Origin of the sequence: Nitratireductor sp. StC3 (assembly GCF_003015025.1) — a bacterium.
GTDB lineage: Bacteria > Pseudomonadota > Alphaproteobacteria > Rhizobiales > Rhizobiaceae > Mangrovimarina > Mangrovimarina alexandrii.
This window is the reverse complement of record NZ_PYBP01000009.1, coordinates 55,964-110,736: the sequence shown is the minus strand read 5'-3', so window position 1 is coordinate 110,736 and position 54,773 is coordinate 55,964. Positions and strand designations below refer to the sequence as shown.

The 54,773-nt window shown below is 66.7% G+C and carries 56 protein-coding genes and 1 riboswitch (2 of these 57 running past the window's edge); of the genes, 38 read left to right on the top strand and 18 right to left on the bottom strand.

Going from position 1 to position 54,773, the window contains the following annotated elements; translation table 11 throughout:
* From dut to C7T96_RS17745, 3 genes are all read left to right on the top strand, one after another.
* Positions 1-16: the 3' end of a dUTP diphosphatase gene (dut, locus tag C7T96_RS17755; RefSeq protein WP_106572589.1), read on the top strand. The gene continues 440 nt to the left of window position 1, outside the view; only the last 16 of its 456 coding nucleotides appear in the window; its start codon lies beyond the left edge, outside the window; its stop codon occupies positions 14-16.
* A gap of 2 nt (positions 17-18) precedes the next feature.
* Complete coding sequence (locus C7T96_RS17750; RefSeq protein ID WP_106572588.1) at positions 19-669, top strand: HAD family phosphatase; 651 nt, start codon at positions 19-21, stop codon at positions 667-669.
* Between the two features lie 136 nt (positions 670-805).
* A complete protein-coding gene (locus tag C7T96_RS17745; protein ID WP_106572587.1) occupies positions 806-1,609 on the top strand; it encodes an isocitrate lyase/phosphoenolpyruvate mutase family protein in 804 nt (267 codons plus the stop codon).
* Between the two features lie 95 nt (positions 1,610-1,704).
* Here the strand turns inward: C7T96_RS17745 and C7T96_RS17740 are convergent, their stop codons facing one another.
* Entirely contained in the window at positions 1,705-2,565 is an 861-nt protein-coding gene (locus tag C7T96_RS17740) for an META domain-containing protein (RefSeq protein ID WP_106572586.1), read from the bottom strand.
* 137 nt (positions 2,566-2,702) lie between these two features.
* Between C7T96_RS17740 and C7T96_RS17735 the strand changes: the two genes are divergently transcribed.
* The 5 genes from C7T96_RS17735 to C7T96_RS17715 all read left to right on the top strand — a co-directional run bounded on the left by C7T96_RS17735 (position 2,703) and on the right by C7T96_RS17715 (position 7,166).
* Positions 2,703-3,704 carry a proline racemase family protein gene (locus C7T96_RS17735; protein ID WP_106572585.1) on the top strand — a complete coding sequence of 334 codons (1,002 nt, stop codon included), beginning with the start codon at positions 2,703-2,705 and terminating at the stop codon, positions 3,702-3,704.
* A gap of 105 nt (positions 3,705-3,809) precedes the next feature.
* Positions 3,810-4,427: a LysE family translocator gene (locus C7T96_RS17730; protein ID WP_106572584.1), complete on the top strand. Its 618-nt coding sequence runs from the start codon at positions 3,810-3,812 to the stop codon at positions 4,425-4,427.
* A gap of 150 nt (positions 4,428-4,577) precedes the next feature.
* On the top strand, positions 4,578-4,916 hold the full coding sequence (locus C7T96_RS17725; RefSeq protein ID WP_106572583.1) for a hypothetical protein: 339 nt from the start codon (positions 4,578-4,580) through the stop codon (positions 4,914-4,916).
* A gap of 170 nt (positions 4,917-5,086) precedes the next feature.
* Complete coding sequence (locus C7T96_RS17720; protein ID WP_106572582.1) at positions 5,087-5,341, top strand: helix-turn-helix transcriptional regulator; 255 nt, start codon at positions 5,087-5,089, stop codon at positions 5,339-5,341.
* A gap of 109 nt (positions 5,342-5,450) precedes the next feature.
* A complete protein-coding gene (locus C7T96_RS17715; RefSeq protein ID WP_245414166.1) occupies positions 5,451-7,166 on the top strand; it encodes a SulP family inorganic anion transporter in 1,716 nt (571 codons plus the stop codon).
* Here C7T96_RS17715 and C7T96_RS17710 read toward each other — a convergent pair.
* Positions 7,155-8,090, bottom strand: coding sequence for a LysR family transcriptional regulator (locus tag C7T96_RS17710; protein ID WP_106572581.1), 936 nt, complete (start codon positions 8,088-8,090; stop codon positions 7,155-7,157). The genes C7T96_RS17715 and C7T96_RS17710 overlap by 12 nt on opposite strands.
* 122 nt (positions 8,091-8,212) lie before the next feature.
* On the opposite strand from C7T96_RS17710, the gene C7T96_RS17705 reads away from it, so the two are divergent.
* Positions 8,213-8,839, top strand: coding sequence for an FMN-dependent NADH-azoreductase (locus C7T96_RS17705; protein ID WP_106572580.1), 627 nt, complete (start codon positions 8,213-8,215; stop codon positions 8,837-8,839).
* A gap of 169 nt (positions 8,840-9,008) precedes the next feature.
* Here the strand turns inward: C7T96_RS17705 and C7T96_RS17700 are convergent, their stop codons facing one another.
* Positions 9,009-9,869, bottom strand: coding sequence for a YiiX/YebB-like N1pC/P60 family cysteine hydrolase (locus C7T96_RS17700; RefSeq protein ID WP_106572579.1), 861 nt, complete (start codon positions 9,867-9,869; stop codon positions 9,009-9,011).
* Between the two features lie 169 nt (positions 9,870-10,038).
* Here C7T96_RS17700 and C7T96_RS17695 point away from each other — a divergent pair, with 169 nt between their 5' ends.
* The 4 genes from C7T96_RS17695 (at position 10,039) to C7T96_RS17680 (ending at position 13,804) form a co-directional block, all read left to right on the top strand.
* On the top strand, positions 10,039-10,734 hold the full coding sequence (locus tag C7T96_RS17695) for a CerR family C-terminal domain-containing protein (protein WP_106572578.1): 696 nt from the start codon (positions 10,039-10,041) through the stop codon (positions 10,732-10,734).
* Positions 10,734-11,693, top strand: a complete 960-nt coding sequence (locus tag C7T96_RS17690) for an HlyD family efflux transporter periplasmic adaptor subunit (RefSeq protein ID WP_106572577.1) — start codon at positions 10,734-10,736, stop codon at positions 11,691-11,693. The genes C7T96_RS17695 and C7T96_RS17690 overlap by 1 nt, the downstream gene beginning before the upstream one ends.
* A gap of 1 nt (position 11,694) precedes the next feature.
* Positions 11,695-12,612 (top strand): ABC transporter ATP-binding protein, encoded by a 918-nt coding sequence (locus C7T96_RS17685; protein ID WP_106572576.1) that lies wholly within the window; start codon positions 11,695-11,697, stop codon positions 12,610-12,612.
* Positions 12,613-12,673: 61 nt separating this feature from the next.
* Complete coding sequence (locus C7T96_RS17680) at positions 12,674-13,804, top strand: ABC transporter permease (protein ID WP_106572575.1); 1,131 nt, start codon at positions 12,674-12,676, stop codon at positions 13,802-13,804.
* 101 nt (positions 13,805-13,905) lie between these two features.
* On the opposite strand, the gene C7T96_RS17675 is transcribed toward C7T96_RS17680, so the two are convergent.
* Entirely contained in the window at positions 13,906-14,904 is a 999-nt protein-coding gene (locus tag C7T96_RS17675; RefSeq protein ID WP_106572574.1) for a threonine/serine dehydratase, read from the bottom strand.
* Between the two features lie 144 nt (positions 14,905-15,048).
* Here C7T96_RS17675 and mbfA point away from each other — a divergent pair, with 144 nt between their 5' ends.
* The 5 genes from mbfA (at position 15,049) to C7T96_RS17645 (ending at position 20,286) form a co-directional block, all read left to right on the top strand.
* A complete protein-coding gene (mbfA, locus tag C7T96_RS17670; RefSeq protein ID WP_106572573.1) occupies positions 15,049-16,032 on the top strand; it encodes an iron exporter MbfA in 984 nt (327 codons plus the stop codon).
* 106 nt (positions 16,033-16,138) lie between these two features.
* A complete protein-coding gene (locus C7T96_RS17665) occupies positions 16,139-16,768 on the top strand; it encodes a CDGSH iron-sulfur domain-containing protein (protein ID WP_106572572.1) in 630 nt (209 codons plus the stop codon).
* Positions 16,769-17,272: 504 nt separating this feature from the next.
* Positions 17,273-18,295 carry a C4-dicarboxylate TRAP transporter substrate-binding protein gene (locus C7T96_RS17655; protein ID WP_245414165.1) on the top strand — a complete coding sequence of 341 codons (1,023 nt, stop codon included), beginning with the start codon at positions 17,273-17,275 and terminating at the stop codon, positions 18,293-18,295.
* A gap of 59 nt (positions 18,296-18,354) precedes the next feature.
* On the top strand, positions 18,355-18,861 hold the full coding sequence (locus C7T96_RS17650) for a TRAP transporter small permease (RefSeq protein ID WP_199190507.1): 507 nt from the start codon (positions 18,355-18,357) through the stop codon (positions 18,859-18,861).
* A gap of 33 nt (positions 18,862-18,894) precedes the next feature.
* Entirely contained in the window at positions 18,895-20,286 is a 1,392-nt protein-coding gene (locus C7T96_RS17645; RefSeq protein WP_106572570.1) for a TRAP transporter large permease, read from the top strand.
* Between the two features lie 10 nt (positions 20,287-20,296).
* Here the strand turns inward: C7T96_RS17645 and cysK are convergent, their stop codons facing one another.
* A complete protein-coding gene (cysK, locus tag C7T96_RS17640) occupies positions 20,297-21,280 on the bottom strand; it encodes a cysteine synthase A (RefSeq protein ID WP_106572569.1) in 984 nt (327 codons plus the stop codon).
* Positions 21,277-22,077, bottom strand: a complete 801-nt coding sequence (locus C7T96_RS17635; protein ID WP_106572568.1) for a potassium channel family protein — start codon at positions 22,075-22,077, stop codon at positions 21,277-21,279. The genes cysK and C7T96_RS17635 overlap by 4 nt, the downstream gene beginning before the upstream one ends.
* Before the next feature lie 122 nt (positions 22,078-22,199).
* A riboswitch (TPP riboswitch) is annotated at positions 22,200-22,312 on the top strand.
* Between C7T96_RS17635 and C7T96_RS17630 the strand changes: the two genes are divergently transcribed.
* The 10 genes from C7T96_RS17630 (at position 22,303) to C7T96_RS17585 (ending at position 33,033) form a co-directional block, all read left to right on the top strand.
* Positions 22,303-22,914, top strand: coding sequence for a YkoF family thiamine/hydroxymethylpyrimidine-binding protein (locus C7T96_RS17630; protein ID WP_106572567.1), 612 nt, complete (start codon positions 22,303-22,305; stop codon positions 22,912-22,914). It overlaps the preceding riboswitch by 10 nt.
* A 49-nt stretch (positions 22,915-22,963) precedes the next feature.
* Complete coding sequence (locus tag C7T96_RS17625; protein WP_106572566.1) at positions 22,964-23,545, top strand: ECF transporter S component; 582 nt, start codon at positions 22,964-22,966, stop codon at positions 23,543-23,545.
* Complete coding sequence (locus C7T96_RS17620; protein WP_106572565.1) at positions 23,520-25,226, top strand: ABC transporter ATP-binding protein; 1,707 nt, start codon at positions 23,520-23,522, stop codon at positions 25,224-25,226. Before C7T96_RS17625 ends, C7T96_RS17620 begins: the two co-directional genes overlap by 26 nt.
* Positions 25,226-25,993: an energy-coupling factor transporter transmembrane component T gene (locus C7T96_RS17615; RefSeq protein ID WP_106572564.1), complete on the top strand. Its 768-nt coding sequence runs from the start codon at positions 25,226-25,228 to the stop codon at positions 25,991-25,993. Before C7T96_RS17620 ends, C7T96_RS17615 begins: the two co-directional genes overlap by 1 nt.
* A 100-nt stretch (positions 25,994-26,093) precedes the next feature.
* Positions 26,094-27,458: a cytochrome ubiquinol oxidase subunit I gene (locus C7T96_RS17610; protein WP_106572689.1), complete on the top strand. Its 1,365-nt coding sequence runs from the start codon at positions 26,094-26,096 to the stop codon at positions 27,456-27,458.
* A 69-nt stretch (positions 27,459-27,527) separates the two neighbouring features.
* The gene (locus C7T96_RS17605) at positions 27,528-28,532 is read left to right on the top strand and encodes a cytochrome d ubiquinol oxidase subunit II (RefSeq protein WP_106572563.1); all 1,005 of its coding nucleotides are present in this window, start codon (positions 27,528-27,530) and stop codon (positions 28,530-28,532) included.
* A 144-nt stretch (positions 28,533-28,676) separates the two neighbouring features.
* Entirely contained in the window at positions 28,677-30,962 is a 2,286-nt protein-coding gene (locus C7T96_RS17600) for an MMPL family transporter (RefSeq protein WP_106572562.1), read from the top strand.
* Positions 30,959-31,477, top strand: a complete 519-nt coding sequence (locus tag C7T96_RS17595) for a hypothetical protein (RefSeq protein WP_146149203.1) — start codon at positions 30,959-30,961, stop codon at positions 31,475-31,477. The genes C7T96_RS17600 and C7T96_RS17595 overlap by 4 nt, the downstream gene beginning before the upstream one ends.
* Positions 31,474-32,424 carry a carotenoid biosynthesis protein gene (locus C7T96_RS17590; RefSeq protein WP_106572560.1) on the top strand — a complete coding sequence of 317 codons (951 nt, stop codon included), beginning with the start codon at positions 31,474-31,476 and terminating at the stop codon, positions 32,422-32,424. The genes C7T96_RS17595 and C7T96_RS17590 overlap by 4 nt, the downstream gene beginning before the upstream one ends.
* A 3-nt stretch (positions 32,425-32,427) precedes the next feature.
* Positions 32,428-33,033 (top strand): SRPBCC family protein, encoded by a 606-nt coding sequence (locus C7T96_RS17585; protein ID WP_106572559.1) that lies wholly within the window; start codon positions 32,428-32,430, stop codon positions 33,031-33,033.
* 39 nt (positions 33,034-33,072) lie between these two features.
* Here C7T96_RS17585 and C7T96_RS17580 read toward each other — a convergent pair whose 3' ends face one another.
* The 4 genes from C7T96_RS17580 to C7T96_RS17565 form a co-directional block, all read right to left on the bottom strand.
* A complete protein-coding gene (locus C7T96_RS17580) occupies positions 33,073-33,393 on the bottom strand; it encodes a hypothetical protein (RefSeq protein ID WP_106572558.1) in 321 nt (106 codons plus the stop codon).
* Positions 33,394-33,543: 150 nt separating this feature from the next.
* Positions 33,544-34,581: a glycine betaine/L-proline ABC transporter substrate-binding protein ProX gene (proX, locus tag C7T96_RS17575; RefSeq protein ID WP_106572557.1), complete on the bottom strand. Its 1,038-nt coding sequence runs from the start codon at positions 34,579-34,581 to the stop codon at positions 33,544-33,546.
* Between the two features lie 73 nt (positions 34,582-34,654).
* Positions 34,655-35,575, bottom strand: a complete 921-nt coding sequence (locus tag C7T96_RS17570; protein WP_106572556.1) for a proline/glycine betaine ABC transporter permease — start codon at positions 35,573-35,575, stop codon at positions 34,655-34,657.
* Between the two features lie 39 nt (positions 35,576-35,614).
* Positions 35,615-36,826, bottom strand: coding sequence for a glycine betaine/L-proline ABC transporter ATP-binding protein (locus C7T96_RS17565; RefSeq protein ID WP_106572688.1), 1,212 nt, complete (start codon positions 36,824-36,826; stop codon positions 35,615-35,617).
* Between the two features lie 304 nt (positions 36,827-37,130).
* Between C7T96_RS17565 and lepA the strand changes: the two genes are divergently transcribed.
* The 3 genes from lepA (at position 37,131) to C7T96_RS17550 (ending at position 40,385) form a co-directional block, all read left to right on the top strand.
* Positions 37,131-38,936, top strand: a complete 1,806-nt coding sequence (lepA, locus tag C7T96_RS17560; protein ID WP_106572687.1) for a translation elongation factor 4 — start codon at positions 37,131-37,133, stop codon at positions 38,934-38,936.
* 473 nt (positions 38,937-39,409) lie between these two features.
* On the top strand, positions 39,410-40,021 hold the full coding sequence (locus C7T96_RS17555) for a hypothetical protein (RefSeq protein ID WP_106572555.1): 612 nt from the start codon (positions 39,410-39,412) through the stop codon (positions 40,019-40,021).
* A gap of 154 nt (positions 40,022-40,175) precedes the next feature.
* Positions 40,176-40,385, top strand: coding sequence for a DUF1858 domain-containing protein (locus C7T96_RS17550; protein ID WP_106572686.1), 210 nt, complete (start codon positions 40,176-40,178; stop codon positions 40,383-40,385).
* A 36-nt stretch (positions 40,386-40,421) separates the two neighbouring features.
* Here the strand turns inward: C7T96_RS17550 and C7T96_RS17545 are convergent, their stop codons facing one another.
* On the bottom strand, positions 40,422-41,123 hold the full coding sequence (locus C7T96_RS17545) for a Crp/Fnr family transcriptional regulator (RefSeq protein WP_106572554.1): 702 nt from the start codon (positions 41,121-41,123) through the stop codon (positions 40,422-40,424).
* 132 nt (positions 41,124-41,255) lie between these two features.
* On the opposite strand from C7T96_RS17545, the gene C7T96_RS17540 reads away from it, so the two are divergent.
* A complete protein-coding gene (locus C7T96_RS17540) occupies positions 41,256-41,711 on the top strand; it encodes a pseudoazurin (RefSeq protein WP_106572553.1) in 456 nt (151 codons plus the stop codon).
* Positions 41,712-42,036: 325 nt separating this feature from the next.
* Here the strand turns inward: C7T96_RS17540 and C7T96_RS17535 are convergent, their stop codons facing one another.
* The 4 genes from C7T96_RS17535 to nirK all read right to left on the bottom strand — a co-directional run bounded on the left by C7T96_RS17535 (position 42,037) and on the right by nirK (position 45,813).
* Complete coding sequence (locus C7T96_RS17535; RefSeq protein WP_106572552.1) at positions 42,037-43,281, bottom strand: NnrS family protein; 1,245 nt, start codon at positions 43,279-43,281, stop codon at positions 42,037-42,039.
* On the bottom strand, positions 43,278-43,685 hold the full coding sequence (locus C7T96_RS17530; RefSeq protein WP_106572551.1) for a hypothetical protein: 408 nt from the start codon (positions 43,683-43,685) through the stop codon (positions 43,278-43,280). The genes C7T96_RS17535 and C7T96_RS17530 overlap by 4 nt, the downstream gene beginning before the upstream one ends.
* Before the next feature lie 69 nt (positions 43,686-43,754).
* Positions 43,755-44,630 carry an SUMF1/EgtB/PvdO family nonheme iron enzyme gene (locus tag C7T96_RS17525; RefSeq protein ID WP_106572550.1) on the bottom strand — a complete coding sequence of 292 codons (876 nt, stop codon included), beginning with the start codon at positions 44,628-44,630 and terminating at the stop codon, positions 43,755-43,757.
* A 73-nt stretch (positions 44,631-44,703) separates the two neighbouring features.
* Positions 44,704-45,813 carry a copper-containing nitrite reductase gene (nirK, locus tag C7T96_RS17520; protein WP_106572549.1) on the bottom strand — a complete coding sequence of 370 codons (1,110 nt, stop codon included), beginning with the start codon at positions 45,811-45,813 and terminating at the stop codon, positions 44,704-44,706.
* Between the two features lie 252 nt (positions 45,814-46,065).
* Here nirK and C7T96_RS17515 point away from each other — a divergent pair, with 252 nt between their 5' ends.
* From C7T96_RS17515 to C7T96_RS17500, 4 genes are all read left to right on the top strand, one after another.
* Positions 46,066-48,225, top strand: a complete 2,160-nt coding sequence (locus C7T96_RS17515) for a malate synthase G (RefSeq protein ID WP_106572548.1) — start codon at positions 46,066-46,068, stop codon at positions 48,223-48,225.
* A gap of 87 nt (positions 48,226-48,312) precedes the next feature.
* Positions 48,313-48,996 carry a tRNA (adenosine(37)-N6)-threonylcarbamoyltransferase complex dimerization subunit type 1 TsaB gene (gene tsaB, locus C7T96_RS17510; RefSeq protein ID WP_106572547.1) on the top strand — a complete coding sequence of 228 codons (684 nt, stop codon included), beginning with the start codon at positions 48,313-48,315 and terminating at the stop codon, positions 48,994-48,996.
* Entirely contained in the window at positions 48,996-49,493 is a 498-nt protein-coding gene (locus C7T96_RS17505; RefSeq protein ID WP_106572546.1) for an N-acetyltransferase, read from the top strand. Before tsaB ends, C7T96_RS17505 begins: the two co-directional genes overlap by 1 nt.
* 36 nt (positions 49,494-49,529) lie before the next feature.
* A complete protein-coding gene (locus C7T96_RS17500) occupies positions 49,530-50,351 on the top strand; it encodes a lysophospholipid acyltransferase family protein (RefSeq protein ID WP_106572545.1) in 822 nt (273 codons plus the stop codon).
* Here C7T96_RS17500 and C7T96_RS17495 read toward each other — a convergent pair.
* From C7T96_RS17495 to C7T96_RS17485, 3 genes are all read right to left on the bottom strand, one after another.
* A complete protein-coding gene (locus C7T96_RS17495; protein ID WP_158264405.1) occupies positions 50,315-52,183 on the bottom strand; it encodes a bifunctional diguanylate cyclase/phosphodiesterase in 1,869 nt (622 codons plus the stop codon). The two genes, C7T96_RS17500 and C7T96_RS17495, sit on opposite strands and share 37 nt — an antisense overlap.
* Before the next feature lie 267 nt (positions 52,184-52,450).
* Entirely contained in the window at positions 52,451-52,816 is a 366-nt protein-coding gene (locus tag C7T96_RS17490; RefSeq protein WP_106572543.1) for a VOC family protein, read from the bottom strand.
* A gap of 34 nt (positions 52,817-52,850) precedes the next feature.
* Positions 52,851-53,684: an alpha/beta hydrolase gene (locus tag C7T96_RS17485; RefSeq protein WP_106572685.1), complete on the bottom strand. Its 834-nt coding sequence runs from the start codon at positions 53,682-53,684 to the stop codon at positions 52,851-52,853.
* Positions 53,685-53,925: 241 nt separating this feature from the next.
* Between C7T96_RS17485 and C7T96_RS17480 the strand changes: the two genes are divergently transcribed.
* Both C7T96_RS17480 and miaB read left to right on the top strand, forming a co-directional pair.
* The gene (locus C7T96_RS17480) at positions 53,926-54,594 is read left to right on the top strand and encodes a TetR/AcrR family transcriptional regulator (protein WP_106572542.1); all 669 of its coding nucleotides are present in this window, start codon (positions 53,926-53,928) and stop codon (positions 54,592-54,594) included.
* Between the two features lie 91 nt (positions 54,595-54,685).
* Positions 54,686-54,773 carry the 5' portion of a tRNA (N6-isopentenyl adenosine(37)-C2)-methylthiotransferase MiaB gene (gene miaB / locus C7T96_RS17475; protein WP_106572541.1) on the top strand. 1,310 nt of this gene lie beyond the right edge of the window, so the window shows 88 of its 1,398 coding nt (coding positions 1-88); its start codon is at positions 54,686-54,688; its stop codon lies beyond the right edge, outside the window.

The following is a 54,773-nucleotide window of genomic DNA, read 5'->3' as shown; positions in this document are numbered from 1 at the left end:
CACGGGCACGGCGTGACGATGCCGCCCCGGCTCGTGCTGTTCGATTGCGACGGGGTGCTGGTCGACACCGAGACCATCGCCAATCGCCGTCTGGTCGAATTGTTCAATGAGGCGGGTTTCGCCACCGATTACGCCTATTGCCGGCGCCATTTTTCCGGCCGCTCGCTGACATCGGTTCAAGAAGAGATCGAGGCTTCCGGAGTCAGGCTCGGTGCCGATTTCGTCGATCGCTGGAACGAGGGCCTGCCGGCGCTGTTTGCGGACCGGGTCGAGCCGATCCCGCATGTCAGGCAGGCCGTCGAGGCGGTTCGCGACGCCGGCATTGCCTATTGCGTGGCGACCTCGGCGCGCATTTCCAAGATGCACATCACGCTCGGCGCGACCGGGCTTCTGCCGCTGTTCGAACACGCCTTGTTTTCCGCCACCATGGTCGCGCGCGGCAAGCCCGCCCCCGATCTGTTCCTGCATGCGGCCGCGGCGATGGGGCATCCGCCCGAGGCCGCGATCGTCGTGGAAGATTCCGTGCCCGGCACCCGGGCCGGCAAGGCGGCGGGCATGACGGTGCTGTCATATGCCGGCGATCCGATGGCCGATCGCGACGGGCTGGTGGAAGCCGGCGGCATCCTGTTCGACGACATGCGCGACCTGCCCGCCCTGATCGGCCTTTGAACGACGGCGCCGGGCGCCGCCTTCGTGCCGTCCGGGTTTGTCAGCAGGTTCGGCCTGGACCAAGCGTCTCGACTTTGCAGGCGGCGGGTCGTCGACATAGCATTTCGCCGCGCCATATCCCACGGGAGGAAGAATGATGGACAAGGGCAGAATTTTTCGCGCGCTGCACGAGGCGCCCGCGCCATTTATCATCCCCAACCCGTGGGATGTTGGGACGGCACGGTTTTTAGCCTCGCTCGGCTTTACCGCGCTCGCCACCACCAGCGCGGGCTATGCGTTTTCGCGCGGCCGGCCGGATGGGGCGATCCCCTTCGACGACATGATCGGCCATTGTCGCGAGATCGTCGCCTCGAGCGACCTGCCCGTCTCCGCCGATCTCGAGCACGGCAAGGGCGACAGTCCCGACAGCGCGGCCGAAACGATCTTCGCCGCCGATGCCGCGGGACTTGCCGGCTGCTCGATCGAGGATTCGACCGGCGATCCCGACCGGCCGATCTACGAGTTCTCGCTGGCCGTTGAGCGTGTCGCAGCCGCCGTCGAGGCGGCGCGCTCGCTCGGCCACGATTTCGTCTTCACCGCCCGGGCTGAGAATTTCTTGTGGGGCATCCGCGATCTCGACGACACGATCAGGCGGTTGCAAGCCTTCGAAAAGGCCGGTGCGGACGTGCTCTATGCGCCGGCTCTGGCCGATATCGAAACGGTTCGCACCGTGTGCGCGGCGGTGTCGCGGCCGGTCAATGTTCTCGCCGTGCCGGGCCTGTCGGTCGCCGAACTGGCCGCGGCGGGCGTGAAGCGCATTTCGCTCGGCTCCAAACTCACCATCGCCGCCTTCGGGGCGGTCGAGGCCGCCGCGCGCGAAATGCTGGACGAGGGCAGTTTCGAATTCTCCCGCGGCGGACCGTCATTCGCGACACTGCAGAACCTGTTTTCCGCCGCCTGATCGCGCGCCGTCGCCTGGCGGGCGAACGCGGTGCGTCTCCGGCAGCGGGAACCGGCACCGACGTTGCCGCCTCCCGCCGGTCCCGTTGCGGCCGGTCAGAGCCTGCGCAGCACCAGCACGGTGTCGCCGCCCCGGTTCTTCAGCGTCAGCCGCGATCCGCGCTTCGTCACCCGGCTTGCCGCGGTCAGCGCCTGCGTGAAGGAGCGCTCGACATTCATCGCCGCCCGGTCCGGGCACATCATCTTGGTCTGCATCGGCGCGCTCGAGCGCCAGGCATCGCCATGCTGGGCGATCATTGCGGTGATGGTGTTGCAGCCGGCCTTGGCGCGCATGCCGCCATCGGCACCGATGTCGATGCGGGTGGCCTGCGACAGGGTCGGATCGAGCCTCACCAGATGGCCGGTCTGCGCCGCGGCTACCTGCTCGATGCGCCAGGCGCCGCGCACCGCCTCCGAGACACCCGTACGGGCTTGTTGGCCCTGCGGCTGAATCGCGCGCGCCGGCACGATATCAAAGATCTCCCAGCCGCGCGGCTTGCCCGTCGATACCGCGGCAAGCCGCGAGCCCGGGCCGACGCCCGCGCGTACCAGCTTGCCGTTCTGCACCGATTTAAGCGCGTGCGCGCTTCCGCCGAGCGCCAGCAGATGAAAACGTTCCCATCCGCGTGCATGCGGGCTGCCGGTTGCCAGAAACGTGCCGCCGCCCACGCCGGCGCGTATATAGGAATTGTCGGCCACGACGCGAAACGCCACCGTCCGGCCGTCGAGGCGCTGCATGTCGAGCCTCAAGGCCCGGCTGGCACTGTTTGCGGACGCGGCAAGCAGCCCATTGGCGACAGTGACGTATTTGCCGCTTTGTTTGGAGCGCAGCAGCACTTCCTCGGCACTGGCGGTCTGGCCGCCGAAGGCAAGAAACGCCGCGGCAATCGCGACAAGGCCGGTCAATTTCGTCAACATAAAGATCCCCCTGGATTGGCAATCGTTGCTTGATGATGCACGGATACTGACGTTGTTGATCTGAACGTCTATTGAAGCCGGCGTTCAGCCGCGGTTCACGATCCGGCTGGCCGGCGGCTTTATGCGATGGAGTTTTAATGACCGAACCGCTGAGGGTTGTCGATATGCATACCGGCGGCGAGCCGGTGCGCATCGTCACCGCTGGATATCCGCCTTTGCCTGCCGGCACGATCCTGCACAAGCGCGCTTATGTGCGCGACAATCTCGATCATCTGCGCCGGATCCTGATGTTCGAGCCGCGCGGCCATATCGACATGTACGGCGCGCTGCTGGTCGAGCCGGACCTGCCGGGTGCGGACCTGGCGGTGCTTTTTATGCACAATCAGGGATATTCGACCATGTGCGGCCATGCCGTCATCGCGCTGGGACGGTATGCTGTCGACGAGGGGCTGGTGCCGGCCGACGCGCCCGTCGCCACCGTCAACATTGAATGCCCTTGCGGCATGGTCGAGGCCACGGTTGAGATCATCGACGGCCGGGCGGGCGCGGTGTCGTTCAGGAGCGTGCCCTCCTTTGCCTTTGCCGCCGGCCGGTCGGTCGACCTGCCCGGATTCGGCCCGGTCGGCTTCGACATCGCCTATGGCGGTGCCTTCTACGCCCTGGCGGAGGCGGACCGGTTCGGTCTCGCATTCGGCCGCGATCCCGTGCGTGCCTTCGTCGATGCCGCGAGCGCGCTGACGGCAGCGGTCAAGCGCGCGTATCCGCTCGCCCATCCCGACCACGACGATCTCGCCTTTCTCTACGGGTCGATCCTGACCGATGGCGGCGACGGGGCGGGCGCTGCGACGAAAAATATCTGCGTTTTCGCCGATGCCCAGGTCGACCGCTCGCCGACCGGCTCGGGCGTTACCGCGCGGATGGCGGCCATGCATGCCGCCGGCGCAGTTGGTCTCGGCGAGCCCCGGTCGTTCGAAAGCATCACCGGTGCCGTTTTTACCGCCTGCGTCGAGCGGCAGGTCGACATCGGCGCCCGCCGCGGCGTCGAGGTCCGGGTCTCTGGTCGTGCCTATTATTGCGGCCGCGCCGAGTTCTCCGTCGAGCCGGACGATCCGCTCGGCGGTGGTTTTTTGGTGCGCTGAGCCGGCGGCAGCCAGCGGCCGGGCGACGGCGCTGGCCCATAGAAAAATCCGCCGTTCGCCGAGGCAAGTGTGATATCGGCTCGCGCAGCACAACGGAGCCGACCCATGACGATCGCGGGTTTCATCGCTTACGCCGGCGCGCTTGCCATCGCCGCATCCATTCCCGGCCCGGGCATCACCGCCCTGGTCGCCCGGGCGCTCGGTTCGGGTTTTCGTCCGGCATTGTTCATGAGCTTCGGGCTGATCCTGGGCGATCTGACCTATCTGACCGCCGTCGTGCTCGGCCTTGCCGTGGTCGCGCAGAGTTTCGGGCTGGTCTTCCTAGTCGTCAAATGGGCCGGTGTGGCCTATCTCGCCTGGCTGGCCTATCGTTTCTGGACGGCTGGCATCGTGGCGGAGACGGTGACGGCAGAGACGGGGCGGGGCGGCCTGATGGCGAGTTTCGTCTCCGGCGTCACGATCACGCTCGGCAATCCCAAGACCATGATCTTTTACCTCGCCATCACGCCGACCGTCATCGATCTCGCCGCGGTTTCGGCAAGCGACTACGCAGCTCTGGCGGGGTTGACGGCGCTGGTGCTGATCGTCGTGCTGGTGCCCTATCTGGCACTCGCCGCCCATGCCCGTACGCTTTTCGCGCGCCCGGCCGCCTTGCGGCTTCTCAACCGGACGGCCGCGACCTTTCTCGGCGGGGCCGCCGCGGCGATCGCCATACGCGGCTGACCGGTCGCAGGGCGTTCCGTTTCCAATATCGGGTCTCTGAACGGCGCGGTGCGGGCGCTTCGCGCAATGGTTGAAAATCGTGCTTGACCGGACGCTCGAGCAGGCGCACAAGCGAATCCTCTCCGATGACAAAAAAGGGTGGTCGCGGGCATGAGCGCGTGGGGCTTCCTCCAACTATGTGTGTCAACGGCGGTCTTCCTCGCCGCCGCGAGTGTCGCCAAGACCTGGACAATGACGCCGTCGACCGGCCGGCTGGTGTTGACCCTTGCGCTCTATACGCTCGGCAATCTGATCATGCTGCGCCTGATCCGCGATTTCGGGATGGGCGTGGCGCTCAGCCTGTCGGCCGTGATCCAGCTCGTGGCCGTCAATCTCGTCGCCTTCGCCTGGTTCGGCGAACGCCTGAACGCCGTTCAGGGAAGCGGCATCGCCTTTGCGGTGCTGGCCGTGACGCTGGTTTCCCTGGGACCCTATTTCACCGGCCGCTGAGCCATTTTGCTCCTGCGTTACGGTATCGCCGTCGTTGATGCCGTGGCGACTGCAGGCACCGGCCCCGCAGCGCCTTGGCGCATCGGTCCGTCCCGGTTTCCATGCATATTGATGTTTTAAACATGACTATATATAGAATAATGATTATCAATGAGGGATAAGAGCGAAGCGTGATCACCGCAGCTCAAATGAAGGCCGCGCGGGCGCTTGCCGGTATCGACCAGAAAACGCTCGCCGAGCGGGCCGGCGTTTCGCTGCCGACCATTCAGCGCATGGAGGCCTCCGAAGGGGTGGTGCGCGGGGTGGTCGACACGCTGGTCAAGGTGATCCAGGCCCTGAACGAGGCCGGCGTCGAGTTGATCGGCGATCACCAGCCCAGCACGGAGGGCGGTCGCGGCGTGCGCCTGAAGGAGCCGGGTAGCTAGGGTGTGACGGCGGCCGTCTGCCGCGACGGCGGCATGATCCGGTTTCGCCGATGTTTTGCCTTGTCCGTATGTGGTGCGGCCGGTTGCGGCGTGCCCGAACCGGAGTGGTGTGACCGTGCAGTCGTCGATTTCCCATAGCGCCCGTCCGGCCGCGGCCGGGTTTCGCGAGCTCTTCACGCCCAAGCTGGTCACGGTGTTGCGCGAGGGATACGGCCTTGCAGCGCTGCGCGCCGACGCCGTTGCCGGTCTGACCGTTGCGATCGTCGCACTGCCGCTATCGATGGCGATCGCCATCGCCTCCGGCGTTTCCCCCGAACGGGGCCTGTTCACCGCGATTGTCGGCGGTTTCCTGGTGTCGGCGCTCGGCGGCAGCCGCTTTCAGGTCGGTGGCCCGGCCGGCGCCTTCATCGTGCTGGTGGCCGCCACGGTTGAGCGCCACGGCATTGACGGGCTTTTGCTGGCGACGCTGCTGGCCGGCCTGTTCCTGATCGCGATCGGCTTGCTGCGGCTCGGCACCTACATCAAGTTCATCCCCTATCCGGTCACGGTCGGCTTCACCGCCGGCATCGCCGTCATCATTTTCGCCAGTCAGTTGCGCGACCTGTTCGGGCTCGCTCTGCCCGGCAAGGAGCCGGGGCCGCTGATCGAGAAGCTGCCGGTGCTGTGGACCGCGGCCGAAACGGCCAGTCCCGCGGCGTTCGTCGTTGCCGTTGCGACCGTCGCCGTGATCGCCGCGGCCAAGCATTTGCGGCCCGGCTGGCCCGGCATGCTGATCGCCATCGTTTTGGCGGCTGTGGCGGTGGCCGTGTTTTCCTTGCCGGTCGAGACGGTCGGCGACCGTTTCGGCGACATCCCGCGCATGCCGCCGGCGCCGGCAATGCCTGGCTTCAGTTCCGACAAGCTCATCGCCGTGCTGCCTGACGCCGCCGCCTTCGCACTGCTTGGAGCGATCGAATCGCTGTTGTCGGCCGTCGTCGCCGACGGCATGACCGGCCGGCGGCATCGCTCCAATTGCGAACTCGTCGCGCAAGGCGTCGCCAATATCGGCTCGGCCCTGTTCGGCGGCATCTGCGTCACCGGGACGATCGCGCGCACCGCCACCAATGTACGCGCCGGGGCGCGCGGTCCGGTCGCGGGCATGCTGCACGCTCTGTTCCTGCTTGCCTTCATGCTGCTTGCCGCGCCGCTCGCGCGCTACATTCCGCTGGCCGCGCTTGCCGGGTTGCTCGCTTTCGTGGCCTGGAACATGGTCGAGCGTCACGCGATCGCCGCCATCGTGCGCTCGTCGCGCGGCGAGGCACTGGTCCTCGGCGTGACCTTCCTTCTCGTGGTGTTCCGCGACCTGAGCGAGGGCATTCTCGTCGGCTTCGCGCTTGGCGCGCTCTTGTTCTTGAACCGCATGGCCAAGTCGATCGCGGTCGAGACGCACGTGCCGTTTGTCGAGGAGGATGTCGCAGACAGCGTCAATGGCGACCGTGCCGCCTACGATGCTGCCGAGGGCAGTTCGCCCGAGACCGTGGTCTATCGCATTTCCGGCGCCTTCTTCTTCGGGTCGGCCGCCACCGTCGGTGCGGTTCTCGACCGTATCGCCGACCAGCGCCGGAACTTCATCCTCGACTGTTCGGCCGTGCCCGTTCTCGACACCACGGCGGCCAATGTGATCGCCGGCGTTGCGCGCAAGGCGCATCGTGCCGGGATTCGTTTCGTCATCGCCGGTGCCGCGCCGCCCGTGCGCCGCATGCTGCAGCGCCAGGGCGCGCGTCGGCCGCATGCCGTGTTCGCGGCGAGCCTGAAGGAGGCGCGTGCGCTTTTGTCAAACGGCTGACGGTGTCGGCGCCTCGGCGTTGACGCAGGCGGCAAGCTCGTTGCGGAAGCGGTCGATCATCCAAGCGGTCGCCGGTCCGGGCAGGCGCGCGACATGGTGGAGTGCGATCAGGGTAAAGGCGCGTTCGGGATAGGCGTCGATGGACAGCCGCACCAGCCGTCCTGCTTCCAGATCGGCGCGCACCGTCGAAATCGGCAATCCGCCCCAGCCGAGCCCGGCCAGGATCAGCGCGTGCTTGACCCCCATGTCCGTCATGCGCCAGTTGCGAAACGACAAGACGCCGAAATCCCGGCCGCGCGTATGGTCGGTCGGATCGGTGATGACGAGCTGCGTCTGTTCGCGCACCAGCTCGATCGGCACGGGTGGCACGGCTCGTGCCAGCGGGTGGCCTGGTGCCGCGACCGGGATCATCGAGGTTGCGCCGACGCCGGCGCGCACCACCCGCGCGTCGATGTCGGTCACCTGGCCGCCGGCGATGCCCAGCGTCGCTTCCTGCCGCAGGATCTGGTCGTGCACCATGCCGAGCGCGCCGACATTGAGCCGCACGCCGACGGTCGGGAACCGGTCGCCAAAGGCGCCGAGCACGCGGGCAAGCGCCTGGGTCGGCACGGTGGCGTCGACGGCGAGAGCGATTTCGGGCTCCAGCCCGCTTTTGAGGCCGCCCGCCCTGGCGCGCATCCCCTCCAGCCCGGCAATGATGCGCCGCGCGTCTTCCAGCAGCACCGCGCCCGCTTCCGTCAGGCTCGGCAGGCGCGTGCCGGCACGTTCGAACAGCTTGACCTCGAGCTGGGCTTCCAGATTGGCGATCGCGTAGCTGACCACCGATTGCGAGCGGTTGAGCCGGCGTGCGGCGGCGGAGAAGCCGCCGGTTTCGGCCACGGCCATGAAAATTTCGATCTGATCGAGCGTCGGATGTGCTTCCATCTGAAAATCCGATGGTTTTTATGGATATTTTCTGTGTTTTCTTGATGAGTATAACGGGCCATCTGAGGACCGAGCAACAAGCGGCGCAAAACCGCCTTTTATCCGAACCAAAGGAGAGCTCCATGTCCTCGATATTGCTGGTCACCGCCAGCCCGCGCGGTGCAACATCCCTGTCCACCCGCGCCGCCAGGACGGTTGCCGACGCGCTGGCGCGCCGGACGCCGGGCGCGCGCATCGTTCATCGCGACCTCGCCGCCGCGCCGCTGCCGCATATCGATCAGGATTTCGCCGTCGCGGTGAAAACCCCGGCCGAAAAGCTGACCGCCGCCCAGGCCGACCTCCTCGCCGTCTCCGATGCGGCGACCGACGAACTGCTTGCCGCCGACGCCGTCGTGATCGCCACCGGCATGATCAATTTCTCGATCGCCTCGACGCTGAAATCCTGGTTCGACCATGTCGCGCGGGCGCACCGGACCTTTCGCTATACGGCGGACGGGCCGCAGGGGCTGGCCGGCGGCAAGAAGGCCTATGTCGTGATCGCCTCGTCGGGCACCTATACGGATGGCGGCCCGGCCGCCTCGATGGACCATGCCCGCCCCTATCTGAGGTCGATGCTCGGCTTTTTCGGTATTACCGATATCGAATTCGTCGATATCGAGGGTGTCGGTCTGGGCATCGAGCCGGACGCGGCCATTCTTGAGCGCGCACTCGGCAAGCTTGGTGCAGCCGACTTGGCCGCCGCCGCCTGACGCGGCACCGGCCGAACGGTGGAGGGCGCGAGCCTAAGCCTAAGCCGGCCGGCACAACCGGTCTGGCGGACATGCTTCCGCCCCGGTGTTTTTCGCCTCGTTGCGATCAAGCCGCCTTGCCGTTTGCGGGGCGGCCTTGCCGCGATCGGCGATGCGCGGGCGCCGCCGGTCAGCCTGTGCCCGTCGCCGGCTTCGCCTGGCCGGTGTCGTTCGAAGCGGTGGGGGCACCGTCTTTGGCCGCTTCATTTTTCGACTTTGTGTCCAGCCAGCGCAGGCGCTTGTAGTCGAAGCCGAAGACGAGCGTCGGCTTGACGATCTCGAAATAGGGCGACAGGTCGAAATCGCGCGGCGTGAACAGCGAATGATGTCGGATCGACATGATCTCGCGGCGCGAAAACCGCGATTGCGCCGTCATCTGGCCGGGCGCGCGGGTAATGCGCGGCAGGATCGGGTAGCGCACCTGCTGATAGGCCTGGGCGATCAGCGACGAGCAGATGGCGCGCGTCGGTTCGCCAGAGCCGAAGGCGATCATGCGCCGGCGCCAGCGTACCGGCACCGGCGGTGTCGGGAAGAAATAGCGCAACAGGTCGAAAATGTTCTTGGTGTCGTATTTGAGACCGATACGCTCGACCATGAAGGCCACGACCGCGTCGCGATCCTCCGGCGTCAGCCCGCTCGGCCGGCAGATGCGCGTGTTGTAGGTGCGGTATTTCGACAGCGGCACCGCCACGCAGCCTTCGCCGAGATTGACCTCGATCAGCCGTGGTCGCTCGGCGCCGTCCTGGGGTTCGGGCAGGGCGTCGCCGATATAAAGCGCGGCGTGGCTCCAGGTCGACTGGGTCAGATATTTGATCGCCGCCGAAATGCGCTGATTGCCTTCCACCAGCAAGATGTCGCCGGCCCTGAGCGTGCGCCTGAGCGTTTCGGGATCGGACGGGGTGTAGGGCTCGTAGCCCGAGGATTCGGTGCGCAGCCGGTCGGCGAGAAACCGTCCGATCCGGTCGAGCATCGTGTCGGGGGCTTCGCTCATGGCTCCTCCTTGCCGGGAATATGGACCGCGCGGCCGCCGAGTTGAAGAACCCCTGCTTACGCTTTCGATACGAGGAGGGACGGGGCCTGATAGCAGGGACATGGGCGGTCGCAAAGAGCATCGCATCGCACCTTGAAATTAATCAATCGATTGATTAAAGTCATTTTCCATGACCGAGACATTCGACCCGCGCGGCCAGACCGCCGCACCGCCCGCTTCCGCAGAACAGACACGGCTTGCGCTTGTGCGCGCGGGCCTGGCTCTGTTCGGGGCCAAGGGTTTCGACGGCACCTCGACGCGCGAGATCGCCGCCTTGGCCGAGGCCAATATCGGCTCCATCGCCTATCATTTCGGCAGCAAGGAGGGCTTGCGCGCCGCCTGCGCCGACCACATCGTTGCCGCGATCGAGCACATGGCCGCCGAGGCGCTCGACCGGTTTTCGGCCGATATGGAGGACATGGTGTCGCCTGCGGTCGCCCAAGAAGCCTTCGCCGAGGCCTTGGAGCGCATGGTGAATTTTGTCGTCGCGCGGCCCGAAGCCGGCGAGATCGTGCAGTTCGTGCTGCGTGAACTCGCCCATCCTACCGCCGCGCTCGACCGCATCTATTCCGGCGTGTTCGAGCCGACCCATCGCCGGCTGTGCCAGCTCTGGCAGCATGCCACCGGCGAGCCGGCCGAAAGCGACCGCACCAAGATCACCGTCTTCACCCTGATCGGACAGGTGGTCTATTTCCGCATCGGCCGTGAAGCGGTGATGCGGCGCATGGGCTGGGCCGAGATCGGCCCCGCCGAGGCCGGCGCGATCACCACCGTCTCGCGCGCCAATCTCGACGCCATTCTCGCAGCGCACGGAAAGCCGTCATGATGGACCTCGTCTGCGCGATCCCCTACGCGGCGCTGCTGTTTGCCGCCTGCGCCGCGCCGCCGCCGCTAGCTGTCGGTTATGTCGAAGGCGAATATGTGCTGCTCGCCCCGATCGAGACGGCGCAATTGCGTAGTGTGCCGGTGCGGCGCGGCGAGCGTGTGAGCCCGGGCCAGCCCGTCGCGCTGCTGGAGGACGCCGACGCCGAAAGCGCCGTTGCCGAGGCCGAGGCGGCGCTTGCTCGTGCCGAGGCCCAGCTTGCCGATCTGAAACGGGGAAAACGACCGCAAGAAATCGCCGTGCTGGAGGCGGCGGTGCGCTCCGCCGAGGCCCAGCGCCGCGAGGCCGAGCGGGTTCTCGTCCGCATCGAGGATCTGTTCGAGCGTGGCATCGCCACCCAGTCGCGGCTCGACGAGGCGCGCACCGCGGTCGAGGTGGCCGAGGCCGCCCTCAACCAGGCGCAGGCCAATCTCGAGGTCGCCCGCCTGCCGGCGCGCGCCGAGGCGATCCGGGCCGCCGAACATGCCGTCAGCCAGGCGCGCGCCATGCTGCTCACCGCGCGCTGGCGGCTTTCCGAACGCACGCTTGCCGCTCCGGCCGTGGGCCGCGTCGACGATATTATCCGGTTCCCCGGCGACATGGCCGGCCCGGCCGCGCCGGTGCTCTCGTTCCTGCCCGACGGCGCCACCAAGCTGAAGCTCTATCTGCCCGAACCCGCCTTCGCCGCGCTTGCCGTCGGCGATCGGCTTTCGGTCCATTGCGACGGCTGCCCCGACGGGCTGGCGGCGCGCGTCTCCTATGTCTCGCCGGAGCCGGAATTCACGCCGCCGGTGATCTACTCGCTCGAGACCCGTCAGAAGCTCGTCTATCTGGTCGAGGCACGGCCGGAGGCCGGCGCCACGCGGCTCAAGCCGGGCCAGATCGTCGATGTCTCGCTGCCGGAAACCGGCGCCGGGGATTGAGATGAACGCGATCGACGTCCACGGCCTGGTCAAACGCTTCGGTGACAAGACGGTGGTCGACAATGTCAGCATGCAGGTCGCGCCGGGCGAGATCGTCGGCTTTCTCGGTCCGAACGGGTCGGGCAAGACCACCACCATCCGCATCATGTGCGGGCTGTTGACGCCCGACGCCGGCTCCGGGCGCGTGCTCGGCTACGACCTTCTGACCGAAAGCCTGAAGATCAAGCGCGAGGTCGGCTACATGACGCAGAAATTCTCGTTCTACGAGGATCTGACCATCGCCGAGAACCTCGAATTCGTCGCCCGGCTCTACCGGCTGAAGCCGGTCGCGACCCATGTCGCCGACACGCTCGCCGATCTCGGCATGACCTCGCGCCGCAACCAGCTTGCCGGCACGCTGTCGGGCGGTTGGAAGCAGCGCCTGGCGCTCGCGGCCTGCATCATGCATCAACCTAAGCTGCTTTTGCTCGACGAGCCGACCGCCGGTGTCGATCCCAAGGCCCGTCGCGAGTTCTGGGACGAGATCCACCGGCTCGCCCGCGACGGTCTGACCGTACTCGTTTCCACCCATTATATGGACGAGGCCGAGCGTTGCCACCGCATCGCCTATATCTCCTATGGCCGGATGCTGACGACGGGCTCGGTCGCCGACGTCGTCGCCAATGCCGGCCTTGTGACCTACATCGTGTCCGGCCCCGGGCTGGCCGGCATCGCGGCTATTCTTGAGAACCGCGACGGCGTCGAGCAAGTCGCGCCCTTCGGCGCCACGCTGCATGTCGTGGGCTCCGACCGGCAAAAACTCGAGGCGGCACTCTCCGACATCGCCGCACGCGACGGCGTTGCCGTGGCGCCGGGCGAGACCAGCCTGGAGGACGTTTTCATCCAGTTCATGGCCGGCTCGAAGGACAATATGGCATGAACGCCGGGACGACCCCTGCCTGTCAAAATATAGGAGGCCGGGTCCTCGGCGGAGCGGGCCGATGAACCGGTTTTTCTCCCTCGGTCGGCTCGGCGCGCTGTTGGTGAAGGAATTCATCCAGATGCGGCGCGACCGCGTCACCTTCGCCATGATGCTCGGCGTGCCGCTGATGCAGTTGCTGTTGTTCGGCTACGCCATCAACACCGATCCCAAGAGCCTGCCGGCCGCGCTGGTCGCCACCGGCAACGACCATTACACCCGCGCCATCGTGTCCGCGCTCCAGACCACGAATTATTACCGCTTCGACCACGTCGCCGACAGCGCGACCGAGGCCGAGCGGCTGATGGCCCGCGGCGCGGTCTCCTTCGTCGTCACCATCCCATCCGATTTCGCCCGCCGGGTCGACCGCGGCGAGGCGCCGCAAATCCTGATCGAGGCCGACGCCACCGACCCGTCGGCCTCCTCGGGCGCTGTCTCGACGCTGTCGACGCTGGCCGCGCGCGCGCTCGACCGCGAGCGCGGTGTTGCCCCGGGCGCGCGCGGCGGTCCGGCGCTCGATGTCGTCGTCCACCGCCGCTACAATCCCGAGGGTATCTCGCAATACAACATCGTTCCCGGCCTGCTCGGCGTCATCCTGCAAATGACCATGGTGATGATGACGTCGATTGCGCTGACCCGCGAGATCGAGCGCGGCACGATGGAAAACCTGCTCGCCATGCCGGCCAGCCCGGCCGAGATCATGCTCGGCAAGGTTTTGCCCTATCTGGTCGTCGGCGGGGTGCAGGTGGCTGTCGTTCTGGTCACCGCCAAGCTGCTGTTTTCCGTTCCCTTCGTCGGCTCTTTGCCGCTTTTGCTCGGCGCGATCCTGATCTTCGTGCTGGCGCTGGTGCTGCTCGGCTACACGATTTCCACCATCGCCCGTACCCAGATGCAGGCCCTCCAGCTCGCCTTCTTCTTCTTCCTTCCCTCGATCCTGGTGTCGGGGTTCATGTTTCCCTATCGCGGCATGCCCGGGTGGGCGCAGCTTTTCGGCGAGATCCTGCCGCTGACCCATTTTCTGCGCGTCGTGCGCGCCGTCATGCTGAAAGGCGCCGACCTTGCCGCCATCGGCACCGAGATCGCTTGGTTGATCGGGTTCGTGGTCTTCTTTTCCGTCCTCGCCCTGCTGCGTTTTCGCCGCACGCTGGACTGACGCGCTTCGGGGGTCCGAAATCGAGGCGCTGCCAGAGGCATGTCGCGCCAGCTTGCTTCGCAGCATGCCGCCTTCGCGCGTTCAATCGAAAGCGCTCTGGCCTATTCGCACCCGGCCCCGCCCAGCGCCCGCGCCAGAAGCGCCGGTTCCACATTGCCGCCCGACAGCACCACCGCGACCGTCTTGCCGGCAATGTCGAGCCCGGGCGAGGCCAGCGCGGCCAGGCCGACCGCGCCGCCCGGCTCCGCCACAAGCTTGAGATGCTCGGCGGCGATACGCATCGCGGCCAGGGCCGCGTCGTCGGTGACGGTCAGCGCGCCGGCGAGCCGGCCGCGATTGACGGCGAAGGGGAGCCCGCCGGGCGCGGCGGTCAGGATCGCGTCGCAGAGCGATGCGTGGCCGGGTCGGTTGGCGACGATCCCGCCCGCCGCCAGCGAACGGGCCCAGTCGTCGAAATTCTCCGGCTCGACCGCCCAGACCCGCGCCTGCGGGGCCATCGCCTCCAGCGCGAGCGCGATCCCGGCCGTCAGCCCGCCGCCGCCGCATGGCACCAGCACCATGTCCAGTCTGGCATTGGCGGCCTCAGCCTGTTCGGCCAGTTCCAGCCCGACCGTGCCCTGGCCGGTTATGATCGCCGGGTCGTCGAAGGGCGGCACCAGCACCATGCCGTCGTCGACGAAGGGCTGCACCACCGCCGTCCGGTCGTCGCGAAACCGGTCGAAGGCGACGATCTCCGCACCCAGCGCCTTGACGTTGCCGGTCTTGATCGCTGGCGTATCGGCCGGCATGGCGATCACCGCGCGCATGCCGAAGATTTTCGCTGCGGCGGCCACGCCCTGGGCATGGTTTCCGGATGAAAACGCCACCACGCCGCGCGCCCGTTGCGCCGGGTCGAGCTGTGCGATGCGGTTATAGGCGCCGCGCAGTTTGAAGGAGCCGGTGCGCTGCAGCGTCTCGGCCTTCACCAGGATTCGCGCGCCGTAGCGGGCGTTGAGCGACGCCGATTCCAACAGCGGTGTTTCGACCGCCACGCCGTGCAACCTGGCGCGCGCGGCGCGAATCTCCGCGAAGCTCGGCAGGGCGGTGTCGGTTGTAGTCATGGCGGAATCCTTGTTGCCAGCCGGCGATCATCGTAACTTTCGTGCCCGCGTGCCAGCGCCATTTTGTCACCCGGTCAATCGACGATTGAAACGCGATACGCGACGCGTTAGTTTGGAATCATTCTAAACTGGAACGTGTCTCTCATGCTTTCCCGTGTCTTCGGCCTCGGCCGCCGCTCCTTCGACACGCTCTCCGAGCAGGAAATCCTGGCGCTCGCCATCTCCTCGGAGGAGGACGACGCCCGCATCTATCGCGCCTACGCCGACGGGCTGCGCCAGGAATTTCCGCAGTCGGCGAAGATTTTCGACGAGATGGCCGACGAAGAGGACGATCATCGCGCCGCCTTGATCGACATGCATCGCAAGCGGTTCGGCGAGCGGATTCCGCTGATCCGGCGCGAGCATGTGCGCGGCTATTACGAGCGCAAGCCCGACTGGCTGGTGCGTCCGCTCGGCGTGGATCACGTACGCCGGATGGCCGAAGAGATGGAACGCCAAGCGCAGCGTTATTACGCCGAGGCGGCCAAGCGCACCACGGATGCCGCCACCCGCAAGCTGCTCGGCGACCTGGCGGCTGCCGAGCAGTCGCACGAGGATCTCGCCCATAGGCTCGGCCTCAAGCACACGCCGGGCGACGTGCGCGAGCAAGAGCATCAAACCGAGCGTCGCCAGTTCATCCTCACCTACGTTCAGCCGGGGCTGGCCGGGCTGATGGACGGTTCGGTATCGACCCTGGCGCCGATCTTCGCCGCCGCGTTTGCCACCCACGACACCTGGCAGACTTTTCTGGTCGGGCTCGCCGCCTCGGTCGGCGCCGGCATCTCGATGGGCTTCACCGAAGTCGCCTCCGACGACGGGCGGCTGTCGGGTCGCGGTTCCCCGATCAAGCGCGGCCTCGCAACCGGCATCATGACCACGGTCGGCGGGCTCGGCCACGCCCTGCCTTATCTGATCCCGCATTTTACCACCGCCACCGCGGTGGCGATCGCCATCGTGTTCGTCGAATTGTGGGCGATCGCCTGGATCCAGAACCGTTTCATGGACACGCCGTTCTGGCGCGCGTCCTTCCAGGTGGTGCTCGGCGGCGCGCTGGTCTTCGCCGCCGGCGTTTTGATCGGCAGCGGCTGAGACCGGCCCGCCTGAGCGCCGCGCTGAGCGACCTGCCCGGCGCGATTGCCTGACCTCGGAGCATGGGTCTATTGTCGGAGACCGACCCGAAAGGCAGGAGGCGACGATGGCGAGCAGGACGACCGAGGGCGAGGCAATCGATATCGGCTTCGACGGCAGGCGCTGCATCCACGCGCGCAATTGCGTGCTCGGGCGTCCCGACGTGTTCGAGCCCAACGCGCCCGGCGGCTGGATCCGTCCGCAACGGGCCGCGGTCGAACGCATCGTCCAGGTGATCGAAAGCTGCCCGTCCGGCGCGCTCACCTACCGGCGCAAGGATGGCGGTGCCCAGGAACAGCCGCCGGCGGTCAACACGCTCAGGCTGCGTGAGGATGGACCGCTCGCGCTCCATGCCGACATCAGGCTCGGCGAGGAGGCGCTGTTGCGCGCTGTGTTGTGCCGGTGCGGCGCCTCGCAAAACAAGCCGTTCTGCGACGGCAGCCACGCCAAGGCCGGCTTTCGGGCAACCGGAGAGCCGGCTGCCAAGGACAGCGCCGCGCTCGAGGCCCGCGACGGGCCGCTCACCGTGACGCCGCAGCCGAATGGTTGTCTCAAGATCGAGGGCAATCTGGAGATCGTCTCGGGCACCGGCCGCATGGTCGAGCGCACGCAGCGCGCCTTTTTGTGTCGCTGCGGACATTCCGCCAAAAAACCCTGGTGCGACGGCACCCACAAGAAAATCGGCTTCACCGCCTGACGGCTGCCGCGGGCCCGAGACCCTGCCGCCAGAAGCCGCGGGCCTGATGCCGATGCTCGAGCGCGAAGCGGTGTTGCGTTCGCGCATCACGCGGCGTCGAAAACCAACCCGTCGCCCGCATTTTTCGTTTTTCCACTTTTTGGGCACGATTCGGCCGCTTCCGCGGCCCGATTGCCGTGCATCGGCCGCATGTGTTGACGCCGGCATTCACCAGGAATTCATGACTTGGCAGTAAGCTTGCGACTCATTCGGGAGGGATAACCGAAGGGACGGGAGTCTGAACCAAAATGGCGTTCTGGAGCACGATGCTGCGTTGCGCGACCACGATCCGCGAATTTCTCGCGCCGCGTTATCGGCCTGAGCAGCATTATATGCGCGGGCCGGGCCCGGCGTGCGCGCGGCGTTTGCCCGCCGGCGGAGATGTCGCTCAGCATTGATGGGTTGCGCATTTGCGTTCAACCGCTAGATTTTCTCCCATAACTACAAAAAATGGGAGAAACACCAATGGGTATGTCCTTCAAATTCGCATTGCTTCCTGCAGTGGCCATGTCGTTCGTGGCCGGCGAGGCGTTTGCCGCGACCGAGTGGAACGTTTCGACTTGGGGAAAACGCCGCGCTTTCACGGAACATCTGCATAAGATCGCCGAATTGGTCGAGCAGAAGACCAATGGCGACTTCACCATGAACATTTCCTATGGCGGTCTGTCCAAGAACCGGGAGAATCTCGACGGCATCTCCGTCGGCGCCTTCGAGATGGCGCAGTTCTGTGCCGGCTACCATCCCGATAAGAACCCGACCATCACCGTTCTCGAACTGCCCTTCCTGGGCGTCAATACGTTGGAGGAGGAAGTGGCGGTCTCCCATGCCGTTTATGGGCACGCCGCCACGCAAAAGGACCTGGCGCGCTGGAACGCCAAGCTGTTGATGACCTCGCCCATGCCGCAATACAATGTCGTGGGCACCGGACCGGCGCCGCGCGCGCTGGAGGATTTCCAGGGCAAGCGCATCCGCGCCACCGGCGGCCTCGGCAAGGCCTTCGAGACCGTCGGCGCAACGCCGACCTCCGTCACCGCCACCGAAGCCTACAACGCGATGGAGGCCGGCGTGGTCGATTCGGTCGCCTTCGCCCAGCACGCCCATCTGTCGTTCCGCACCATCGACCTTGCCGACTGGTGGACTGCGAACCTCAATCCCGGCACGGTCAATTGTCCGATCGTTGTCAACACCGATGCCTATGAGGCTTTGTCGGACGAGAACCGCGCCGCGCTCGATTCCTCGGTCGACGAGGCGATCCAGCATTACCTCGCCAATTACGGCAAGCTGCTGGAAAAATGGGAGGCGATTCTGGCCGAAAAGGAGGTCGAGAAAGTCGCCTTTCCGCCCGAGGAGATCGCCAAGTTCGAGGACAAGGCCGCCACGGGCACCCGTGAGCAATGGATCAAGGACATGGAAGCCCAGGGCATTCCCGGCCAGGAACTCTATGACCTCGTCCAGGCGACCTTGAAGGACATGCGCGGCTCCAACTGACGCGACCCCGGTCCCGCGCCCGACAGGCGCGCGGGACCGGGCGCTCTCCGGGAGGGCCCATGTCCGCTCAAACCATCCCGCAAGACGGGTCGCTGCTGTCGCGGCTCGACCTTGCCCTGTTCCGGCTGGAAAAGCTGCTGGCGCTGCTTGCCGGCATGACGATCCTGATCGTGATGCTGATTTCGGTCGCCAATATTCTCGGCCGCAAGATCGTCAACATCCCCGTCCCCGGTTTCGTCGACTGGATGGAACAATCGGTTCCGCTGATCGCCTTTCTCGGCATCGCCTACTGCCAGCGCCTCGGCGGCCATATCCGCATGGACATCCTCGTCGGCAGGTTGCAGGGTCGCGTGCTTTACGCCGCCGAATGGATCGGCGTGCTCGCGCTGCTGGCGCTGTCGGTGACGCTGATCTGGGGTTCGTGGCTGCATTTCGACCGCAGCTTCGACTTCTCCGCCCCGTGGTGGAGCCGCGATTCCACGNACCCCGGTTGCCGTGCCGCTGATCGAGACGCCCGCCCAGCAGGCCGAGCGCGAGGCCGGCACCGTCTCGGGCCTTGCCGATGACGGGGACGATACCGGCAGCGGTGGAGGGCGCCCGTGAGTCCGATCGAAGTCTCCGTCCTGTTGTCGCTTTTGTTGATCGTGCTGGTGCTGATCGGGGTGCGCGTTGCTTTCGCCACCGCGCTGATTGGCCTGTTCGGCCTGTTCCTGATCTTCGCCATCGACAAGGGCCAGGGCGTGGAACGCGGGTTCATGACGGCGCTCAAGATCGCCGGCCAGGTGCCGCATTCCAAAATGTCGAGCCACGTCCTGTCGCTGATTCCCACCTTCATCCTGATCGGCTATCTCGCCTATTATGCCGGCCTCACGCGTGCGCTGTTCGAGGCGGCCAAGCGCTGGGTCGGCTGGCTGCCGGGCGGGCTCGGCGTTTCCACCGTGTTTGCCACCGCCGGTTTCGCCGCCGTCTCCGGCGCCTCGGTCGCCACATCGGCGGTGTTCGCCCGCATCGCCATTCCCGAAATGCTCAAGCTCGGCTACGACAAGCGCTTCGCCGCCGGCGTCGTGGCGGCCGGCGGTACGCTCGCCTCGTTGATCCCGCCCTCGGCCATCCTTGTCATCTACGCCATCATCACCGAGAGCTCGGTCGGCGCCCTGCTTCTGGCCGGCTTCCTGCCCGGCATGGTCTCGGCGCTGATCTATGGTGCTCTGGTCGTCGGTCTCGCCTCCGTGCGCGACGATCTCGGTCCGCCCGTGCGCGGCTTCACCTGGGGCCAGCGCCTGCAGGCGCTGCCCGGCGCGTTCCCGATCCTGTTCGTGGTCTTCATCATCATCTTCTGCATTTATGGCGGCTGGGGCACGCCGACGGAGGCCGGCGCGCTCGGCGCCTTCGTCGTCCTGGTGATGGCGCTCTGGCGCGGCATGCGCTGGCAGCAGCTCAAGAGTGCGCTGCTGGAATCGGCCAAGCTCACCGCCATGATCTTCACCATGATCTGGGGTGTCCTGATCTATGTGCGCTATCTGGGGTTTGCCGACCTGCCCGGCACCTTCGCCGACTGGATCGCGGGGCTCGAACAGTCGGCCTTCATCACCCTCATGCTGATCCTGCTCGCCTATGTGGTGCTGGGCATGTTCATGGACGCGATCGGCATGCTGATCCTCACATTGCCGATCGCCTTTCCGGCCGTCATCGCGCTCAATGGCGGCGCCGAGGTGACGGCGTCCGCCTCCGCGCTCGGCATGTCGGGCACCGAGGTCGCGATCTGGTTCGGCATCATCGTCGTCAAGATGTGCGAACTGTGCCTGATCACGCCGCCGATCGGGCTCAATTGCTACGTCGTGGCCGGCGTGGCGTCCGAGCGCCACCCGATCTCGGTCCAGGACGTCTTTCGCGGTGCCTCGCCGTTTTTCGTCGCCGACGTCGTCACGGTCGGGGTCCTGATCGCCTTCCCCGACATCGTCCTGTGGCTGCCGCGCCTGCTGCTTGGGTAGGGCGGGTGGTTCAGCCGCCGAGCCCTTCGAACAGCGCCGTCGACAGGTACCGTTCGGCGAACGAGGGGATCACCACCACCATCAGCCTGCCGGCGTTTTCCGGGCGCGTGCCGACAGTGATCGCCGCATCGAGAGCCGCGCCCGAGGAGATGCCGGCCGGCACACCCTCGAGCCGGGCAAGAAGGCGGGCATGGGCGAAGGCGGCCTCGTTGGACACCGTCAGCACCTCGTCATAGATCGACGTGTCGAGGATCTTCGGCGCGAAGCCGGCGCCGATGCCCTGGATCTTGTGCGGGCCGGGATCGCCGCCCGAAAGCACCGGCGAGGCCTCCGGCTCGACCGCGATCACCGTGAGCGAGGGCTTGCGCTGCTTGAGCACCTGGCCGACGCCGGTGATCGTGCCGCCGGTGCCGATGCCGGAGACGAGGATGTCGACACCGCCCTGCGTGTCGTTCCAGATCTCCTCCGCCGTCGTTTTGCGGTGGATTTCGGGATTGGCCGGATTCTCGAATTGTTGCGGCATCACCGCGCCGTCGGTCTCGGCCACCAATTCCTCGGCTCGCGCGATCGCGCCCTTCATGCCCTTGGCGCCTTCCGTCAGCACCAGTTCCGCGCCCAGAAAAGCCAGCATGCGCCGGCGCTCCACAGACATCGTCTCCGGCATGGTCAGGATCAGCCGGTAGCCCTTGGCAGCCGCCGCGAAGGCGAGCGCGATGCCGGTATTGCCCGAGGTCGGCTCCACCAGCGTGGTTCTTTCCGGCGCGATGCGGCCGTCTGCTTCCATCGCCTCGATCATGGCGACGCCGATGCGGTCCTTGACGCTGGCGAGCGGGTTGAAGAATTCCAACTTGCCGACAAGCTGGGCGACGATGCCCGTCTCCTTGGCGAACCTGTCGAGGCGTACCAGCGGCGTGTCGCCGATCGTCTCGGTGATCGAGCCGTAGATACGGCCGCGTCCTGGTTTCTTGGCGCCCGCGCTCATGGTGAACCTCATGCCTCTTCGGGGATTTGCAGTTTGTGCCCGCAGGATTTGCAGAACACGGCGTCGGGGTCGTGGCGCTGCAGCGCGCATTCGGGACAAGGGTAGAAGACCTTGCTTGGCCGGAAGATCGACTGCGCCAGCTTCACGAACAGCGAAATGCCGATGATCATCGTCACGATCGCGGTCAGCTTGCCCCAGACGCCCGGCAGCACGATGTCGCCGAAACCGGTCGTCGTCACCGTTGCCACGGTGAAATACAACGCATCGACATAACCCTCGATCCCGCTGCCGTTGCGGAAGAAGCTCGCATAGACGAAGCCGGTGACCACGAACAGGAAGGTCATCAGATTGACGATCGCCTGCATCGTCTCGCGCCATTCGCCGCGTCCGCGCCGCTCGAGCGGTCTCCAGATGAAGCCGCTGCGCGACAGCGACCACAGCCTGAGCACGCGCAGGAAGCCAAGATTGGCGAACGTGTAGGGAAAAAGCAGCGTCACCAGGATGAAGATGTCTACCCACACCGTCGGCTGCCGCAGCCAGCGCAGCACGTTGGAGGCGGCGAGCCCGCGTGCCAGCGTGTCGGCAAACAGAAAGCCGGCGATGGTGTAGTCGACCCACAGGAAGGACGGACGGTCGCGCAGCACCGGCGAGGCGACGAAGAACGCGATCACCGCCAGATCGAGCACGATCACGGCGAACTGGAAACGCAGCGCCGTCTGCGTGCGGCCGTGATAGAGGCGCCGCAGCGTCCCGCGCAGCCTGTCGAGCCGGCTGTCCTCGGTCGTCTTGGCGGCGTTGTCGCTATCCATCCGCACCGAGATAGTCGGCCATGCCGGTCCCGTCCAGTCCTGCGCCGTTATCGCCGTTGCCGGCATATCTGCCCTGCACAAATGACCCATTGTCACATACGGCGAATCGGTGCTAGCTGTGCGTCACACGACAGGGGTGCTCCGTATCGCCGGGGCTGAGATTGAAGGTGCGAAACCTTCTGACCCTCAAGCTGATCTGGGTAATGCCAGCGGAGCGAGACGAGCATGTTTTCCGGCGCGCAGATTTCCATCTATCCCATGTCCGACGATTTCGTCGGTGTCATCCTCGGCGTCTTGTCGGCGCTCGATCCCTATCGCGACCGGCTCAGGCTGGAGACCGACGACATCTCCACCTTGATGGTCGGACCGCCCGAACTGCTTTTTCCGGCCATGCGCGATCTGTTCGTGGCCGCGTCCCGCGGCGGGGTCCACTGCGTGCTATCGGCTGCCGTCTCGCGCGGCTGTCCCGGCGAGCCCGACGACCCGGCCTGCACGCCGCTTGACGCTTCAAGCGGCGATGACCGGCCGCTGGCCGCGCGTATCGACGCCGCCCGCCAGGCTGTGATGCGGGCCGACAATACCGGCTGCCCGGTCGCGGCGCAGTTTTCCCTCTACCCGCTCGGCGCCGGTCACCACATGGACGAGATCTACGGCTGCATCGATTTCGTCAAAGCGTCGGGCGTGTTCGAGCGCTCCAAAAATTTCTGCACCAAGCTGCGCGGCGATGCCGGCCCGGTCTTCGCCGCGGTCGAGGAGGCCTTTTTGCGCTTCGGCGCCGCAGACGGCCATGTCGCGCTCGACCTGACCGTATCGGCCAACAGCCCGACCCCGGTCTGAGCCCTGTTTGCGCCGCAAAGCCGGCGGCGCCATCCCGAAAGGACAAGCCATGACTTCCCCACGCTGGACTCAGCGCGAAATTCTCATTCTCGCCGTGATCGGCGCCGTCTTCGCCGTGCTCTATCTGGGCTGGGTGCAGGTATGGCTGATTTCCCAGGCGGTGTTCGGCCCGGTGACAATGGATATCGCGATGGGTTTCTGGTTCATCGCCTCCATCGTCGCCGCCGCGATCATCCGCAAGCCCGGCGCGGCCTTCCTGGCCGAGGTGCTGGCCGCCGCGATCGAGCTTCTGCTCGGCAGCCCGGCCGGACTGATGCTGGTGGTGTCGGCCGCGATCCAGGGCGCGGGCGCGGAAGCCGTGTTCGCGGCCACGCGCTGGCGCAATTACTCGCTTCCCGTTCTGATGGCGGCCGGCGTCGGCGCCGCGCTCGCCTCCTTCGCCTATACCTGGGTGCGCTTCGACTATGGCGCGCTTGAGCCCGGCCTGCTGGTGCTGATGTTCGCGCTGCGCTGCCTTTCGGGTGCCCTGCTCGGCGGCCTGCTCGGCCACGTCGTGGTGGAGGCGCTCTATCGCACCGGCGTTCTCTCCGGCTTGAAGATCGACCATGACCGTCGCGCTGCCGCAGCCTGACGCCGCGCCGGTGCCGATGCGGGAACCGTCGCCGGCGCTTGCCTTCGACGACTTCGCCGCGCGCTATCCATTCGCGCGCTCTCCCGCCGTCGGCCCGGTCGGCTTTACCATGCGCGCCGGGGAGCGGGTTTTGCTGCTGGGTCCGTCGGGTTCGGGCAAGTCGACGCTGTTGCTCGCGCTGACCGGCCTGGTGCCGCAGGCCGTGCCGGCGGAAACGACGGGCGCGGTTCGGCTGTTCGGCGCCTCGGTGGCCGGGTGCCGGCCCTCGGACTGGGCCGGCCGGGTCGGGCAGTTCTTCCAGGACGCCGACCAGACCCTGTGCGGCATGCGGGTTGAGGACGAAATCGCCTTCGCGCTCGAAAACCTGGCCTGGCTCGAACCGCAGATCCACGCGGCGGTGAAAAGGGCGCTTGCCGCCGTCGGCCTGCCGGAAACAATCCGTCGGCGTCGTACCGCCACGCTTTCGGGCGGCGAAAAGCAGCTCGTCGCGCTTGCGGCCACCATCGCCGTGGAACCGGTTCTGCTGGTCGCCGACGAGCCGACGGCCAGCCTGTCGCCGCGCGCGGCGCATCGGTTCCGGGCCCTTCTGGCCAACTGGTCGGCGGAGCGCGCCGCGCTGGTTGTCGATCACCGTCTCGACGGGCTGGTCGACGTGGTCGAGCGCGTGGTCGTGCTCGGCGATGACGGCCTCGTTCTCGCAGATGGCCCGCCACATGTCGTTTTCCGCCGCCACCACGCGACGCTCGACGCGCGCGGCATCTGGACCCCGCTCGCGGCCGACCTCGACCGCGAACTCGCCGCCGTCGGCCTCGCCGCCGACACCATGCCGCTGACCGTCGCCGCGGCGTTGGACGAGCTTGACGCGCTTGACCTTCGCGGCCGGGACCGCGCCAGGGCGCGCCGCGCGCTTGCCGCCTTCGTTGCCCGCCACGCGCCGTCGTCCGCCCACGCTGCAGGCGATGCCCCGCCTGTCGTGCGCCTCGAAGCCGCCGCCTGCGCGCCGTTTCTCGGTCCCACGGTCGTGTCGGATATTGAGCTCGAGATTCGCGCGGGCGAGGTTGTCGGTATCCTGGGCGCCAACGGCGCCGGCAAATCCACGCTCGGCTTCGCCCTGGCCGGCCTGCTGCGCCTGAAGGCGGGGCGGCGCGTCGGCGCCATGGGGTCGATTTCCTTCCAAAATCCCGAGGCGCAGTTTTCGGCCGGCTCTGTCGCCGCCGAAATCGAGGCGGCGCTGGCGAGTGCCGGCGACGCCGAGGCGCGCGCATCGCGGACGGCCCGCATCCTGCGCGACTGGGATCTGGAGCGCCTGGCCGCGCGCCATCCGTTCGAACTCTCCCAGGGCGAAAAGCGCCGTCTGGCGCTCGCCTGCCTAGCCGCCGACGAGCGGGCGCGGCTGGTGGTGCTGGACGAGCCGCTCGCCGGGCTCGACCGGCGCGGCGCGGCGATGGTGGAGGCGGCCGTCGCCGGTTATGTGCGGGCCGGGCGTGCGGTCGCCATCGTCACCCATGACATGGATTTCGCGCTGCGCCTGTGCCCGCGCTGTCTGGTGCTGGGTCAGGGCCGCGTGCTGGCCGATGGCTCCTCGGCAACGCTCATGCGCGACCGGCCATTGTTGCAGCGCGCGGGGCTGGAACCGCCGCAGATCGCCCCGGCGCTGGACTGGCTCGAAAGGCACGCGTGATGTTGTCCTGGCTGCACCCGCTGCCCAAGCTCGTGGTCGCCCTGGCGTTCCTGTTGGCCTCGATCCTGGTCTTCGATCTCGTCTTCCAGATTGCGCTGAGCCTCGGCATCGTCCTGGTGCTGATCGTGTTCGAGCGAGTGCCTGCCTGGAAGGTATTGCTGTTGTGCGTGCCGTTCGCGCTGTTCGGCTTCGGATTTTTGACCACCAGCCTGCTGTTTCGACAAGAGGCCGGCGCCGCGCTCGACAATACCGGGCAATCGCTCTGGCACGCATTGCCGTTTTCCGCCGGCCTGACCCTGTTTTTCCGCGCCATTGCCGGCGGTCTCGTTTCGATGGCGTTCGCCTTGACCACCGATCCAGGACAATTGGTGCGCGCGCTGATGGCCTGCCGAGTGCTGCCGCCGCGTTTTGCCTATGCGCTGTTCTCCGCGCTCGAACTGGTGCCGGATCTTGCCGGTGCGGCCAATGAGATCCGGCTGGCCCGTGCCATGCGCACCGGCCGTCCGCCGCGTCGCGTCCCCGGTCCGGTGGAGATCGGCGCGCTGGTGGTACCGCTGCTCGCTTTCGCCGTGCGCCGGGCCGGGCGCGCGGCGATCGCCATGGAGGCGCGCGGACTGGCCGCCGGCGGCGCGCGCACCATCATCAACCTGCCGCGGCTTTCCTGGCGCGACGGTGCCTTTGTTGGCATGGCCGGCTTGGTTCTTGCTATGCTGGTCGCCGGTGCCCGTATGGGCTGGAGCCTGCCGAGCATCGCCGGTGCGGCGTGACGGGCCGCGACAACGCGCCCCATGTGCGTTTCGGTCACTTTGACCCCGCGCCCGCGCGGCCTATGTTTGCCGGCGGGAGGGCATGAAAGCCGAGGTTGTGATGGACCCGCTTATCCTCTCGCGTATCCAGTTCGGTGCGAATGTTTCCTTCCACATCCTGTTTCCGACGATCACCATCGCGCTCGGCTGGGTGCTGCTTTTCTTCAAATTCGCCTATAACCGCACCGGCAACGACGCCTGGATGCAGGCCTATTTCACCTGGGTGAAAGTGTTCGCGCTTTCCTTCGCGCTCGGTGTGGTGTCCGGCGTGACCATGAGTTTTCAATTCGGCACCAACTGGCCGGGTTACATGGAAACGGTCGGCAACATTGCCGGTCCGCTGCTCGCCTACGAGATCCTGACCGCGTTTTTCCTCGAGGCGGTGTTTTTGGGCATCATGCTGTTCGGCTTCCGTCGCGTGTCCAACGGCATGCACACGCTGGCGACCTTCCTGGTTGCCTTCGGCACCACCATGTCGGCCTTCTGGATCCTGGCGCTGAATTCGTGGATGCAGACGCCGGCCGGTTTCGAGATGCGCGACGGCGTCGCCCACGCCACCGACTGGTGGGCGGTGGTTTTCAATCCCTCCTTTCCCTGGCGGCTGATCCATATGCTGATCGCCTCCGGCCTCACCGTCGCCTTCCTGATCGCCGCGTTTTCGGCCCTGCGCTATCTGCTCGGCGATCGCGCGGCCTCGATGCGCAAGGCGCTCGCCACCGGCGTCGTCATCGGCGCGGTGCTGATTCCGGTGCAGATCTTCGTCGGCGACCTTCATGGGCTCAACACGCTCGAGCACCAGCCGCAGAAGGTCGCGGCGATGGAGGCCAACTGGCAGACCCGGGCCAACGTGCCGCTCGTCCTGTTCGCCATCCCCGACGAGGAGGCGCGCGAAAACCGTTTCGAAGTCGCCATTCCAGGCGGCGCCAGCCTGATCCTCAAGCACAGCCTGGACGGGGTCGTGCCCGGTCTCGACGACTATATCGGCGATCATCCGCCGGTTTTCGCCGTCTTCTGGGCGTTCCGCATCATGGTCGGGACCGGCCTTTTGATGCTCGTCGTCTCGTGGGCCGCGGCCTGGTGCCTGTGGCGCGGACGCGAACTGCCCAGGCCGCTCTTGTGGCTGATGGTCCCAATGGGCCTGTCGGGCTGGGTCGCCACGCTCGCCGGCTGGTACACGACCGAGATCGGCCGTCAGCCCTGGTTGGTCACCGGCGTGCTGAAGACGGCCGACGCCGTCGGCCCCGTTTCCGGCTCGCATGTCGGCTTCACGCTCGCCGCCTATCTGGCGCTCTATGCCGTGCTTTTGGTGGTCTATCTCGGCGTCCTTGTCCATCTCGCCCGCAAGGCGGTGGCCGAGGGCGATCCCGAGCCGGCGCCCGCGGCCGCCGACAGGGCACTGTCGCAGCCGGCCCAGCCGGCGGAATGAGGGAGGCGTCGATGATCGACGATTGCCGCCATATGGCCGCACCACAGACATGCGAAAGGGACGACCGTCATGGGTTTTGACTGGCCGAGCGCATTGCCGTTGATCTTCGCCGGCCTGATGGGGCTGTCGATCCTGATTTATGTCGTTCTCGATGGGTTCGATCTCGGCGTCGGCATCCTGTTCGCCGCCGCCGCCGACCACGAGAAAGACACCATGATCGGCACCATCGGTCCGTTCTGGGACGCAAACGAGACCTGGCTGGTGCTGGCCGCCGGCCTGTTGCTGGTTGCCTTCCCGCTCGCGCACGGCGTCATCCTGACCGCGCTTTACATGCCGGTTTTCGCCATGCTGGTCGGGCTGATCCTGCGCGGCGTCGCCTTCGATTTCCGCGCCAAGGTGCCGGTTCACCGCAAGGGCCGATGGAACGTGCTTTTCTTCGCCGGCTCGCTGATCGCCGCGCTGTCCCAGGGCTACATGCTGGGCGTCTATGTGCTGGGCCTGCGCGAGGGGGTCGGCGCCATCGGCTTCGGTTTCCTGGTCGCGCTCTGTCTTGCCGCGGCCTACACGGCCATGGGCGCGGCCTGGTTGATCTACAAGACCGAGGGCGCCCTGCAGGAAAAGGCGGTCGGCTGGCTGCGTTCGGCACTGGTTTTGACCGTGCTCGGCATGGGCGCCGTGTCACTCGCCACGCCGCTCGCCAGTCCGCGCATCTTCGACAAATGGTTCGCGTTTCCGGCCATGCTGTGGCTGGCGCCGCTGCCGCTGGTCACGGCGGGCTTGTTCCTTCTTCTGTGGCGGCGCAGCGCGGTCCTGCCGCACCCGCAGGACCGCTACGCGCTGCTGCCCTTCTGCACGCTGACCGTGATCTTTGCGCTCGGCTTTGCCGGACTGGCCTATTCCTTCTATCCCTATGTGGTGCCCGAAAAGCTGACCATCTGGCAGGCGGCCGCCGCGCCGGAGAGCCTGGCGATCATCCTGGCCGGAACGCTGTTCGTGCTGCCGGTGATCATTTTCTACAGCATCTATGCCTATCGCGTCTTCGGCGGCAAGGCGACCGACCTCTCTTATGATTGACCGCCCGGCCTGTGACGGCCGCGCGCGCGGGACGAGGTTTCTGCCCGCGCGCGCTTGATCCGCCCGCCCTGCGCCCCTTAAGCTTCACACGGGTTGAACTTAGGGTGCGCGCATCCGGCGAAAGCCGGATAGGGTAATGGGCGTATGGGGAAAAATGCAGGAAGGCGGATCACCGCGCTTCTGGCTGCGTCTTGGGTGGTGCTGCTTGTGGCCGATCTGGCCGCACTGGTGGGCGCCGCTCGGCTCGATTTCGACGACGGCCTCAAAGACGCCTTCGTCTCCGACAGTTCGTGGTACGCCGATTATGGCCGTTTTTCCGAGCGGTTCACCCAGACCGACGGCGATATCGTGGTTCTGTTCGAAAGCGGGGATTTCGCGCACCCGCGCGCGTTGACCGGCCTGTCGGATTTCATGCTCGAGGCAAGCCTGATCGACGGCGTCGCCTCCACCGTCTCGATCCTGACCCTGCGCGGCCCGCCCGGCCCGGACGGGACGACCGATCCGCTGGTACCGGCCGTGCTGCCCGACGAGGAGGCGCTCGCCGTTCTGCTGGACGATGTCCGCGTCGGGGCACCGGGTGCCGAGGCCCTCCTATCGCCGGACCGCCGGCTGGCGGCGGTGCTCGTCAGTCTCGCCGATGGCGGCCGCAGCCTCGAAGGCGCGCGCGCCGTGATTGCCGAGCTGGACGCTCTCGCCGGCGCGATCGCGCGCGATCGCGGGCTTGGCTTTTCCGTAACCGGCATTACGCCTCTGCGCGCCGCGATCGTCGACGGTCTTTACCGCGACATCGTCGTTTTGACCGGCGTTGGCATCGTCGCCGGCTTCCTCGTCTGCCTGGTGGCGTTGCGTTCCCTGCCGCTGGCGCTCCTGACCACAATGCCGTCGGCGACCGCGATGATGTGGGCGCTCGGCGTGTTCGGCGCGTTCGGCTTCCGTGTCAACGTCGTCACCGTCGCCCTGCCGGTGTTGATCCTCGTGCTTTCCTTCACCGACAGCCTGCATTTGACCTTCGAAGCCGGCCGCCGGCTCCATGCCGGCCGGCCGCCTTTAGCCGCGCTGGCGGACGCGGTGCGCCGGGTCGGACCGGCCTGCGCGCTCGCCTCCATCACCACCGCGATCGCCTTCGCTGGGCTGACCTTTTCCGGCTCGCTGATCATTCGCGATCTCGGCTTCGCCGGCGTCATCGCCGGCCTGGCTTCGCTGTTGGCGGTGCTTTTCGCGCATCCGCTTCTGTTTGCGACCGCCGGCCGGTTTGTCGACCTTGCCGGGCTCTTCGCCGGCAATCGCGGTACGCCGCTGGCGCTGTTCGACTGGCAGGCGCTGCCGCGCCTGGCGCTTGCCCGTCCGCTGCCGGTCGCCGCCGGCGGGCTCGCGTTGCTTGCCGCCGCGATCGCGGTCTATCCGACCATCGAGCCGGTGCATTCGCTGCGCGAGAACGTCGCCGTCGGCAATCCCGTCATCGTCGCCCTCGACCGTGCCGATGTCCGGCTCGCGCCGGCCAACGCGGTCGACATTCCCGTGCGTCTTGCCGCCGGCGCGCAGGGCGGTCTCGACGCGGCCGCGCTGGCGCGCGTGGACCAGGTCCACGGCGTCGTCGAGCGCACCGTTACCGACGGACTGGTTTTGTCGCTGGCCTCGCTCGCCCGCCAGATCGGCGATGTGCCGGCGGCTGAGAAGGCCGCCCGGCTGTGGGCGCTTCTCGCCCGTATGAACGACAATCAGCGCGCCCGGTTCGTGTCGGACGACGCGCAATGGGCGCTGGTGCGTCTCCACATCGCCGACGATGGTGCGCGCGCCACCCGCGATCTGGTCGCCCGGCTCGAAACCGCCTTGGTGCAGGCCGGTCTGGCGAGCGGGACGCAGCATGCGCGTCCGACCGGCTTCCTCGCGATGTCGGCCTTCGTCAGCGCCGAGATGATCACCGACCTGAACTATTGTTTCCTGATCGCCGTCGGCGCGTCGGGACTGCTGACCGTTCTGTGGTTTCGCAACTGGCGCTACGGCCTGATCGCGCTGGTTCCCAACCTGTTGCCGATCGCCCTGGTCGGCGCCTGGCTCGCGCTCTCCGGCCGGGGCCTGCAATTCGCCTCCGGCGTCGCGCTCACCGTCGCCTTCGGCATCGCAGTGGACGATACTGTCCACGTGCTGAACCGGCTCCGCCTGAACGCGCCCGCCGGCGCGCCGTTCGACCCGCGCGCCATCCGCCGGGCGATGGAGGAGGCGACGCCGATTTTGGTCGTCACCACGGCTGTGCTGTCGTTCGGCCTGATCGGCACCTTCCTGTCGACCGTGCCGACGGCGGCCTATTTCGGAGTCTTGTCGATCGTGGTGTTGGTGCTGGCAGTCCTCTCCGACCTTTTCGTGCTGCCCGCCTGTCTCACGCTGTTCCATCCGCGCCGGCTGGCCATGGGCGAGGAGCGGCCGGCATGAGGGGGCTTTGGCCGATGGCGGGGGCGCTCGTGCTGCTGCAGGCGACGCCCGCCGCCGCGTCGCCGCTCGACACGCTGATCGGCGACTGGCGTGGCAAGGGCATGGTTCGCGAGCGCCCCGGTTCGCCCCCGGAGCGCGCGGCCTGCCGACTGACGGCGCAAACCGTAGACGCCACGCGGATTTCGGTCACCGGACGATGCGGCACGGCCGGCGGAACGGCACGGTTTTCGATTACGCTTCGCCGGCGGCCCGGCGGACGCGTCGACGCCGTCGTATCCTCGCCGACCCTGCCCGAAGACATCGACTATGCCGGCACGGTGTCCGGCAATCGTCTCAGCTTTGGCGCGACCGCGCCGCTCGACATTGACGGCGCGCAATATTCCTCACACGTGGTGTTCGCCTTCGACGGCGATGACCGCTTCGTCATGGTCGAAAGCGCGACGCGCCTGGCCGACGGCGAAAAACAGATATTCTTCGACATGCGCTACAAGCGCGAGGGGGGCGCCCGACCGTGAAAGCCGCAGCGACCGCCACGATCTGCCTGGTGCTGGCCTTCGCCGCCTGGGCCGGAAACGCGTTTTACGCCGCCGGAGTGCCGGGCGGCGAACTGAAATACTGGTCGCCCGCTCTGGTGGCCGGCGCGATGATCGCGTTTTTCGTCGTCCATGGGCGCCAGCTCTATTCCGGCCGCCAGTTGCTCGCCTTCGCGGTCACCGTCTTCCTGGTCGGCTGGTTCTTCGAAACCGTCAGCGTGCTGACCGGCTTTCCGTTCGGCAATTATCACTACACCGAGCTGATGGCGCCGTTTCTCGGCCATGTGCCGGTCTCCGTCATGCCGGCCTATTGCGTGATGGGATATGTCTCGTTCTCGATGGCGCGCATTCTGTTGAACCGCCTCGGCGGCAGGCCCGACGCGGTGCTGCGTTTCGGCGTGCCGATAGCGGCCTCGCTGCTGATGGTGGTGTGGGACCTGTCGATGGATCCCTTGCGCGCCACGATCGAGCGGCGCTGGGTTTGGCTCGATGGCGGTCCGCATTTCGGTGTGCCGATCGAAAACTATTTCGGCTGGGCTTTCGTTACCTGGATCATGTTCCAGGCTTTCACGCTTCTTCTCGGTCGAGGCAGGGCGAAAACCCTCGCCCTGACGCCGGCCGAAACCGCGCGCTACTGGCTGTCCGTGCCGATCATCTATCTCGCCTTCGCGGTCGAATATGTACTCAATCCCGTTTTCGCCGCGTCCGGCGCGCAAGCGGTGTCGGTCAACGGCCTGGAGATGGCGGCCGGCGAGATCGAGGCGCAGGTCGCCTTGCTGACCGCCACGACCATGCTCCCGCTCGCCGTACTGGCCATTGCCAGGCTGCGGCGCATACTGGTCCGCTCACGCCTCGGGTTTCGCGACGGCGCCGTTGCGGAGACGAAAAACCGGGGGCAAACGATCCCACTTGGAGATGAACGGCTTTAGCGGATGTTGAAATACGGATCCGAGCGCCCCGATTTCGATATCGAAACGCATTGGCGGCTTGAGGCGCGGCCGGAGGAACTGACTGCGATCGTGCTCGACCCCGAGCTGATCCATCGTTGGTGCCCGGCGGTTTTCATGGGCTCCGAACTGGTCGCGCGCGGCGGTGCCGACGGCCTCGGCATGGCCATCAGGCTCTACACCAAGGGTTTTCTGCCACATGCCTTCTTTTTCGTGGCCCGGATCGTCGATCTTGTTCCACACCGGTCGATGACGATCGCGGTCAGCGGCGATTTCGACGGCGCGGGGTTTTTGACGGTCGAGCCAGGGCCCGGCGGCATCTGCGCGGCCAGCCTGCGCTGGCGCGTTCGCGTCGCTCACCCCTATGTCCGGCGCTTCGTGCCCGTCTTCCGTCCCGTGCTGACAGCCAACCATAAATGGGCGGCGCGCCGCGCCCACCGCCTGCTGCAGGAAGAGGTCTTTCGTCGCCGTCGCCTGTCAAACGCCTTCGTGGAGGCGAAGCCGACCTTTCCGCACAATCTCGCCCCGTTCCGGGCCTGGCAGCGGCGCCGTGCCGCCCATCGCGGATGGCGCGTGTCGAACATGGAATGATCCGCGTGCCTGTTCGCGGCGCCTCGGCCGTCTGCGCAATCAGAAATACTGGCGCGGTTTCATCACCGGCACGTCGAGGCGCGCCGGCGGGGTGGTCGCCTCCTTGCGGCGCTCCAGGTTGAAGCGCTGTCGCTTTTCTTCGAAGGCACGCCGTTTGCGTTCGGCCTCCAACACGTCGATTTCGGCGTGGCGACCTTGTTGCTCGAGACGTTGCCGCTCGGCCCTGAGATGCGCGTCGCCGTCGATGGCGAGCGCGGGGCTGTGACCGCCGCAAGCCAGGACCGCCGCGACCAGCGCGATTGCCAGAGATGCCGGGAGCCTGCGTGCGGCCATCCGCAAATTGAGGACCATCCCGTTCATATAGGTCTCTGGTGGGACGTCGCCAGTCGGGGCGCTCGGCCGGCCGCGTCCAACCGAATGCGCGGCCTGTCTTCCGCACCGCCCGGCTATGTAAAAAGAAAACGGGCCCGAGGACCCGTTTTCCATGGCGATGACGTGAGAACCGGCGGCTTACGAGCCGTTGCGCGCGGCCTCGAGCCAGCCGTCGACCATGTCGCGGTTCTGTTCGATCCACTCGGCCGCATGCGCGGTGATGTCTTCCGGGTCGCCTTCGCCCTCATTCATGCGCGCGTTCTGCGCAAAGATGGCTTCGAGCGGGATGCTGACCTCGCCGAGCAACGCGCGCACGGCGGGGTTTTCCTCCAGGAACGCGGTGTTGGCGACCGGCACGATGTCGTTGGCCGGGAAGCCGAGCGTGCACGGATCGTCGACGCAGCCGTTCACGCCCTCGAGCGTGGCGGCCTCTTCCAGATCGGCCATGTCGTCGGGCAGGTCGACTTGCGGCACTTCGATCCACATCACGTCCTTGCCCGGCGCGAGTTCGTTGACCGTCCAGTTCGGCGTCCAGGTGTAGAACAGGATCGGCTCGCCCTGTTCGTGGGCGGCGACCGCATCGGCCATCGAGGCGGCGTAGCTGGCCTTGATCGCATTCACGTGGTCGCGCAGTTCGTAGGCGTCCATGTGATGCTCGATATTGACCTCGCAGCCCCAGCCGGGCGGGCAGGCGACCAGATCGGCGCGGCCGTCGCCGTCACGGTCGAAGGCTTCCTTGACCTCGTCGCGCTTGAAGTCGTCGAGCGTCTTGATGTCGAATTTCTCGACCGCCGCCTTGGAGACCAGATAGCCTTCCAGCGCGCCGCCTTTGGCGACCGCGCCGACGATTTCGGCCGAACCCTCGAAAGTCGGCTTGTAGGTGTTGTGCAGCGGGAACCAGCCATTCACCCAAAGATCGACGTCGCCCTGCGAGACCGCCTGGTAGAAAGGCGGATTGTCGAGCGTTGTCGGACCTTCGACCGTGTAGCCGAGCTCTTCCAGCAGCTGCTTGTAGACCGCCGCGTGGAACCAGCCCGTGTCCCAGGTTGCCTGGGCGAAACGCACGGTCGTGCCTTCGCCCGGCATGTCCTGGGCCGAGGCGGCCAGCGGCGCGCCAAAGATCGCGACGGCGGACACGCCGCCGATGAGCAGTTTTCTGAATGTGGATGTCTTCATGTCGAAGCCTCCTTGGTCGTTTGCATGAGCCTGCTTGGGCAGGACTTTCCGGTTCGGTCCTTGCGACCGACCGTCAGGCTTCGCCCACGCGCTGGGAGCGTTTGGGCGAAAACAGGGCGGCGAGCGTGGCTCTGAGCGACGTCTTGCGCATGCGCGACGGCTCGCCGAGGGATTGCGTGATCCGGTCGAGAATGATGGCCAGCAGCACGATGCCGACGCCGCCGGCCGTCGCGTTGCCGACGTCGAGGCGGCCGAGCCCGGTGAACACTGTCAGGCCGAGCCCGCCGGCGCCGATCAGGGCTGCGATCACCACCATCGACAAGGCCAGCATCAAGGTCTGGTTGAGGCCGGCCATGACCGTCCTCAGCGCCAGCGGGAACTGCACGTCCCAGAGCATTTGCCAGCGCGTCGAGCCGAACGACTGTGCCGCCTCGACCAGATCGGAACGCACGTTGCGGATGCCGAGATTGGTCAGGCGCACGATCGGCGGCAGGGCGAAGATGATCGTGGCGATGATGCCGGGCACCATGCCGACGCCGAACAGCATGACGATCGGCACCAGATAGACGAAGGACGGGATCGTCTGCATGATGTCGAGGATCGGCCGCAACACCGCCTGGAAGCGGTTGCTGCTTGCCGCCATGATGCCGATCGGGATGCCGATCACGGTGCAGAAAAGCACCGCCGTGACCACCATCGACAAGGTCGTCATCGTCTCCGGCCACAGGCCGATCATGTCGATGAAGGCGAGCGCGATCAGCGTGAACAGCGCGACCCCGCGACCGGCGGTGCGCCATGCGATCAGCGCCAGCACCAGCGTGAAGACGATCATCGGCACGGCGTTGAGAAAGCCGTCGAGCCCGTTCAGAACCTGGGTGACCGGCCATTGCAGCGAGCGGAAGAAGGGCCGGAAATTGGGAACCAGCCAGTCGCGTACGAAGCTGTTGACCCAGTCGGCGAGCGGAATTGTAAGAATGTCGGAAGGGCTGAACATACGCGCCTCCTCGATTGGTCGGACGGAAGAAAAGGACGCTTAGGCGGCGGCCGGCGTGGCGAGCTTGCCGAACACGTCCTGCGGCGCCACGACCCCGGCAAGGTCGCCCTGGCGGTCGGTAATGGCGATCGGCAGGCCAGCTTCGGCGAGCGGGTAAAGCTCGAACAGCGGCGTCGTACGCCGGGCCTTCGGAAAATCGGCGACGATCGCCTCGCGCAGCGCACCGCCATTGTCACGCACCGAGGCGGCCAGATCGCGATAGGCGACCACGCCCAGGATCGCCTTGCCGTCGAGCACGTAGAGCGCGTCGCGCCCCAGCGCCTCCATCCGCGCGAGCGCGGTCTCGGCCGTATCGCGTTCGACGTCCAGCGCTTCCGCCGGCGCTGCCACGGACCCCGCCGTGAAGACCCGCGACCGGTCGATGTCGGCGGTGAAGGCGGCGACATACTCGTCGGCCGGATTGTCGACGATCTGTTCGGCTGTCCCGACCTGCACAAAGCGGCCATCCTTCATGATCGCGATGCGGTCGCCGAGGATCATCGCCTCGTTGAGGTCGTGGGTGATGAAGATGATGGTTTTCTTCAGCGAACGCTGCAGCTCGAGCAGTTCTTCCTGCATGTCGCGGCGAATCAATGGGTCGAGCGCGGAGAAGGGTTCGTCCATCAGCAGGATTTCTGCCTCCGAGGCGAGGCCGCGGGCCAGGCCGACGCGCTGCTGCATGCCGCCCGAAAGCTCGTCGGGATAGCTGTCGGCATGGGCCTTGAGCCCAACCTGATCCAGCGCGGCTTCCGCCTTCTTGCGCCGCTGATCGGCGCCGACGCCCTTGACCTTGAGCCCGTAGGCGACATTGTCGGCGACCGTCATATGCGGAAACAGCGCGAAGTGCTGGAACACCATGGCGATCTTGGTACGGCGCACCTCGCGGAGCGTCTTGCCGGAGCAGTTCGCCACGTCGATGCCGTCGATCAGCATTTTTCCGGAAGTCGGCGCGATCAGCCCGTTGATCATGCGCACCAAGGTCGACTTGCCCGAGCCCGAAAGTCCCATCACCACGAAAATCTGGCCTTCGCCGACCTTGAAGCTGGCGTCCTGAACGCCAATCGTGTCGCCGGTCGCCTCGAAGATGGCGTCCTTGCTTTTGCCTTGTTTTAGAAGTTTCAAGGCTTCGTTCGGGCTTCCGCCAAAAACCTTGAAGATCGATTCGGCTTGGACCTTGATATTCGTCTCGTTGGGCAACAAACTTCTTTCCATCGGGCAATCCCGAAGCAGCATAGGACAAAACAAAACAGCCCCGTTCGCAATCGAATACTGATCGCGATGAGGAAATAAACTCTCTGAGGCTTGTCGAGGTCAACCTAGTGCAGCTTGGCCGGCGCGACAACCCCCCACAGCGCGGGAATATATCGAAACTCTAATCCGTGTGGAGACACAGACCCCCTCTGTCGATCCGGCCAGCATGGTCGATGCGCGCGCATCGACCACGGCGCGCACATTGTCGCCTGCGCGCCATATTCCGGCTTTGCCTTTGCGCTTCCCCCTGATAAATGCCCGCTGCATGAGAACGCCCTTGTCCCACATCCGCAATTTTTCGATCGTCGCGCATATCGACCACGGCAAGTCGACGCTCGCCGACCGGCTGATCCAGTCGACCGGCTCACTCGAGCAGCGCGAGATGAAGGATCAGGTGCTCGACGCCATGGACATCGAGCGCGAGCGCGGCATCACGATCAAGGCCAACACGGTTCGGCTCGAATACGACGCCGCCGACGGCGAGCATTACGTTTTGAACCTGATCGACACGCCCGGCCACGTCGATTTCGCCTACGAGGTTTCGCGCTCGCTCGCCGCCTGCGAGGGCTCGCTGCTGGTCGTCGACGCCTCCCAGGGCGTGGAGGCGCAGACGCTGGCCAATGTCTACCAGGCGATCGACAACGACCACGAGATCGTCGTGGTGCTCAACAAGGTCGACCTGCCGGCCGCCGAACCCGAGCGCATCAAGGCCCAGATCGAGGAGGTGATCGGCCTCGACGCCTCCGACGCGCTGGAAATCTCGGCCAAGACCGGTCTCGGCATCGCCGAGGTGCTGGAGGCGATCGTCAAGCGCCTGCCGCCTCCGAAGGAAGGCGACGCGGCCGCACCCTTGAAGGCGATGCTGGTCGACAGCTGGTACGACGCCTATCTCGGCGTCATCGTCCTGGTGCGCGTCATCGACGGCGTGCTGAAGAAGGGCCAGCAGATCCGCATGATCGGCACCGACGCCAAATATCTGGTCGACCGCGTCGGCGTCATCACGCCCAAGCGCGTCATGGTCGACAGTCTCGGCCCCGGCGAGCTCGGCTTCATCACCGCCTCGATCAAGGAAGTGGCCGACACCCGCGTCGGCGACACCATCACCGAGGAAAAGCGCCCGACGGCCAAGCCTTTGCCCGGCTTCAAACCCGCTCAGCCGGTGGTGTTTTGCGGCCTGTTCCCGGTCGACGCCGCCGATTTCGAGGATCTGCGCGCCGCCATGGGCAAGCTGCGCCTCAACGACGCCTCGTTCTCCTTCGAGATGGAGACCTCGGCCGCGCTCGGTTTCGGCTTTCGCTGCGGCTTTCTCGGCCTTTTGCATCTGGAGATCGTCCAGGAGCGGCTCGAGCGCGAATTCGACCTCGACCTGATCGCCACCGCGCCCTCGGTCGTCTACCGGCTACACCTGACCGGCGGCGAGGTGCGCGAACTGCACAATCCCGCCGACATGCCCGACGTGGTCAGGATCGACCATATCGAGGAGCCGTGGATCCGGGCCACCATCCTCACGCCGGACGACTATCTCGGCGCGATCCTGAAACTGTGCCAGGAGCGGCGCGGCATCCAGGTCGATCTCGCCTATGTCGGTTCGCGCGCCATGCTGACCTACGACTTGCCCTTGAACGAGGTGGTGTTCGATTTCTACGACCGGCTGAAATCGATCTCCAAGGGTTATGCCTCGTTCGACTACCAACTGACCGATTACCGCGAGGGCGACCTGGTCAAGATGCAGATCCTCGTCAATGACGAGCCGGTCGACGCGCTCTCGATGCTGGTCCACCGCCAGGCGGCCGAAAAGCGCGGCCGCGCCATGTGCGAAAAGCTCAAGGAGCTGATCCCCAAGCACATGTTCAAGATCCCGATCCAGGCCGCGATCGGCGGCAAGGTGATCGCCCGCGAGACCATTTCGGCGCTGAGGAAGGACGTCACCGCCAAATGTTACGGCGGCGACGTGACGCGCAAGCGCAAGCTGCTGGAAAAGCAGAAAGAGGGCAAGAAGCGCATGCGCCAGTTCGGCAAGGTCGAAATCCCCCAGGCGGCGTTCATCGAAGCGCTGAAGATGGGGGATTGAGCGGTCGGGCAGCAGGCCCGGCGCGACGATCCAGTGATCGTCACGAGCGAAAATCCGGGAGGGAGTCGCCGCAGGCATTGGATCCCGCCCCGGGACGCCAGGTGCTGCCACACGAGGGGCAGGCCGTCGGTCCTGCGATAGGCGACGGGCCTTAAAGGGCCGGAATTGCCCGAGGCTCTATAGAACGATCCAGCGATCCATCCTGGCCGGTGCCGCGATCGAAGGCCTGCGTCCCAACGGCAGAAACACGAGCGCCGGCATCTTCACCAGGTCATCGCGAACTGTAACCTCTCCGTGCCCGCCTATGCCGCCGCCGGTCGGTCAAGGTCGCACGCCCGACCTGCCGCAATCAGCCAATGCCGATCGTGAACGCTGGCTAAACGACGCTTCAGCCGGGGTTCAGTCGAGCGCCGCCATTCTGTCCGACGGGAACCACAGCGTGGTCCCACCCGGAGGAGAACGGAGGAAAAATCATGACCCGCCTGCTTTTGAGAACGAGTGCCGCGACCCTGCTGGCCGTGCTCGCCGTCGGCAGCGCCCAGGCCGGCGCCCGCATCGACAAGATCGGCATCGCGCGCGAGGGCATCGATCTGGCGGCGGCGCATGTTCGCGCGACCCGGGACGGTTATGCCGGCTTCGCGAACAACAGCCATCGTTTCACCGTGCGCCTTTTCGCCAAGGGCAAGGGCAACAACAACATTCACCGCGTCGGTATCGGCAACCGCAACGGCATGGACCTGATCGAGGTTACCGCCGGCCGCTGGCACTACAAACAGCGCACGCCCGACGACGGCTGGGGCGTCTACAAGACCAGCCGCAGCTTCACCGCCGACATGAGGCAGGTCGACTGGGTGGTCACCCCCGGCAAATTGTGCCGCGACAATCTCGACCAGCGCGTGCGCGCCGGCATGGCGCGGTCCCAGGTGCTGAGTCGGGAATGGACGCTGTCGGCCAAGGCGGTGTTGCGGTTTTACGCCGCCGCGTCCTCGCCGTCGAAGATCCGCAACGGCCGCGTCGCCGGCAATTCCGAACAGCGCATGGCGACCCTGTTCTACCCGGTCAAGGTCGTCTGCCGGGCGCGCTGAGCGCGGCAGGCGCCCATGGCCGGCGCCTTTCGGCGCGCTGTTTGCGTCAGCGCAACGAGGCTTGCCGCGCACCGTGCTCTGCTGCCTCATGGGAAGCCGTTCGCTGCGCCAGAGGCCGCGCGGCGGCGGCTTCGGCAGCAAACGGACGCGTAGAATGGCAAGACACCCGCAAATCGATCCCGACATGAGCGTCGACGAGATCATGCGCCGCTGGCCGTCGACGATCGCCGTGATGATCCGCCACGGCATGCTGTGCGTGGGCTGCCCGATCGGCGGCTTCCACACCGTCACCGACGCCTGTCGCGAGCACGACGTCGAGGAAGACCGGTTCGTGCGCGAGCTGGAGGCCGTGATGGGCGCCTGAGGCGCGGCACCGACCACGTGAGGCGCGCCTTCAATCTCAGTCCCGGCGCCGGTGTTCGGCCACCAGCATCAGCCCGTGCGCGTCGGTCACCACCACTTTCTGGCGCCCGCTGCGCACCAGGCCGCGCTGTTCCCAGGCACTCAGAAGACGGCTCACCGTATGCAGCGTGGTGCCGGTCATCTCGGCGATGTCCTGGCGGGTGATCGGAAAGTCGATCTCGATCCCGTCCGCCGTTTTGCGCCCGGCCTGCTTGACCAGCCGCAGAAGGGCGTGGGCGATACGCTGCTCGACCTGTTCGGTCGACATCTCCATCACCTGCGCCTGGGTTTCCTGCAGCCGCGCGCCGATGGTCTGGTAGGCGTTGGCGCCGAAGGCGGGAAACAGCGTCTGCAGTTCGGCCCATTCGCGGTTTGGCCACGCCAGCGCCACGCAGTCGACCGCGGCAACCGCGCTGGCGGGAAAGCTGGTGCGGCCCATGGCGACCGCGATGCCGAACAGTTCGCCCTCGTTGATGTAGCGCGCGATCACCTGATGGCCTTCCGGCGAGGTGCGCACCACGCGAATATGGCCCGACAGCAGGAGATAGAAGTTTTCCGCCGTCTCGCCTTGAGAAAAGATCTCGCTGCCCTTGGGGTGGCGGGCCGAGCGGGCATGCACAAGCACGCGGTCGAGCGCCTGCTCCGAAAGCCCGCGAAAGGTCTCAAGCCCCGCAATCAGCGTCCTGTCGAGTCCCGTCATGCCGACCTCATCTGTCCCGCGGCTTTTCTAGCGCGTGTTTGTCAAAGCGCAAACTCGCCTTGCGCCGCATGGCGTATCTGCTTGGCAACGGCCGCGACAGGCCGTCCACCTCCCAGGAAGAAAGGAAAGACGATGAAAAAGCGGATTGCGATCATGGCCCTGGGCGCCGTCATGGCCATGGCCATGGCCGGCGCGGCCGGCGCGGCCGAATTCGAGGTCAAGATGCTCAACAAGGGTGAAAAGGGCGCCATGGTGTTCGAGCCCGATTTCGTGCGTGCCGCGCCCGGCGACACGGTGCGCTTCGTGCCGACCGACAAGGGCCACAACGCCGAATCGGTCAAGGGCATGCTCCCCGAGGGGGCCGAGGCGTTCAAGGGCAAGTTCAACGAGGAAATCGTGATCACGCTCGATAAGGAAGGCGTCTACGGCATCAAATGCGCGCCACACTACGCGATGGGCATGGTCGCGCTGATCGAGGTCGGCGAGCCGGGCAATCTCGACGAGGCCGAGGCGGTCAAGCATCCCGGCAAGGCCAAGACCGTGTTCGCCGAGCTGTTCGGCCTCACCGTCGCGGCCAAACAGGACTGATCCGGAAAAGCGCCTGTCGTCCCAGCAATAAGGCGGCGCGGCACGCGGGGCCCGCGTGCCGCGCCTTTTTGCGTTGACGATCCGCACGCCGCAGGTGAGCGGAAGCGCAACCGTCTTGTTGGAGATAAGCGGACGCACATCCACCCGTGCCATGCTGGAAGGAGAAATCTGTCCGGAACCTCCGGTCGTTTGCGGCCGCGGCGCAATGGATCCCGGATCAGATCCGGGATGAGGCTGCGAGGGGCGGTTGGCGGTTATTAAGGGGCAGACCATCGCCGCGCCGTTGCGGACGTCGGCATCGCCATGCGCCCCGGCCGAAAAGGCGTCAGCCCTTGCGGGGTTTACACAGGATCGGCCCGTAGCGCAGCGCAAAAAGGAGGAAGGCCAGGCTCCAGAGCGTGCCGCCGGCCGTCAGCAGGGTGAGGTAGTGGGTATCGGAGAACGGGGCGGCGACGCGCAGCAGCGCCCCGGCGCTGACGGCGACGTAGATCGCCAGCGTCCAGCCGTCGGCCTCGATCGCGCGTCCGGTATGGCCGAGGCTGGCGCGTGTCATCACGGCGAGCGTCATCGTGCCGACCGCGCCGGCCGTCAGCGCGTGGATCGCCGCGCTCGCCGGCAGGCCGGGGGCAAGGATCGCCGCGCCGAGGAGAAACACCGCCGCCGCCAGCCAGCCATAACCCAGATGAAGCACCAGCACGATCGGCTCGCGCATGGCGAGATCGCCGCGCCAGCGCGCCAGCCGCACGGCAAGCAGCGTGCCGGCGAGAACCAGCAGGCCGCCGGTCGCCAAAAGATCGGGCACGGCGACCCAGGCCGCGACGGCCGCAACGGTCGCCGCCAGCGCGGCCTTGTCGACGATCCCGAAAGAGGCCGGCAGCCGCCCGTCGCCGTTCCTGGCCAGCCAGTTGCGGGTGAAGCTCGGCACGATCCGCCCGCCGATCAGGGCGATCAGCACGGTCGCGACGCCGAGCGCGAGCCGCATGCCGGGGGCTGCGGCCGAAATCGCGAAGGCGCCGCTGTGATGCAGCCCGTTGGCAAGCGCGAACAGGGTCAGCATCGCCGCCACCGGCGCGTTGCGCCAGTTCCGGCCCGCCACCACCTCGCGCCAGACAGCCGCTGCCAGCACGAGTGGAAAGGCGAGATCGGCCGCCATCGCAAGCAGCGGATCGCCGACGGTCAGGTTGGCGGCGCGTCCCAGAAACCACAACCCGACCAGGCCGGCGAGCGGGCCTCCGCTCAGCGGCAGCCGTCCCGTCCAGTTGGGCACCGCCGTCAGCACGAAGCCGGCGATCACCGCGCCCAGATAGCCGAACAGCATCTCGTGCACGTGCCAGTCGAGCGCGGCGAACGGGCCGGCGGGCGTCCATCCCGTGCGGAACATCAAAAGCCAGGCCGGAATGGCCAGCCCGGCATGCAAGGCGGCCAGCAGGAAGAACGGTCGAAAACCATAATGCAGGATCGGCAGTGTCGAGGGAACGCGGCCGCGTCCGTCGCGACCATCATCGCCCGCCCCGCGCCGGCGCCGCAGCAACGAGCGGTCGGTGGGCCCATGCTGTTCCAAAACCGTCATTGCGTCAGTCCCGGCCTCGCACGTGGCCGGCGCCGCGCGCACAGGCGCGCCGCCGCCGCGCCATGGGCGGCGAAATCGCCGATATCGTCGAACAGATCCGCGATCTCGGAAAAGGCGGACCGGTCCGGCTCGTCCGGCTGCAGGGAATCGAGCTCGTCGAGCAGGGTCGTCACCAGCACGATCGCGTCGCGCATCTTGCGTGCGTCGGTCAGTGCCCCGGCGCGGGTGGCCAGGTCGTCTTCGGCGCCGATGCGCTCCAAAATGGCGTCGGCACGGGCGCGGCAGCGGCAGTCGAGCTCGGCTTCCCGGAGCCCTTGCCGCAGGCGTTCGACGGCGGAACGTTCGCCCGCCAGCGCCTCTGGCGCGACGGGCGGTGTTTGCGTCGGGCGTTTCGGCGTGACCATGGCAGCCTCCTTAGGGGGTGGCCGGACGGCGGGCCCGCCGCCGCGGCGTTGCGCTGCGCCGGCGGTTCGTCAACGCGCCAGCGCCTTCAGGCGGGCGAACCAGCCCGGCGCGTCGTCGCGCACCAGCCGGAAGCCTAGATTGTCGGGCGGCGCGCCGACGGCGCAGCCGCCGCTTTTGCCGTCCCGCACGAAGTCGGACATGTAGGTCCGGTGCCGGCCCTCGGCGACATGAACGCCGCAATTCTCGGTCGTGCGCGCGTTCGTTTCAAGCTCGGAGTCGAGCCGCACGCGGCTGTAACATGTCGACGTCCATTCCCAGACATTGCCGGCCATGTCCCGTACGCCGTGCGTGTTGGGGCCGTAATGGCCTAGCGGCTTGGGTTGCGGGTCGGGTTCGCGCCGCGCTGCGGCTTCTTCCTCGTAGCGGCGAATCCAGGCCACTGCGGGATTTTTTGGATCGTCGGCGACCGCGAACGGATCGCCGGCGAACCGCTCGCCGGCCGCGAACGCCCATTCGGCCGCGCTCGGTAGACGCCAGGTCTCACCGGTGGTCCGGGAATACCAAACGGCATAGGCCTCAGCGTCGAGATAGCTGACCCCCGTCACCGGAATGTCGGCCGCCCGCGCAGAATTTGTACCGTCGGCGGGACGGCACGCGCCCGCCGTCACGCATTCACCGTAGGCGGCGCGGCTGACCTGGTCGGCCATGATGTGCAAGGGGCGGTCGAAACGCACGCTGCGGCTGGGCGCGGCGGCTGGCCGGCCATCTGCGAGGAACTCGCCGGGCAGGGGAAATTCGATCGTGCCGGGAGCGATCGCCACCGTTTCCACGGCGCCAGGCACCGGTCCGGGCGTCGATCCGGCCCAGTCGACCAGACCGATCGCTACCGGCAGGGCCACGGCGGCGACGGCTCCGATAACGGCTTCGGCGACATGATGCGGCATGGTTTCTTCTCCCGAAAGCCATGGCCCGGCGCCTGTGCCGGGCCATGGCGACGCATCCTTGCGTGGCGGCGGGTCAGTTGGTCGGGATCGGACCCGGAGCCTCGACCTGCTTCATCAGATCGTCGTTCCACTCGCCGTCGACCACGAAATGGGCGGTGGCGCCGAGCTCGACGGCTTCGATCAGATTGTGGTTCACATAGGCATAGACGCCCGGCTGCAGGAAGGTGTAGAGCGCAGCACCCGCCGATCCGCCGCGGATGAACCAGGTTTCCAGGTTCTTGGCCGGAGGATTGTCGAACTTGCCCTCTTCCCAAACGTAGTCGCCATGGCCGCCGATCAGGTGTGGCCTTGTGTCCCGGTTGGCCTGGGAGTGAACGATCATGACGGTCTCGCCGACCTTCGAGCGCATGGCGTTGTCGCCGGTGAGCGCGCCCTTGGCGCCGTTGAAGACCACATGGGTGGGCACCAGCCCGCGCATGACCTCGACCGTGTCGGCGTAGGATTCGCCGGGGCTATCGTAGCTCTTGTAGGCTCCGGTTTCGTCGCGCGGCACGTAGAAGTCGTTTTCGCCGACATAGTAGATCCGGTCATAGGCGATGCGCTCGCCCTTTTCGTTCTTCAGCCCGTCGCGCGGCAGCACCATGATCGTGCCGCTCATGCCGGACACCACATGCCAGGGGATCATCGCGCCTTCGGGCGCGCAATGATAGACGAAGGTGCCCGACCGGGTCGCCTTGAAGCGCAGCTTGACCTGCTCGCCGGGCATGATCAGCGTCAGCGCTCCGCCGCCCAGCGCGCCCGTGGCGGCGTGGAAATCGATATTGTGCGGCAGCGAATTGCTGGCCGCGTTGATCAGCGTGAGTTCGACATAGTCGCCCTCATGCACCACCATCATCGGTCCGGGGATGGAGCCATTGAAGGTCATGCCGGGAAAGGTCGTGCCCTCGTCGTCGATAACGACCGGCTTTTCCTCGATCGGCAGCACGAACTCGACCACTTTCGGTCCGCTTGTGGCGACCTGTTCATGGGCATGCACGAACGGCGGCGCGACCAGCGTCACCTTCTCGCGCGGCAGGGTGGCGATGTCGGCTTCGCCTGTGCTGGCGACTGCCGTCATCGGGGGCATGGCGGTCAGCGCCGCCGTGGCGGCTGCGCCCATCAGTGCCTGGCGTCGCGTGAACATGTCTTTATCTCCTTCAGGTCCTTCGGTGTCGATGGCCGAACCCTAGCGGCGCCGGTGCGCGCGCTCTTTGTTCCCGCACAAACAAGTGCGAGAAAGGCGCATTCGCGTCGGAAACACCGATGCGGGAAGAGTGTTTTTCCATTTTGGAAAAAGTCTTTGATACCTATGACGAATTGACGCCTTCCGGCCCGGGGTGTTGAACGCGTTGACTTCGCGCCACGCATCGCGCGGGGACCGCAACGGAGAAGGCTGATGAGCGAGCGCATCGAAATCGAGGGATTGAGGATTGACCGGCTGCTGCACGACTTCGTAGCCCGCGAGGCCTTGCCCGGCACCGGCGTCGAAGCCGGCCAGTTCTGGTCGGCGCTGTCCAAGATCGTTCACGAGCTGTCGCCGAAGAACCGGGCGCTTCTGGACAAGCGCGCGCGCCTGCAGGCCGAGATCGACGCCTGGCACCGCGAGAATGGCGCGCCGTCCGATCTCGGTGCCTACAAGGCCTTTCTCGAGGAGATCGGCTATCTGCTGCCAGAAGGCGGTGATTTTGCCGTCACCACGGCCAATGTCGATGCCGAGATCGCGACCGTCGCCGGCCCGCAGCTCGTCGTGCCGGTCACCAATGCGCGCTACGCGCTCAACGCCGCCAATGCGCGCTGGGGCTCGCTTTACGATGCGCTATACGGCACCGACGCGATCCCCGAGACCGACGGAGCGGAAAAGGGCGAAGGGTACAACCCCGTCCGCGGCGCCAGGGTCGTGGCCTGGGCGCGCGGCTTTCTCGACGACAGCGTGCCGCTTGCCGGCGCGCGCTGGACCGATATTGACGGTCTGAGCATCGAGGCCGGCACGCTGAAGGCGGGCGGTGCGGGGCTCGCCGATCCGGCCCAGTTCGCGGGCTATCGCGGCGATCCGGCGGCCCCCTCGACCGTGCTGTTGCGCAAGAACGGCCTGCATGTCGAGATTTCGGTCGATCGCTACCATCCGATCGGCAAGGACGATCCGGCCGGCATTTGCGACGTGGTGCTGGAATCGGCCGTCACAACCATCATGGATTGCGAGGATTCCGTTGCCACCGTCGACGCCGAGGACAAGGTTTTGGCCTATCGCAACTGGCTCGGCCTGATGAAAGGAGACCTCGCCGAGGAGGTGACCAAGGGCAAGACCTTCGTGCGCCGCCTGAAGGGCGACCGCGACTATACCGCGCCCGACGGCTCCGTCGTCTCACTTCCCGGACGGGCGCTGATGCTGGTCAGGAATGTCGGCCATCTGATGACCAATCCCGCGATCCTCGACCGCGACGGGGCCGAGGTTCCCGAGGGCATCATGGATGCCATGATCACGGGCATGATCGCGCTGCACGATGTCGGAAAGAATGGCCGCCGGGCCAACTCGCGCGCCGGGTCGGTCTACATCGTCAAGCCGAAAATGCACGGCCCCGAGGAGGTCGCGTTCGCCGTCGAGCTGTTCACCTGTGTCGAGGAGGCCCTCGGCATGGCGAAAAACACGCTGAAGATGGGCATCATGGACGAGGAGCGCCGGACCACGGTCAACCTCAAGGAGGCGATCCGCGCCGCCTCCGAACGGGTCGTGTTCATCAATACCGGCTTCCTCGACCGCACCGGGGACGAGATCCACACCTCGATGGAGGCCGGCCCGATGATCCGCAAGGGCGACATGAAACAGGCCGCCTGGATTTCGGCCTACGAGGCCTGGAATGTCGATATCGGGCTTGCATGCGGCCTGGCCGGCCACGCCCAGATCGGCAAGGGCATGTGGGCCATGCCCGACCGCATGGCCGAAATGCTGGAACAGAAGATCGGCCACCCGAAGGCCGGAGCCAACACCGCCTGGGTGCCCTCGCCGACTGCCGCCACCCTGCACGCCACCCACTATCACAAGGTCGACGTCGCCGCGGTGCAGCGGGACCTGAAGAACCGTCCGCGCGCCAAGATCGACGACATCCTGTCGGTTCCGGTCGCGACGCGGCCGAACTGGTCCGATGCGGACAAGCGCCAGGAACTGCGCAACAACGCCCAGGGCATTCTGGGTTACGTGGTGCGTTGGATCGATCAGGGCGTCGGCTGTTCCAAGGTGCCCGACATCAACGATGTCGGCTTGATGGAGGATCGCGCCACGCTGCGCATCTCGTCCCAGCACATGGCCAACTGGCTGCATCACGGCGTGGTCGGCGAGGACGAGGTGATGGCGGTAATGAAGGAGATGGCCGCGATCGTCGACCGCCAGAACGCGGACGATCCGCTCTACAGGCCGATGGCGCCGGATTTCGACAGCTCGATCGCGTTCCAGGCCGCCTGCGATCTCGTCTTCAAGGGGCGCGAGCAGCCCAGCGGCTACACCGAACCGGTGCTCCATCGGCGCCGGCTTGAGCTCAAGGCGCGCGAAGCCGCCGGCTGAGGCGGGTTCCCCGGTCGGGCCGCGTTTCGGATCGGCGCGCCACGCGGCGCTTGTTTGCCGGCCCGGTTTTGCCTATGCGGTTACCGCATGAAGGTCCTGGCCATCGACACCGCCGCCGAACTCTGCGCCGCCTGCGTCTATGACGCCGGCGCGGGCCGCGAACGCGGGCGTTCGGTGCGCGATATCGGCAAGGGCCATGCCGAAGCCCTGATCCCGGTCATGGCCTCGGCGCTCGCCGCCGCCGGCTGCGATTATCCCGATCTGGGCGCGATTGCCGTTGCGGTCGGTCCCGGCTCCTTTACCGGTGTCAGGATCGGGGTAGCGGCTGCGCGCGGACTGGCGCTCGCGCTCGACATTCCCGCCACCGGCGTCACGACGCTGGCCGCCCTGGCCCGCGAGGCCCGCGGCGCATATCCCGCTCGCGCCTGCCTGTCGGTTCTCGACGCCAAGCGCGGTGAACTCTACGTCGCGCTCTATGATGCTGCGGGCGGCGAGATCGAGGCGCCGATGATCGCCGATGCCGCGCGCACGGCGGCGCTGGCGCGCGCGCACGATGCCGTCCTGACCGGCTCCGGCGCCGGCCTGGTCGCCGAAGCGGCCGGCGGCCCGCTGCTCGAGATCGCCGGTGAGGGCCGCACGGCAGACATTGCCGCCTATGCCGCCTGCGCCGTCGATGCTGGGTTTTCGGGGCAAAAACCGAAGCCGGTCTATTTGCGCGGCGCCGACGCGCGGCCGGCTTCCGGTTTCGCCCTGCCGCGCCGGGAGGAATGATGCGTGCGCCGTTTTCCCTGCGCGGCCGCAAGCGCGAATTCCTGACGGAACGCTTGCTGCCCGCCGACGCGGCAGCGCTTTCGCACCTGCATGCGCACGGGTTTTCGCGGCCGTGGAGCGACGGCGAATTCGCCTCGCTGTTGGAACAGGACACCGTATTCGGTTTCGCCGCGCGTGAGGTCGGGCGTCCCCGCGCCGCGCCGGGCGGTTTCGTTCTGGCCCGCCAAGCCGCGGGCGAAGGCGAAATCTTGACCATCATGGTCGCGCCGGCCCTCAGGCGCTGCGGTCTCGGCTGGATGCTCATGGATGCGGTGATGCGCGAACTCTATGCCCAGCGCGCGCAGGCGTTGTTTCTGGAGGTCGACGAGACCAATCGCGCCGCGATCGGTCTTTATCGCAAGCTGGGTTTCAGCCAGGTCGGTGCCCGTCCGGCCTATTATGAGCAGCACGCGGCGCCGCGCACGACCGCGCTTGTCATGCGCCGTGATCTTGGCTAGCGCGTCGGGCAGCGGGGGAAGGGACGCACCGCAATCATGATGGCTTCGATCCGGGCGGCAACCGTGCTGGCCATCCTGTTGCCGGCGACGTTGGTCGCCGTGGGCGCCCAGATGATCACCCTGCGTCTCGGCGTTCCCGGCCCCGGCGTGGTGCCGGCCCGGTGGCACAGGCTGGTGCTGCGCCTGCTCGGCATTCGCATCAGCATCCACGGCGTGCCCGACGCCCGCCGTCCGTTGTTGATCGCGTCCAACCACATTTCCTGGACCGACATTCCCGTGCTCGGCGCGATCATGCCGCTAGGCTTCGTCGCCAAGGCCGACATGGCCGGCTGGCCGGTGTTCGGTGCGCTCGCCAAATTGCAGCGCACCGTGTTCGTCGAGCGCGACCGCGCCCGGACATCGGCCATCCAGGCGGGCGCGCTGGGCGAGCGGCTCGCCACCGGCGAGGTGATGGTGCTGTTTGCCGAAGGCACCACGTCCGACGGCAATTTCGTCGCCCCGTTCAAGAGCACGCTGTTCGCTGCCGCGCAGGCCGCGCTGGATGCGCAACGCGACGATGGCGGCGACGGCGTCCCGCACGTGACGATCCAGCCCGTCGCGGTCGCCTATACCCGCCTGCACGGCATGCCAATGGGCCGGTTCCATCGCCGGCACGCCTCATGGATCGGCGATGCCGAGCTGATACCGCATCTTTTTGCCCTGATCCGCGAGGGTGGCATCGATGTCGAGGTGCATTTCGGAGAACCGGTCCGCTTTGAGCCCGGCGACGACCGCAAGCGGGTGGCGCGACGCATGGAGGCCGAAATCCGCGCGCTGATGGCTCAGGCGCTGCGCAGGCCCGGTGCGTCGTCGCGCTGAGTTCCATCGCGCCCGGTCAGGCGGGAATAGGCGTCGATAGGCGCCGGTCGGCCGGTGAAATAGCCCTGCACCAGGTCGCAGCCCTCGGCGATCAGGAAGTCGAGCTGCTCCTGACGTTCCACGCCCTCGGCGGCGACTTCCAGCCCGAGCGCGTGGCCGAGGCCGACGACGGAGCGGATGATGGCCGCCGACTGCTCGACCCGGCCCAGATTGTCGGTGAAGGAACGGTCGATCTTCAGCGTGCTGAGCGGGAAGGCCTGCAGGTAGGACAGCGAGGAATAGCCGGTTCCGAAATCGTCGAGCGCGATGCGCACGCCGACATCGCGCAGTTTGCGCAGCATCGACATGGCCTGCTCGAAATCCTGGATCATGACGCCTTCGGTGATCTCGAGCTCGAGCCGGTCCGGCGCCAGGCCGGTTTCTTCCAGGATTGCCTGCACCGTGCCTGGCAGATCGCCGCTGCGGAAATGGAGCGGCGACAGATTGACCGCCACGCGCAGCGGGTTTTGCCAGGATGCGGCCTCGCGACAGGCGTCGCGCAGGATCCATTCCGACATCTCAACGATCGCGCCGCCGTCTTCCGCCAGCGGGATGAAATCGGCCGGTGCGATCATGCCGCGCGTGGGATGGCTCCAGCGCACCAGCGCTTCGAAGGCCACGGCCGTCCCGTCGGCCGCCATTTGCGGTTGGAAATGCAGCCTGAGCGCGCCGTCCCCGATTGCGGCGCGCAACTGGCTTTTCAGTAGTTGGCGGTCGCGGGCGGCCAGATCTTCGTTGGCATCGAAGAACGCGAGCGGGTCCGTCGTCGTCCGCCGGGCTCGCGTCAGCGCGCCGGCCGCATTGGCAACCAGGGTCGGGGCGTCCCGCCCGTCGGCGGGAAAAAACGCGCAGCCGATCGCGATCGTCGAGCCGGCTTCGCGCACGCGGCCGGTCCCTGCCGTTCCCGCCGAGCGCAGGGTTTCGGCAAAGCGGCGCAGGCCGTCGCGGCCGGGGGGCTTGGCAAGCACCAGGGCGAACGTGTCGGAAGCGATGTGAAACAGCGGCTTTTCGCCGACGGCCTTTTTCAGGCGTTGCGCGATGGCGCGCAGGGCCTCGTCGCCGGTCGCATGGCCGTACATGTCGCTGATATGGGTGTGGCCGGTCACGTTGATGCGCATCAGCGCGAAGGGCGCCTCGTCGCCGGCGCGGGCGGCGATCAGCTGATCCAGCATCGTGTGGAAGGAGGCACGGTTGGGCAGGCCGGTCAGCGCGTCGTGGCACGCCAGATGGGCCGCTTCCTTTTCGGCGCGCTTGCGCGCGCTGATGTCGAGAAGAACGTTTACCGCGCCCACGATGCGGCCGGAGGGAGCCCGGATCGGCGTTGGAAACGGCGCGAACGGAATCCGGGTTCCATCGGGACGTTCGGCGATCGCCTCGGCGCCGCGCACGGCTCGGTTTTCCCGGATCGCCAGCGCCATCGGGCAATTCTCGTGCTTGAGCGGCGATCCGTCGGGATTGTAAAGGCGCTCGGTGACGCACCAGCGATCGACGCCCAGCACCGGCTCGCGGCCGGCGAAGGTTACGGCGGCCTGGTTGAAATAGGTGAGGAAACCATCGGTATCGGTGGCGTAGACGGGCGCCGGCAGGGCGTCGAGCATCGAACGGACCCACACCTGATCCGCGCCGTCCAGCGGCAACTCTTGAGCCCTGCGCTTGCGCTGCGGGTCCGCCGCATGTGTGACGATCCGCGACAGCGCCGTCGCGATCTGCTCCGCGCTAATCCCCAACCCGCCAAGCGACAGCGGCGGTCCGTCCGCGGCGATATCCTTCGGGGCAGGGGCTTGGCTGTTCACGAGGGCTCCGCACCCGTCGCGCTTTCGGGCCGGCATGATCCGGTCGCCGATGCGGCCGTTTTCATGACGGTTTGCCGGGATCGTCGAGCCTGTGATCGCACGTCACGCGCTCCGCAAGTTCTTTTCGTCGGCGCTGGTACGACGGATGACCAGCCGTTTCAGAGCCCACAATAGGCGCAGAAGCTGAATCAATTTCTACCGCCGCATCCTGAAATTTCAGGGTAGGGCGGATCGCGGCAAGGCCGGCCGAGCGGTCAGGCGTGTTTGCTAGCGGCTGCCGATCACCATCCGGTTGCCTTCCGCGTCGCGGAATTCGGCGACGACGCGCCCCGGTTGCCACGGTGCTTCCTGCGGTTCGGTGATGATCTCGACCCCCCGTGTCCGCAATTTCTCGACGGTGGCGGCGACGTTGTCGGCGACCAGCACCATGACCGGGTCGGTGGACGGCGCATCGTCGTTGCGCCGGATAAAATGCAGCGTGGTTTCCGCGCCGGGAAACCGCAGCTCGATCCAGCGCCAGCCGTCTGGCCCCATCGGCGCGTCCGCTGCGACCTCGCAGCCGAGATTTTCGACATAAAACGCCTTGGCGCGCTCCTGATCGAAGACCGGCAATTCGGCGAACTGTATATGCATGGCGGGAACTCCGTTGGGTGAGGTGAGGCCGGGATCAGCGCCCGTTTCGGCTGAACGCCGCATGCAGGATTTCGGCAAAGGCGTCGGCATGCATGCCGTAACCGCCATGGTCGCCGGGAAAGGCGAGCGGCGCGAGGCCCAGCCTGGCGGCGAGGGCGCGGCCGGGGCCGGCGGCGTCTTGGTTGGATGCGTCGCCAATGCCGATCGCGATCGGCGTTTGGGCGTCGCGCAGCCGATCTATATCGGGTCGGTAGAGCGACAGCGGCATCAGCCCGTGAGCGATGAAATAGTCCATGTTCGCGTCGATCCGGGCGAAGGTTTCCAGGATTTCAGGCGGCAGGTCGGCCGGTCCGCCGGCTTCGTCCAGCCCCGCCATCGCCATGAATTCCCGAACTGCGGCCTGAAGACCGTCGCGCCGGTAGGTGTCCAGGATCGCCCGGTCCTTGGCGATCGCCACCGAGGGGTCGTCCAGCAACAGGACGCAAGGCGGTTCGTGCGCGACCAGGCAGTGCACGCGTTGTGGATGGCGCGCGGTGAGATTGAGCCCGATCTGCGCGCCGCCGCTGGTGCCGAAGACAAAAGCCGGGTCGCCGTCGCCGAACGCGGCGATCAGCCGGGCGGCGTCGTCGGCGTGAACATCCACGTCCTGGTCGGCGGGCGCGTCGTCGAGCGGACTGCGCGAATTGCCGCGCGGATCGTAGGTGGCAACCTTGTAGCGGTCGGCAAGTTGCCGCGCGAGATCGGTGAACACGCCGGCATCGGTCGGCCCGCCGGCAATCATCAAAAGCAACGGTCCCCGGCCGCGAAGCTCATAATAAAGCCGCGCGCCGGGAACCTTGAGTGTCGACGTTTCTGCGGGGTGGGGCATGGAGGGGGCTCCTGTCACGCGGCGCCGTGCGCCGTCAGCGGCTTCGGTGGCTCTGGCCGGCATGCCGGCAGCGGCCAGCATTGCGGCGGCCAGGGCCAGAACGGATCGGCGGTTCGGCATTGGCAGTCCTCCCGGCGGCAGGCAATCGAAAGAGACTGGACGGTCCAGTTCTCCAATTTGCAAAAAACTAGACTGTCTAGTACTTTCCTGTCAACAGGCAGTCGAAGCGTAGGGAAGCAGCATGACCAGGCCGGTATCGGTGCGACCAACGGACGGCGCCGGCGGCGAGACGCGCTCGGCACAAAAGCGCCGTGCCATTCTCGACGCTGCCACCGAGGTCTTTCTGAAATGCGGTTATCCCGGCGCCAGCATGGACGAGATCGCCGCCTTGTCCTCGGTGTCGAAGCAGACGGTCTACAAGCATTTCGAGAGCAAGGAGGCGTTGTTCGTCGACATCGTCACCAGCATGACCGACGCGGCCGGCGATATGGTTCACGACCGAACGCCCGTCTTTGAGGCCGACGACGACCTCGCCGCCTATCTGCAGGACTACGCCTATCGCCAGCTTACCGTGGTGCTGACGCCGCGCATCATGCAATTGCGCCGTTTGGTGATCGCCGAGGTGAACCGGTTTCCCGACCTCGCGCGTGTGCTTTACGAGCGCGGCCCCGCCCGGGCGATGGCCGCTTTGGCCGCCTTGTTCGAGCGTCTGGCCGCGCGCGGCCTTCTGGCACTCGACGATCCCGCCATGGCCGCGGCGCATTTCAACTGGCTGGTTATGTCCGAACCGCTCAACCGCGCCATGCTGTTGGGCGATGCCGCGATACCCGGCCCCGATGAACTGCGCCGCTGCGCGGTCGAGGGCGTGCGTGTCTTTTTGGCGGCCTACGGTACCGATCGCCGAGCCTGAACCGCGTTGCGCGCAGATCAGGCCGGAATCTCCGACGAGCGTCGAACGCAACCGCTTCCATCCGGCCTTGAAACGGTCTAGAAGCCCGGCCATGACCCACACCGACATTGCGGATACCGAAAAAGCAGGCGCGCGCCCGGGCGACGGCGGGCCGAAGAAGGTCTTCGTCAAGACCTATG

Excerpts from the sequence above, each read along its gene's own strand:
- C7T96_RS17505 (WP_106572546.1), top strand. The coding sequence starts at position 48,996 with ATGCGTGCGCCGTTTTCCCTGCGCGGCCGCAAGCGCGAATTCCTGACG.
- C7T96_RS17635 (WP_106572568.1), bottom strand. The coding sequence starts at position 22,077 with ATGGATAGCGACAACGCCGCCAAGACGACCGAGGACAGCCGGCTCGAC.
- C7T96_RS17695 (WP_106572578.1), top strand. The coding sequence starts at position 10,039 with ATGACCGAGACATTCGACCCGCGCGGCCAGACCGCCGCACCGCCCGCT.
- C7T96_RS17680 (WP_106572575.1), top strand. The coding sequence starts at position 12,674 with ATGAACCGGTTTTTCTCCCTCGGTCGGCTCGGCGCGCTGTTGGTGAAG.
- C7T96_RS17535 (WP_106572552.1), bottom strand. The coding sequence starts at position 43,281 with ATGACGGTTTTGGAACAGCATGGGCCCACCGACCGCTCGTTGCTGCGG.
- C7T96_RS17685 (WP_106572576.1), top strand. The coding sequence starts at position 11,695 with ATGAACGCGATCGACGTCCACGGCCTGGTCAAACGCTTCGGTGACAAG.
- C7T96_RS17595 (WP_146149203.1), top strand. The coding sequence starts at position 30,959 with ATGAGGGGGCTTTGGCCGATGGCGGGGGCGCTCGTGCTGCTGCAGGCG.
- C7T96_RS17615 (WP_106572564.1), top strand. The coding sequence starts at position 25,226 with ATGTTGTCCTGGCTGCACCCGCTGCCCAAGCTCGTGGTCGCCCTGGCG.
- C7T96_RS17690 (WP_106572577.1), top strand. The coding sequence starts at position 10,734 with ATGGACCTCGTCTGCGCGATCCCCTACGCGGCGCTGCTGTTTGCCGCC.
- C7T96_RS17570 (WP_106572556.1), bottom strand. The coding sequence starts at position 35,575 with ATGTTCAGCCCTTCCGACATTCTTACAATTCCGCTCGCCGACTGGGTC.
- C7T96_RS17545 (WP_106572554.1), bottom strand. The coding sequence starts at position 41,123 with ATGACGGGACTCGACAGGACGCTGATTGCGGGGCTTGAGACCTTTCGC.
- C7T96_RS17735 (WP_106572585.1), top strand. The coding sequence starts at position 2,703 with ATGACCGAACCGCTGAGGGTTGTCGATATGCATACCGGCGGCGAGCCG.
- C7T96_RS17580 (WP_106572558.1), bottom strand. The coding sequence starts at position 33,393 with ATGAACGGGATGGTCCTCAATTTGCGGATGGCCGCACGCAGGCTCCCG.
- lepA (WP_106572687.1), top strand. The coding sequence starts at position 37,131 with ATGAGAACGCCCTTGTCCCACATCCGCAATTTTTCGATCGTCGCGCAT.
- C7T96_RS17710 (WP_106572581.1), bottom strand. The coding sequence starts at position 8,090 with ATGGAAGCACATCCGACGCTCGATCAGATCGAAATTTTCATGGCCGTG.
- C7T96_RS17525 (WP_106572550.1), bottom strand. The coding sequence starts at position 44,630 with ATGCCGCATCATGTCGCCGAAGCCGTTATCGGAGCCGTCGCCGCCGTG.
- C7T96_RS17500 (WP_106572545.1), top strand. The coding sequence starts at position 49,530 with ATGATGGCTTCGATCCGGGCGGCAACCGTGCTGGCCATCCTGTTGCCG.
- cysK (WP_106572569.1), bottom strand. The coding sequence starts at position 21,280 with ATGAGGTTCACCATGAGCGCGGGCGCCAAGAAACCAGGACGCGGCCGT.
- tsaB (WP_106572547.1), top strand. The coding sequence starts at position 48,313 with ATGAAGGTCCTGGCCATCGACACCGCCGCCGAACTCTGCGCCGCCTGC.
- C7T96_RS17675 (WP_106572574.1), bottom strand. The coding sequence starts at position 14,904 with ATGACTACAACCGACACCGCCCTGCCGAGCTTCGCGGAGATTCGCGCC.
- C7T96_RS17555 (WP_106572555.1), top strand. The coding sequence starts at position 39,410 with ATGACCCGCCTGCTTTTGAGAACGAGTGCCGCGACCCTGCTGGCCGTG.
- C7T96_RS17585 (WP_106572559.1), top strand. The coding sequence starts at position 32,428 with ATGTTGAAATACGGATCCGAGCGCCCCGATTTCGATATCGAAACGCAT.
- C7T96_RS17630 (WP_106572567.1), top strand. The coding sequence starts at position 22,303 with ATGTTTTCCGGCGCGCAGATTTCCATCTATCCCATGTCCGACGATTTC.
- C7T96_RS17620 (WP_106572565.1), top strand. The coding sequence starts at position 23,520 with ATGACCGTCGCGCTGCCGCAGCCTGACGCCGCGCCGGTGCCGATGCGG.
- C7T96_RS17730 (WP_106572584.1), top strand. The coding sequence starts at position 3,810 with ATGACGATCGCGGGTTTCATCGCTTACGCCGGCGCGCTTGCCATCGCC.
- C7T96_RS17515 (WP_106572548.1), top strand. The coding sequence starts at position 46,066 with ATGAGCGAGCGCATCGAAATCGAGGGATTGAGGATTGACCGGCTGCTG.
- C7T96_RS17485 (WP_106572685.1), bottom strand. The coding sequence starts at position 53,684 with ATGCCCCACCCCGCAGAAACGTCGACACTCAAGGTTCCCGGCGCGCGG.
- mbfA (WP_106572573.1), top strand. The coding sequence starts at position 15,049 with ATGCTTTCCCGTGTCTTCGGCCTCGGCCGCCGCTCCTTCGACACGCTC.
- C7T96_RS17750 (WP_106572588.1), top strand. The coding sequence starts at position 19 with ATGCCGCCCCGGCTCGTGCTGTTCGATTGCGACGGGGTGCTGGTCGAC.
- C7T96_RS17605 (WP_106572563.1), top strand. The coding sequence starts at position 27,528 with ATGGGTTTTGACTGGCCGAGCGCATTGCCGTTGATCTTCGCCGGCCTG.
- C7T96_RS17705 (WP_106572580.1), top strand. The coding sequence starts at position 8,213 with ATGTCCTCGATATTGCTGGTCACCGCCAGCCCGCGCGGTGCAACATCC.
- C7T96_RS17625 (WP_106572566.1), top strand. The coding sequence starts at position 22,964 with ATGACTTCCCCACGCTGGACTCAGCGCGAAATTCTCATTCTCGCCGTG.
- C7T96_RS17480 (WP_106572542.1), top strand. The coding sequence starts at position 53,926 with ATGACCAGGCCGGTATCGGTGCGACCAACGGACGGCGCCGGCGGCGAG.
- C7T96_RS17490 (WP_106572543.1), bottom strand. The coding sequence starts at position 52,816 with ATGCATATACAGTTCGCCGAATTGCCGGTCTTCGATCAGGAGCGCGCC.
- C7T96_RS17655 (WP_245414165.1), top strand. The coding sequence starts at position 17,273 with ATGGGTATGTCCTTCAAATTCGCATTGCTTCCTGCAGTGGCCATGTCG.
- C7T96_RS17665 (WP_106572572.1), top strand. The coding sequence starts at position 16,139 with ATGGCGAGCAGGACGACCGAGGGCGAGGCAATCGATATCGGCTTCGAC.
- C7T96_RS17530 (WP_106572551.1), bottom strand. The coding sequence starts at position 43,685 with ATGGTCACGCCGAAACGCCCGACGCAAACACCGCCCGTCGCGCCAGAG.
- C7T96_RS17600 (WP_106572562.1), top strand. The coding sequence starts at position 28,677 with ATGGGGAAAAATGCAGGAAGGCGGATCACCGCGCTTCTGGCTGCGTCT.
- C7T96_RS17550 (WP_106572686.1), top strand. The coding sequence starts at position 40,176 with ATGGCAAGACACCCGCAAATCGATCCCGACATGAGCGTCGACGAGATC.
- C7T96_RS17700 (WP_106572579.1), bottom strand. The coding sequence starts at position 9,869 with ATGAGCGAAGCCCCCGACACGATGCTCGACCGGATCGGACGGTTTCTC.
- C7T96_RS17540 (WP_106572553.1), top strand. The coding sequence starts at position 41,256 with ATGAAAAAGCGGATTGCGATCATGGCCCTGGGCGCCGTCATGGCCATG.
- C7T96_RS17610 (WP_106572689.1), top strand. The coding sequence starts at position 26,094 with ATGGACCCGCTTATCCTCTCGCGTATCCAGTTCGGTGCGAATGTTTCC.
- C7T96_RS17565 (WP_106572688.1), bottom strand. The coding sequence starts at position 36,826 with ATGGAAAGAAGTTTGTTGCCCAACGAGACGAATATCAAGGTCCAAGCC.
- C7T96_RS17745 (WP_106572587.1), top strand. The coding sequence starts at position 806 with ATGGACAAGGGCAGAATTTTTCGCGCGCTGCACGAGGCGCCCGCGCCA.
- C7T96_RS17725 (WP_106572583.1), top strand. The coding sequence starts at position 4,578 with ATGAGCGCGTGGGGCTTCCTCCAACTATGTGTGTCAACGGCGGTCTTC.
- C7T96_RS17740 (WP_106572586.1), bottom strand. The coding sequence starts at position 2,565 with ATGTTGACGAAATTGACCGGCCTTGTCGCGATTGCCGCGGCGTTTCTT.
- proX (WP_106572557.1), bottom strand. The coding sequence starts at position 34,581 with ATGAAGACATCCACATTCAGAAAACTGCTCATCGGCGGCGTGTCCGCC.
- nirK (WP_106572549.1), bottom strand. The coding sequence starts at position 45,813 with ATGTTCACGCGACGCCAGGCACTGATGGGCGCAGCCGCCACGGCGGCG.